Annotated in this window: 55 protein-coding genes and 2 pseudogenes (2 of these 57 only partly in view); 10 read left to right on the plus strand and 47 right to left on the minus strand. The window is 36.5% G+C overall.

The features are described from left to right. The 6 genes from ACSBRB_RS02295 to arcA all read right to left on the minus strand — a co-directional run. Positions 1–198, minus strand: the beginning of a protein-coding gene (locus ACSBRB_RS02295) for a CcdC family protein (protein WP_435031433.1). 270 nt of this gene lie to the left of the window's left edge; the window shows 198 of its 468 coding nt (coding positions 1–198); it begins with the start codon at positions 196–198; the stop codon falls past the left edge of the window. A 368-nt stretch (positions 199–566) separates the two neighbouring features. Further along, positions 567–1,262, minus strand: coding sequence for a Crp/Fnr family transcriptional regulator (locus tag ACSBRB_RS02300; protein ID WP_435031434.1), 696 nt, complete (start codon positions 1,260–1,262; stop codon positions 567–569). A gap of 19 nt (positions 1,263–1,281) precedes the next feature. Continuing rightward, positions 1,282–2,223 (minus strand): carbamate kinase, encoded by a 942-nt coding sequence (gene arcC / locus ACSBRB_RS02305; protein ID WP_435031435.1) that lies wholly within the window; start codon positions 2,221–2,223, stop codon positions 1,282–1,284. A 16-nt stretch (positions 2,224–2,239) separates the two neighbouring features. Beyond that, complete coding sequence (gene arcD / locus ACSBRB_RS02310; protein ID WP_435031436.1) at positions 2,240–3,670, minus strand: arginine-ornithine antiporter; 1,431 nt, start codon at positions 3,668–3,670, stop codon at positions 2,240–2,242. 111 nt (positions 3,671–3,781) lie between these two features. After that, positions 3,782–4,789: an ornithine carbamoyltransferase gene (gene argF / locus ACSBRB_RS02315; RefSeq protein WP_435031437.1), complete on the minus strand. Its 1,008-nt coding sequence runs from the start codon at positions 4,787–4,789 to the stop codon at positions 3,782–3,784. 58 nt (positions 4,790–4,847) lie between these two features. Next, the gene (gene arcA / locus ACSBRB_RS02320) at positions 4,848–6,083 is read right to left on the minus strand and encodes an arginine deiminase (RefSeq protein WP_435031438.1); all 1,236 of its coding nucleotides are present in this window, start codon (positions 6,081–6,083) and stop codon (positions 4,848–4,850) included. A gap of 395 nt (positions 6,084–6,478) precedes the next feature. On the opposite strand from arcA, the gene ACSBRB_RS02325 reads away from it, so the two are divergent. Next, positions 6,479–6,946 (plus strand): arginine repressor, encoded by a 468-nt coding sequence (locus ACSBRB_RS02325; protein ID WP_435031439.1) that lies wholly within the window; start codon positions 6,479–6,481, stop codon positions 6,944–6,946. Positions 6,947–7,070: 124 nt separating this feature from the next. On the opposite strand, the gene ACSBRB_RS02330 is transcribed toward ACSBRB_RS02325, so the two are convergent. The 5 genes from ACSBRB_RS02330 to sosA form a co-directional block, all read right to left on the minus strand. Beyond that, positions 7,071–8,129 (minus strand): PTS sugar transporter subunit IIC, encoded by a 1,059-nt coding sequence (locus tag ACSBRB_RS02330; RefSeq protein WP_435031440.1) that lies wholly within the window; start codon positions 8,127–8,129, stop codon positions 7,071–7,073. 244 nt (positions 8,130–8,373) lie between these two features. Continuing rightward, a complete protein-coding gene (locus ACSBRB_RS02335) occupies positions 8,374–8,613 on the minus strand; it encodes a YneF family protein (RefSeq protein ID WP_059106936.1) in 240 nt (79 codons plus the stop codon). A gap of 342 nt (positions 8,614–8,955) precedes the next feature. Beyond that, positions 8,956–10,944 (minus strand): transketolase, encoded by a 1,989-nt coding sequence (gene tkt / locus ACSBRB_RS02340; RefSeq protein ID WP_435031441.1) that lies wholly within the window; start codon positions 10,942–10,944, stop codon positions 8,956–8,958. 168 nt (positions 10,945–11,112) lie between these two features. Then, the gene (locus tag ACSBRB_RS02345; protein WP_435031442.1) at positions 11,113–11,352 is read right to left on the minus strand and encodes a DUF896 domain-containing protein; all 240 of its coding nucleotides are present in this window, start codon (positions 11,350–11,352) and stop codon (positions 11,113–11,115) included. A gap of 103 nt (positions 11,353–11,455) precedes the next feature. Beyond that, positions 11,456–11,722: a DNA damage-induced cell division inhibitor SosA gene (gene sosA, locus ACSBRB_RS02350; RefSeq protein WP_435031443.1), complete on the minus strand. Its 267-nt coding sequence runs from the start codon at positions 11,720–11,722 to the stop codon at positions 11,456–11,458. Between the two features lie 142 nt (positions 11,723–11,864). Between sosA and lexA the strand changes: the two genes are divergently transcribed. After that, positions 11,865–12,488 carry a transcriptional repressor LexA gene (gene lexA, locus ACSBRB_RS02355; protein WP_435031444.1) on the plus strand — a complete coding sequence of 208 codons (624 nt, stop codon included), beginning with the start codon at positions 11,865–11,867 and terminating at the stop codon, positions 12,486–12,488. 198 nt (positions 12,489–12,686) lie between these two features. Here lexA and ACSBRB_RS02360 read toward each other — a convergent pair whose 3' ends face one another. The 3 genes from ACSBRB_RS02360 to rpsN all read right to left on the minus strand — a co-directional run bounded on the left by ACSBRB_RS02360 (position 12,687) and on the right by rpsN (position 15,175). After that, positions 12,687–13,709: a CAP domain-containing protein gene (locus ACSBRB_RS02360; RefSeq protein WP_435031445.1), complete on the minus strand. Its 1,023-nt coding sequence runs from the start codon at positions 13,707–13,709 to the stop codon at positions 12,687–12,689. Between the two features lie 10 nt (positions 13,710–13,719). Beyond that, entirely contained in the window at positions 13,720–14,697 is a 978-nt protein-coding gene (gene guaC / locus ACSBRB_RS02365) for a GMP reductase (RefSeq protein ID WP_435031446.1), read from the minus strand. Positions 14,698–14,905: 208 nt separating this feature from the next. After that, the gene (gene rpsN / locus ACSBRB_RS02370) at positions 14,906–15,175 is read right to left on the minus strand and encodes a 30S ribosomal protein S14 (protein ID WP_059106929.1); all 270 of its coding nucleotides are present in this window, start codon (positions 15,173–15,175) and stop codon (positions 14,906–14,908) included. Positions 15,176–15,614: 439 nt separating this feature from the next. On the opposite strand from rpsN, the gene rpmG reads away from it, so the two are divergent. The 3 genes from rpmG to ACSBRB_RS02385 all read left to right on the plus strand — a co-directional run bounded on the left by rpmG (position 15,615) and on the right by ACSBRB_RS02385 (position 18,064). After that, positions 15,615–15,764, plus strand: coding sequence for a 50S ribosomal protein L33 (rpmG, locus tag ACSBRB_RS02375; RefSeq protein ID WP_083498155.1), 150 nt, complete (start codon positions 15,615–15,617; stop codon positions 15,762–15,764). A 314-nt stretch (positions 15,765–16,078) separates the two neighbouring features. Next, positions 16,079–17,524, plus strand: a complete 1,446-nt coding sequence (locus tag ACSBRB_RS02380) for an amino acid permease (RefSeq protein ID WP_435031447.1) — start codon at positions 16,079–16,081, stop codon at positions 17,522–17,524. 225 nt (positions 17,525–17,749) lie between these two features. Then, a complete protein-coding gene (locus ACSBRB_RS02385; RefSeq protein ID WP_435031448.1) occupies positions 17,750–18,064 on the plus strand; it encodes a hypothetical protein in 315 nt (104 codons plus the stop codon). 139 nt (positions 18,065–18,203) lie between these two features. Here the strand turns inward: ACSBRB_RS02385 and ACSBRB_RS02390 are convergent, their stop codons facing one another. The 4 genes from ACSBRB_RS02390 to ACSBRB_RS02405 are packed head-to-tail and all read right to left on the minus strand — an operon-like array spanning position 18,204 to position 22,335. After that, positions 18,204–19,016, minus strand: a complete 813-nt coding sequence (locus ACSBRB_RS02390) for a Cof-type HAD-IIB family hydrolase (protein WP_435031449.1) — start codon at positions 19,014–19,016, stop codon at positions 18,204–18,206. 48 nt (positions 19,017–19,064) lie between these two features. Beyond that, positions 19,065–19,985, minus strand: coding sequence for a homoserine kinase (gene thrB / locus ACSBRB_RS02395; RefSeq protein ID WP_435031450.1), 921 nt, complete (start codon positions 19,983–19,985; stop codon positions 19,065–19,067). A gap of 1 nt (position 19,986) precedes the next feature. Continuing rightward, on the minus strand, positions 19,987–21,048 hold the full coding sequence (gene thrC / locus ACSBRB_RS02400; RefSeq protein WP_435031784.1) for a threonine synthase: 1,062 nt from the start codon (positions 21,046–21,048) through the stop codon (positions 19,987–19,989). A 6-nt stretch (positions 21,049–21,054) separates the two neighbouring features. Beyond that, entirely contained in the window at positions 21,055–22,335 is a 1,281-nt protein-coding gene (locus tag ACSBRB_RS02405; RefSeq protein ID WP_435031451.1) for a homoserine dehydrogenase, read from the minus strand. A 188-nt stretch (positions 22,336–22,523) separates the two neighbouring features. On the opposite strand from ACSBRB_RS02405, the gene ACSBRB_RS02410 reads away from it, so the two are divergent. Beyond that, on the plus strand, positions 22,524–23,882 hold the full coding sequence (locus tag ACSBRB_RS02410; protein WP_435031452.1) for an aspartate kinase: 1,359 nt from the start codon (positions 22,524–22,526) through the stop codon (positions 23,880–23,882). Between the two features lie 93 nt (positions 23,883–23,975). Here ACSBRB_RS02410 and ACSBRB_RS02415 read toward each other — a convergent pair whose 3' ends face one another. Together ACSBRB_RS02415 and ACSBRB_RS02420 are read right to left on the minus strand one after the other, a co-directional pair. Then, a complete protein-coding gene (locus tag ACSBRB_RS02415; RefSeq protein WP_435031453.1) occupies positions 23,976–24,575 on the minus strand; it encodes a hypothetical protein in 600 nt (199 codons plus the stop codon). Between the two features lie 101 nt (positions 24,576–24,676). Further along, entirely contained in the window at positions 24,677–25,138 is a 462-nt protein-coding gene (locus ACSBRB_RS02420; RefSeq protein ID WP_435031454.1) for a sugar phosphate isomerase family, read from the minus strand. 193 nt (positions 25,139–25,331) lie between these two features. Between ACSBRB_RS02420 and ACSBRB_RS02425 the strand changes: the two genes are divergently transcribed. Further along, positions 25,332–26,201, plus strand: a complete 870-nt coding sequence (locus tag ACSBRB_RS02425) for a hypothetical protein (protein WP_435031455.1) — start codon at positions 25,332–25,334, stop codon at positions 26,199–26,201. 92 nt (positions 26,202–26,293) lie between these two features. On the opposite strand, the gene nucI is transcribed toward ACSBRB_RS02425, so the two are convergent. Next, on the minus strand, positions 26,294–26,824 hold the full coding sequence (gene nucI, locus ACSBRB_RS02430; RefSeq protein ID WP_435031456.1) for a thermonuclease NucI: 531 nt from the start codon (positions 26,822–26,824) through the stop codon (positions 26,294–26,296). Positions 26,825–26,998: 174 nt separating this feature from the next. Here nucI and ACSBRB_RS02435 point away from each other — a divergent pair, with 174 nt between their 5' ends. Further along, positions 26,999–27,202, plus strand: coding sequence for a LapA family protein (locus ACSBRB_RS02435; RefSeq protein ID WP_435031457.1), 204 nt, complete (start codon positions 26,999–27,001; stop codon positions 27,200–27,202). A 310-nt stretch (positions 27,203–27,512) separates the two neighbouring features. On the opposite strand, the gene glnA is transcribed toward ACSBRB_RS02435, so the two are convergent. The 4 genes from glnA to hflX form a co-directional block, all read right to left on the minus strand. Continuing rightward, positions 27,513–28,853 (minus strand): type I glutamate--ammonia ligase, encoded by a 1,341-nt coding sequence (glnA, locus tag ACSBRB_RS02440; RefSeq protein WP_435031458.1) that lies wholly within the window; start codon positions 28,851–28,853, stop codon positions 27,513–27,515. 20 nt (positions 28,854–28,873) lie between these two features. Further along, positions 28,874–29,212 (minus strand): MerR family transcriptional regulator, encoded by a 339-nt coding sequence (locus tag ACSBRB_RS02445; RefSeq protein WP_435031785.1) that lies wholly within the window; start codon positions 29,210–29,212, stop codon positions 28,874–28,876. A 219-nt stretch (positions 29,213–29,431) separates the two neighbouring features. Beyond that, positions 29,432–30,685, minus strand: a complete 1,254-nt coding sequence (locus tag ACSBRB_RS02450) for a methionine gamma-lyase family protein (RefSeq protein WP_435031459.1) — start codon at positions 30,683–30,685, stop codon at positions 29,432–29,434. A 15-nt stretch (positions 30,686–30,700) separates the two neighbouring features. Continuing rightward, on the minus strand, positions 30,701–31,936 hold the full coding sequence (gene hflX / locus ACSBRB_RS02455) for a GTPase HflX (RefSeq protein WP_435031460.1): 1,236 nt from the start codon (positions 31,934–31,936) through the stop codon (positions 30,701–30,703). Between the two features lie 105 nt (positions 31,937–32,041). Here hflX and ACSBRB_RS02460 point away from each other — a divergent pair, with 105 nt between their 5' ends. After that, on the plus strand, positions 32,042–32,515 hold the full coding sequence (locus ACSBRB_RS02460) for a glutathione peroxidase (protein ID WP_435031461.1): 474 nt from the start codon (positions 32,042–32,044) through the stop codon (positions 32,513–32,515). A 355-nt stretch (positions 32,516–32,870) separates the two neighbouring features. Here ACSBRB_RS02460 and hfq read toward each other — a convergent pair whose 3' ends face one another. The 18 genes and pseudogenes from hfq to ACSBRB_RS02550 all read right to left on the minus strand — a co-directional run bounded on the left by hfq (position 32,871) and on the right by ACSBRB_RS02550 (position 52,195). After that, positions 32,871–33,086 carry an RNA chaperone Hfq gene (gene hfq / locus ACSBRB_RS02465; RefSeq protein WP_059106912.1) on the minus strand — a complete coding sequence of 72 codons (216 nt, stop codon included), beginning with the start codon at positions 33,084–33,086 and terminating at the stop codon, positions 32,871–32,873. Between the two features lies 1 nt (position 33,087). Then, the gene (gene miaA, locus ACSBRB_RS02470; RefSeq protein ID WP_435031462.1) at positions 33,088–34,035 is read right to left on the minus strand and encodes a tRNA (adenosine(37)-N6)-dimethylallyltransferase MiaA; all 948 of its coding nucleotides are present in this window, start codon (positions 34,033–34,035) and stop codon (positions 33,088–33,090) included. A gap of 29 nt (positions 34,036–34,064) precedes the next feature. Beyond that, a complete protein-coding gene (locus ACSBRB_RS02475; protein WP_435031463.1) occupies positions 34,065–34,985 on the minus strand; it encodes an alpha/beta fold hydrolase in 921 nt (306 codons plus the stop codon). Between the two features lie 232 nt (positions 34,986–35,217). Beyond that, entirely contained in the window at positions 35,218–36,894 is a 1,677-nt protein-coding gene (locus ACSBRB_RS02480; RefSeq protein ID WP_435031464.1) for a glycerol-3-phosphate dehydrogenase/oxidase, read from the minus strand. A gap of 142 nt (positions 36,895–37,036) precedes the next feature. After that, entirely contained in the window at positions 37,037–38,536 is a 1,500-nt protein-coding gene (gene glpK / locus ACSBRB_RS02485; protein WP_435031465.1) for a glycerol kinase GlpK, read from the minus strand. Positions 38,537–38,669: 133 nt separating this feature from the next. Beyond that, positions 38,670–39,488: an MIP/aquaporin family protein gene (locus ACSBRB_RS02490; RefSeq protein ID WP_435031466.1), complete on the minus strand. Its 819-nt coding sequence runs from the start codon at positions 39,486–39,488 to the stop codon at positions 38,670–38,672. A 192-nt stretch (positions 39,489–39,680) separates the two neighbouring features. After that, positions 39,681–40,214: a glycerol-3-phosphate responsive antiterminator gene (locus ACSBRB_RS02495; protein ID WP_435031467.1), complete on the minus strand. Its 534-nt coding sequence runs from the start codon at positions 40,212–40,214 to the stop codon at positions 39,681–39,683. Positions 40,215–40,314: 100 nt separating this feature from the next. Beyond that, a complete protein-coding gene (mutL, locus tag ACSBRB_RS02500) occupies positions 40,315–42,288 on the minus strand; it encodes a DNA mismatch repair endonuclease MutL (RefSeq protein ID WP_435031468.1) in 1,974 nt (657 codons plus the stop codon). Between the two features lie 287 nt (positions 42,289–42,575). Further along, positions 42,576–45,000 (minus strand): annotated as a pseudogene (gene mutS / locus ACSBRB_RS02505) (DNA mismatch repair protein MutS); the annotation flags it as partial. Between the two features lie 238 nt (positions 45,001–45,238). Then, a complete protein-coding gene (gene thiW, locus ACSBRB_RS02510) occupies positions 45,239–45,730 on the minus strand; it encodes an energy coupling factor transporter S component ThiW (protein ID WP_435031469.1) in 492 nt (163 codons plus the stop codon). A gap of 17 nt (positions 45,731–45,747) precedes the next feature. Beyond that, on the minus strand, positions 45,748–46,125 hold the full coding sequence (locus tag ACSBRB_RS02515; protein ID WP_435031470.1) for a YlbF/YmcA family competence regulator: 378 nt from the start codon (positions 46,123–46,125) through the stop codon (positions 45,748–45,750). Continuing rightward, complete coding sequence (locus ACSBRB_RS02520) at positions 46,125–46,421, minus strand: TRAM domain-containing protein (protein ID WP_435031471.1); 297 nt, start codon at positions 46,419–46,421, stop codon at positions 46,125–46,127. Before ACSBRB_RS02520 ends, ACSBRB_RS02515 begins: the two co-directional genes overlap by 1 nt. A 378-nt stretch (positions 46,422–46,799) precedes the next feature. Next, positions 46,800–47,095: pseudogene (locus ACSBRB_RS02525) on the minus strand (thiamine-binding protein). Positions 47,096–47,169: 74 nt separating this feature from the next. After that, positions 47,170–47,793: a poly-gamma-glutamate hydrolase family protein gene (locus ACSBRB_RS02530; protein ID WP_435031472.1), complete on the minus strand. Its 624-nt coding sequence runs from the start codon at positions 47,791–47,793 to the stop codon at positions 47,170–47,172. Between the two features lie 109 nt (positions 47,794–47,902). Continuing rightward, the gene (locus ACSBRB_RS02535) at positions 47,903–48,601 is read right to left on the minus strand and encodes a poly-gamma-glutamate hydrolase family protein (RefSeq protein WP_435031473.1); all 699 of its coding nucleotides are present in this window, start codon (positions 48,599–48,601) and stop codon (positions 47,903–47,905) included. 61 nt (positions 48,602–48,662) lie between these two features. Further along, the gene (locus tag ACSBRB_RS02540; protein ID WP_435031474.1) at positions 48,663–49,529 is read right to left on the minus strand and encodes a 2-oxoacid:ferredoxin oxidoreductase subunit beta; all 867 of its coding nucleotides are present in this window, start codon (positions 49,527–49,529) and stop codon (positions 48,663–48,665) included. Beyond that, complete coding sequence (locus ACSBRB_RS02545; RefSeq protein WP_435031475.1) at positions 49,530–51,290, minus strand: 2-oxoacid:acceptor oxidoreductase subunit alpha; 1,761 nt, start codon at positions 51,288–51,290, stop codon at positions 49,530–49,532. It lies immediately after the preceding gene. 113 nt (positions 51,291–51,403) lie between these two features. Continuing rightward, complete coding sequence (locus ACSBRB_RS02550; protein ID WP_435031476.1) at positions 51,404–52,195, minus strand: TIGR00282 family metallophosphoesterase; 792 nt, start codon at positions 52,193–52,195, stop codon at positions 51,404–51,406. Between the two features lie 165 nt (positions 52,196–52,360). Between ACSBRB_RS02550 and ACSBRB_RS02555 the strand changes: the two genes are divergently transcribed. Beyond that, complete coding sequence (locus ACSBRB_RS02555) at positions 52,361–52,576, plus strand: hypothetical protein (RefSeq protein ID WP_059106641.1); 216 nt, start codon at positions 52,361–52,363, stop codon at positions 52,574–52,576. 51 nt (positions 52,577–52,627) lie between these two features. Here the strand turns inward: ACSBRB_RS02555 and rny are convergent, their stop codons facing one another. The 4 genes from rny to pgsA form a co-directional block, all read right to left on the minus strand. Beyond that, positions 52,628–54,190 carry a ribonuclease Y gene (gene rny, locus ACSBRB_RS02560; RefSeq protein ID WP_107391743.1) on the minus strand — a complete coding sequence of 521 codons (1,563 nt, stop codon included), beginning with the start codon at positions 54,188–54,190 and terminating at the stop codon, positions 52,628–52,630. 489 nt (positions 54,191–54,679) lie between these two features. Further along, positions 54,680–55,738 (minus strand): recombinase RecA, encoded by a 1,059-nt coding sequence (recA, locus tag ACSBRB_RS02565; protein WP_435031477.1) that lies wholly within the window; start codon positions 55,736–55,738, stop codon positions 54,680–54,682. 172 nt (positions 55,739–55,910) lie between these two features. Next, positions 55,911–57,059: a CinA family nicotinamide mononucleotide deamidase-related protein gene (locus tag ACSBRB_RS02570; RefSeq protein ID WP_435031478.1), complete on the minus strand. Its 1,149-nt coding sequence runs from the start codon at positions 57,057–57,059 to the stop codon at positions 55,911–55,913. A gap of 164 nt (positions 57,060–57,223) precedes the next feature. Further along, positions 57,224–57,671, minus strand: the 3' portion of a protein-coding gene (pgsA, locus tag ACSBRB_RS02575) for a CDP-diacylglycerol--glycerol-3-phosphate 3-phosphatidyltransferase (RefSeq protein ID WP_435031479.1). It continues 131 nt past the right edge of the window; only the last 448 of its 579 coding nucleotides appear in the window; its start codon lies off the right edge, out of view; its stop codon occupies positions 57,224–57,226.

Below are 57,671 nucleotides of genomic sequence, written 5' to 3' on the forward strand. Positions count from 1 at the left end.
AATAATACACTCAATAATTTCAGCACCCGTCAATCTAAAATAAGGTACGACAAACATCAATGCGCCGGTTGACATAAATATAGGTGGTAAAATGATTTTTTTCTCATTAACCGGAAATTTTTGTGCTTTCATTCTTACAATGATAACAATAATGCCCATGACAAAGGCCATACCAATTGAAAACACTAAATATATCATGTATTACACCTTCTTCATTACTTATCAAATAGCAATCTTAATCGTCAGTATACCACTATACGAAATAAATTTCAGTAGAATTTTATCGCAAAATTTTATGTCTTTCACCTCGTTAAACTCACGTTGTTCAATCGTATCATCATTGTATGTCAGTGTACTCCAGGTTCACTGATTAACCTCATTCGCTAACATGATACATTTCAACACAAAAAGACCCTCACTAACTACATAGTGAGGGAAAATAAATGTGTCAAAATTTAAATGGTAAACATCGAGGTAAAGCTGATCGTATAATAGGTAAATCGTAAATTCACATTTTTCATCGTTCATTTTGAAATATGATTTCATTCCATCGCATCATTGTTAACTCAAATTGCTTTTAGTATCGCCTTACTAATAATCCAATTTTTAGAATGATGCATTAAAATATTATCTTCTTTTAATTCGTGGATGATATGACCCGTCGTTTCGCGAGACACACTTGCTAAATTACTAATCATTTGAATCGTTAAGAATGATTTGATTTCATAGAATTCATCATTGTCATAACCGATTGTATGACACAAATAAATCAATATTTTAATAATACTTTCTTTAGCACTTTTAGCGTTTAATGCCATGTGATATTCCATTTGCTGTTGTTCATTTTTGCACAGTAATTGATAGATGCGTTTAAATACATTTGCATGATTGAGACATAGATATTCCATAAAGTCTATCGGCACCGAAATAATCACGCAATCAGTAATGGTCGTACACATTTCATTGGTCGTATGTTCTTGGAATAAACTATGCAACGGAAATAATCGACTATCTTTATTTAAAATGCGATAGACGTCGCCATTTTTATTAAAGTGTTCTCTTAAAACATGTCCTTCTAGCAAAAAATACATGTGCGTCATATCATCAGAAGAATAGTAAACGACTTGTCCTTTATTATATTTTCTTGTAATAAATTCATTTTTGTATGGTCGTAATTCGGTGTAAGGTATATGAATAAATTGAGCGAGATGTTCTAAGTATTCTTCACTATGTTCGAGGGTTAGTGAATTATTATTGATCATACATTCTCCTCCTTAGAAACTATCGTTTAATTTGTGTACCCACCTTTCCTTCCAATGCTTCATAAGCATTAGTAAGATTTGTAATAATTACGCGTTGACCATTGCCGCTCTCGAGAAAATCAATTGCCGCTTCAATTTTAGGCAACATTGATCCCTCTTTAAATGTCCCTTGATCAATATAATCTTTCAATGTCGCAACATCCACATCCGTTAACTTCTGTTGATCCGGTTCATTAAAATGAACATAAACATTTTCAACATTAGTTAATATCATCAGTGTATCAGCATCTATCAGTTGTGCCAATTTTTCACTCGCAAAATCTTTATCAATTACAGCTTCTACACCTTCATATGTGTTATGTTGTCTCACTACTGGGATGCCCCCGCCACCGCAAGCAATGATAATATTTTTATCCTCTACCAAATCGCTAATGAGTTTATGTTCTAAAATAGAGACGGGTAGGGGTGAAGGTACAACTTTACGATAGCCACGGCCAGAGTCTTCTTTATATACAGAATCAGGATTTTCTTTTTGAAGCGCTTCGACTTCTGCTTTATCGTAAAATGGACCAATCGGTTTTGTAGGTGTAGACATACGTGGATCTTCAGGATCAACTTCAACACGTGTGATAATGGTACCTGCACGACGCTCACTTTCAATTTCTGTCAATATTCTGTTTATTTCAGTTTCTAACCAAAACCCAATCATTCCTTGTGTCATTGAACCGCAAACATCTAATGGCATGGCAGGTGTTTGTTCACTATCAGCCACAGATTGTTGTATGAGCATATTCCCAATTTGTGGACCATTACCATGTGAAATCACTATATCTGTATCTGTGTTGAATAATGGTTTAAGTGTTTGCATCGTTTGGCGTATCGTATTTCTTTGTGCTTCAGCAGAACCATCGTCTGTTTGGATTGCATTCCCACCTAATGCAATGACAATTTTGTTATTCATAAAATTCACTCCTCTGTTAGAATACATCTACAGCACCGGTTGCTAATCTGTAAATGCCAATAATTGCTAGAATTATAATGATAATGAAGAAGATATAATCTAATTTCGTTAATGATTTTTTATTATTTTTTTGCACTGTTCTATATACAAATAGACCAGGTATATAAAGCAACATGGTTAATAATAGGTAGTCGATACCGGCAGCATATATAAGCCATACCGTGTAAATGGATGCAATAATTCCTATCACCCACTGTTTCGGTGTTGCGCGTTGTTTGGTTAAGTACGTATGTTTAATTTGGAAGAATGCGCTGAACATGTATGGTATTAAGATGGCACTTGATGCGAGAGAGAATGCGAATTGATAAGCGCTTTCTGTGAATAACATACTGATTAAAAAGATTTGTACTAATACATTGGTAATTAATAAAGAATTAACGGGTGCTTTATTTTTATTTTCCTTAGCAAACCATTTAGGGAATAATCCATCTTTTGCGACGATAAATGGTAATTCTCCTGCGAGTAATGTCCAACCTAACCAAGCACCTAAGACTGAAATAATTAATCCAATATTGACGAATATAGAGCCCCAATGACCGACAATTTGTTCTAATACAGCAGCCATAGAAGGATTAGATAATTCTAAAATATGGTTTTGTTGAATAACCCCTTGGGCTAAGACTGTCATTAAGAAATATATGACAAGTACGGATACTAAACCAATAACAGTTGCAGTACCGACATCTTTCTTACTTTTTGCACGACCTGAGAAGACGACAGCACCTTCAATACCTGTGAATACCCAAACCGTTACGAGCATGGTACTTTTCACTTGGTCAAGTGTATCACCCCAGCTAAAGACACCTGCTTCACCACTCGTAATTCCATAAAATCCTTGCATGAACGTATCAAAGTTAAATACAGCAATCATACATACAATGACGAGTAGTATCGGAATTAATTTGGCAACGGTTACAATACTATTGATAAAAGCAGCAGTTTCTACACCTTTTAAAATGAGGTAATGTACACCCCATAACAATACAGAAGCGACTAAGATACTAGGTAATGTATTCCCATCTTTAAAAATCGGGAAGAAATTACCGACTGCAGACATTAATAATGTGGCATAGGCAACGTTACCGAGAAATGCTGCAAACCAATAACCCCAGGCACTTGAAAATCCTATAAAATCTCCGAATCCTACTTGTGCGTAACTATAGATACCACCATCTAAATCCGGTCTTTCATTTGTTAAGTTTTGAAAGACAAAGGCTAAAGAAATCATACCAATAGCTGTAATAACCCAGCCTATGATGATGGCTAAGCCACCTGCTTGATGTCCCATATCATAGATAATATTGAATGCACCGCCACCAATCATTGAACCAATGACGAGACCAATTAGCGACGTTTTACTTAATTTATTTGTATCTGATTCACTCATATGTCATGTCTCCTTTAAATAAAGGAGCAGGTTTAGAGCTACTTATTGATGGTCTGGTTGATAACTGAGGCTGATCAATCGGATCTAAACCTGCTTGTACCTTTTAGTAAATTATCCTAGTGTCGCTGCCATGACAGCTTTGATCGTATGCATACGATTTTCTGCTTGATCAAATACTTTAGAATGTTCACTTCTAAATATCTCGTCAGTGACTTCCATTTCAGTTAAACCGAAATCTTTTTCAATTTGTTGACCATAAACGGTATTTGTATCATGGAATGCTGGTAAGCAATGTAAGAAGATGGTGTCTTTTTTGCCAGTTTTATCAAACAGTTCTTTGTTGACTTGATAATCTTTTAGTAAGTTGATACGGTTTTCAAATTCACTTTCTTCACCCATTGAAACCCATACGTCTGTGTAGATTACATCTGCATCTTTTACACCTTCATCGATACTGTCCGTAATTGTAACTGAACCACCGTCTTGTTTTGCACGTCTTTCAGCAATATCAATGTAATCTTGTGAAGGGAATAATGCTTTAGGTGAACAGATCGTTACATCAACACCGAGCATTGGACCCGCAACTAAGAGTGAGTTTGCGACGTTGTTACGTCCATCACCCACATATGTTAACTTAATGTGATCCAAGTGACCGAAGTTCTCTTTCACTGTCATATAGTCAGCTAACATTTGTGTTGGATGCCATGCGTCAGTTAAACCGTTCCATACAGGTACACCTGAGTATTTAGCTAAGTCTTCTACCAGTTCTTGAGAAAAACCACGGAATTCGATACCATCAAACATTCTTCCTAATACTTTAGCTGTGTCTTCTACGGTTTCTTTTTTACCTAATTGAATGTCGTTTTTACCTAAGAATTCTGGATGCGCACCTAAATCGATAGATGCCACAGTGAATGCAGCTCTTGTACGTGTAGAAGTTTTTTCAAATAACAAAGCGATATTTTTGTGATCTAAGTAACGATGTGGAATGCCATTTTTCTTGTAATATTTCAATGTAATTGCAAAGTCTATTAAATCACTAAATTCTTTTTTAGTAAAATCATCTTCTTTTAAGAAATGTCTTCCTTTTAAGTTAAGTGGTTTTTGAATTTCTGACATAATCTTTTCCTTCTTTCTTTATTTTAGATTTAAGATTAAAATGCATCTATTTACTCGATTAAATATCTTCTCTGTATAATGGTTGGCTCATACATCTTGGGCCGCCTCGTCCACGGACTAACTCACTACCGGTAATTTCGATAACTTTAACGCCTTTATCTCTTAACAATTTGTTTGATACATAGTTTCTATCGTATGTGACTACTACACCTGGACGAATTGTAAGCGTATTAGAACCGTCATTCCATTGTTCACGTGCACCATCAATCACATCTCCGTTACCAGTTGGAATGAGTTCTATATGGTCTAGATGAAGCGCATCTTCTAATGTTTGTTGTAATTTATTCGTATGTGTGATGTTAATATCTTCACCTTGTTCATCTTTTTCTAATGTGAAGATATTTAAGTTACCTTCTTCTTTGAAAATAGCGGCATGCATTGTAAATTTATCGTAATCAATCATCGTAAATACTGTATCTAGATGCATAAATGTACGGCTGTTTGGAATTTCTATAGCGAGTACTTTTTTGAATGTAGATTGATCATCAAATAAAATTTGTCTTGCTAAACGTTCAACTGCTTGAGCTGAAGTACGTTCAGAAATACCGATCGCAACAACTTCTTGAGATAGAATCAACTCATCCCCACCTTCAATGTTGAAAGGTGAATTTCTGTCTAACCACACAGGTGTATTTTCATCTTTAAAACGTGGATGGTATTTCAAAATATACGTCATAAATAAAGATTCACGACGACGTGCGCGCCAATACATGCGGTTAACGGTCATGCCTCGACCTACTGATGCTTGTGGGTCTCTCGTGAAGTAAAGGTTAGGCATTGGATCAAGGTAGAAAGGATAACGATCATCTAAGTATTCAACAAGATGATTCGTTTCTAGTTGAATTTCTTCTTTGCGAACACCTGCCATGATTTTTTCAACTAATGCTTGATTGTCTAAGTCGTTAAAGAGTGCTTTGAGTTCTTTCTCATGTCCCAACACTGTTTTTTGGGATTCTGCCAAAATATCGTCGATGAATTGTTCACGTACAGCTGGATCTTCTATTGCTTCAGCGGTGAGTTGTTCTAAATAAACGACTTCCACGCCTTCATCACGTAATACTTGAGCGAATTTATCATGTTCTTCTTGAGCTACTTTTAAATAAGGAATATCATCAAATAAGAGTCCGCTTAAATGATCAGGTACCAAATTTTCCAGTTCTTTACCTGGTCTTTTAAGTAATACTGTTTTGAGCTCCCCGATTTCATTATTGACATGAATAGGTCCATTTCCCATTTTTATGTCCTCCTTCAACTTTGTTTGACTTTATTATAAAACGGTTTCACTGCGAACTTTGAGAAGTTCTTCACAATGACCATGTACAAAACTTCATATAAAACAGGTATTCAATGCATTAAAACGATAATTTATACACTATAAGCATATAAAACTTGAAGGAATATGCATAATGAGATGAATTGAAAGTAATTAATTTTTCCTATTTTATTTTATATACGTTTTTATGTATTTATAGTCATATTTCAAATTCAAACAAAAATGCGTATAAACCTATAAAAATGATTAAATTTTGTTTTCGAGAAAAATTCTGTATATTACCGTTCAGAAATCCGGTATAATGAAGATGAACCTTATGTATGTATGGGAGCACATGCGAATAAGGAAGGGATTATATGAAAAAGAGTAAACGATTAGACTTAATATCAATCATTGTTAAGGAAAATGACATTCATTCTAAAGCAGAAATTGTAGACTTGATCAATGACTATTTTGGTATTAAGTACAGTGTTTCAACAATAAGTAAAGATTTAGATGAACTTAATATTTATAAAATGCCTACCGTTAATAATGATCGCTGTTATCAGAAAGTCGAGGCTAACGTACAACATGAAGCAAAATCTAAGTTGAAACAATTTTACGAAGAAGAAATTGAAAAGGTCACGATTAAAGAAAACTATCTGATTATCAAAGCATCTCCAGGATTCGCTCAAAGTATTAATTTCTTTATTGATCTCATGCATTTAGATGAAATACTAGGAACAATCGCTGGTAATGATACGATTTTAATACTATCTAAATCAGCTGAATATGCGCATTTTGTTCATTATAAATTATTTAACCATACATACATTGCGAGTTAACGAAAAACACATCAATAGATTTTGACTTCACCTAAAGAATGAAAGCGTCCAAAGCTCAATATTCGTTAACAAATAAAAAATCAAGCATCGATGTCCCTCAGTATGACATCGGTGCTTGATTTATTTATGATTCGGGTAGTTCAAATTTATAAATTTCATCCGAATACGGTTTAATTAATTTTTTACAAATTTGATGCACGAAAAACGCGCATGTGAATGGAATAATTAGGAAAACGAACAGTAGAATGATAATATTCATTGTCGGATCGCCGCCCATTCGGTTATAAGCATTAATCGGTCCCACTAATCCTACATAACCGAATCCAGCAGACATCGGTGTGCCTTGGATATTGGCAAAATAAGCAAGTAAACCCCCAATGATACCGTTAATGATAAGCGGCACCATAATGATTAAATGTTTGAAATAAACAGGAATCATCATTTTCGTAGCACCTGAGAACAACATGACATTGACACCTACTGAATTAATGCGTAGTGACCCAAATAGGAATGTGACGCAGGCTGCCACAATGCCTAAATTCGCTGCACCACTACCTAAACCTGTTAAACCTATCGCCGCCGCAATGGCCACAAGAGAGATCGGCGTCACCATTAATAAAGCAAAGGCGATACAGATTAAGATCGACATGACTAACGGATTTAACTCAGTAAACGTATTGATAATGTTACCTAGTCCCTGTGTCACTTTAGCTACATAAGGGAGTGTGATTAATCCAATGCCTCCACTTACAATTGGTATGAGTATAGGGATTGTTATTAATTCAAACGACCCTAATTTCCCTTGTAGTAAGTAATAGATTAAACAAGCGATCAGGAGGACTAAAATTACATTGATAATGTCACCAATACCGACTAATTGAAAAGCCCCATCCTTAAATTGTACAGCCCCTGATCCTAACTGAGCTGACACACCAATTGTTGTAGCAACTGCCCCATTAAACTTGAAATGATAGGCTGCTAAAACTCCGATTATAAAAGGCATAAAAAATTGAACTAAAACAACCATTTGGAAAAGCGTCTCTAATACCACGTTACCTTCTTTTAGAAACTTCAAAAGCTCACCTAATAAAGCATTAGGAGCTAAAGCAACGACTACACCGATACCTACTGCATTAAGTACATTCATTAAAAACTGTTTAACCGAAACCTTCTCTTGAGCCATAATGTAAGCGCCTCCACCGTTTTTATTAAAAGTAGATTAGCACAAAACGAGGTGAAGCACAATAAAATTTTAGAATATGAATCAATTATATAATTTGTAATTATAATAATTATATTGTACTTCATGGTGAAGTTTCAGTGAAAACGAATAGAATTCTGAAAAAGTGTCCCATGAGTGTCCCACGGACAAAAATTAAGGACTGAGTACCACTTTTACGAGTGGCGCTCAGCCCTTTAATGATGCGTTATTTGGATTTTTTAGGTTTTGTATCCATGTTTTTATTCATCATGTTCATCATTTGATTAATTTTCTTTTGAGAAGGTTTTTGACCCATTTGCATCATCATCATACGTAACATTTCTTCGTTAATTGGAGGATTTTTTTTGAGATAATCGAACATATATTTTCTTGCGAGGAAAAAACCACCAGCCAAACCTGCGATAAGTGCTACGATGATAAGTAAAATTGCTAACCAAGTTGCCATAGTTTCACCCACTTTCCTTTTTACATAAACTGTTTGATGATTTATTTTAATATAGTTAAAAGTCAATAAAATTACATTTCAACTTCCTTATTATATCAATGTTTTAAGCTATTTGTAAAGCGCTGCTGCTATACAAATACAAAAAGTGAAGTGAGTACCACGTCAAGATTATCACATTTGTATACATTGCCTAAGTTAAAGTAATAGCAAGTATCGTTCATGTAATAGGACGTAGCAACTCACTCCACTACAACGATTTCCATTTTAATAGCGAAGCAATCACAGACATACACAATTTGTAGCTGACATATTTTCTAAGTTAATTTATTAAGCGTTGTTTACTTAGAATGTTTGCACTTCGTTTAAAATATTTTCTTTAGTAAAGCCGTATTTTTCAACGACTAAGTCACCAGGTGCACTTGCACCGAATTCATCAATACCGATGACTTTACCTTCTGTACCAACATATTTATGCCAACCAAGTGAAGCAGCCATTTCAATAGCCACACGTTTAGTTATTTCTTTTGGAAGTACAGAAGCTTTATATTCTTCTGATTGTTGATCAAATGCGTTCCAGTTTGGCATTGATACGACGCGCACACCTTTACCTTGGGCATCTAAATCTATTGCTACCTCAATCGCTAATGTCACTTCTGAACCAGAAGCCATCAATAAATACTCAGGTGATTGTTCAGATTCATATACGACGTAACCACCTTTACGCACGCCTTCTTCTACTGTATCTTTATCAAGATCCATGACATCTAATTTTTGACGTGTTAAGACGAGTGATGTTGGTGTGTTTTCAGATTCGAGTGCAACTTCCCAAGCCACACGTGTTTCATTACCATCGGCTGGACGAATCACGTTCATATTTGGAATCGCACGTAATCCCGCTAGTTGTTCGATTGGTTCGTGTGTTGGACCATCTTCACCTACTGCAATTGAATCGTGGGTGAAAATAAAGATAGAATTTAATCCCATTAGTGCTGATAGTCGAAGTGCTGGTTTTAAGTAGTCACTAAATACGAAGAATGTTGCACCGTATGGATGTAATCCGCCGTGAACAGCCATACCATTGACTGCAGCACCCATTGCAAATTCACGCACACCAAACCATACGTTTTTACCTTCTGGTGATGTTTTACTAAAATCAATTGCTTCTTTCACACTAGATTTATTAGAACCTGCTAAGTCGGCTGAACCACCAAAGAATGAAGGTACACTTTTACTTAATACTTGGATGATTTCACCAGAATCTGCTCTTGTCGCATTGCTTGATCCTACTTCAAAGTGTGGCAATTCATCTTTATAACTTATCGGTAATTCTCTATTCATCGCTTGTTTAAATTCTTTAGCTAATTCAGGATAAGATTCACTGTATTGTTCTAACAATTGATTCCATTGTGCTTCATTTTCGTTCGCACGTTTTAACATTGTTTCTTGGAAAATTTCATACACTTCATCAGGTACATTGAAAGTTTGTTCTGGATCAAGATTGTATTGTTCAAATGCTAATTTACGTTCATCTGGTCCAAGTGGTGCACCGTGAACACCATGTGTACCTTGTTTGTTTGGAGCACCAAATCCGATAATTGTTTTAACTTCAATGATTGTTGGACCTTCTTGTGATTTAGCAGTTTCAATCGCATCATTGATTTCATCTAAATCGTTACCATCTTTAACTAAAATATGATTCCAGCCATATGCTTCAAAACGACCTTTGGTATTTTCTGAGAACGCTTTATCTAAGTCACCATCAAGTGAAATATCATTTGAATCATATAGTACAATGAGTTTGTCCAATTTACTATGGCCTGCAAGAGAAGCAGCTTCGTGTGAGATACCTTCCATCAAATCACCATCTGATGCTAAAACGTAAGTATAGTGATCCACAACATGAGCATCTTCTTTATTGAATTTACCTGCTAAATGTTTTTCTGCTAGTGCCATACCTACAGCCATAGCAAAACCTTGGCCAAGTGGTCCAGTAGTGACTTCTACACCATTTGTATGTCCGTATTCAGGATGGCCTGGTGTTTTAGAACCCCATTGTCTAAATGATTTGAGTTCATCTAATTCTAAACTACCTGAAACATGTAATAAGCTATATAGTAAAGCAGAACCGTGGCCCGCTGATAATACAAATCGGTCTCTATTGAAATAATCTTTAGATTGAGGATTGAAATTTAAATGACGTGTCCATAATGTATAAGCCATTGGAGCTGCGCCCATTGGCAAACCTGGATGTCCTGAGTTTGCTTGTTCGATTGCGTCGATACTCAACGCTCTGATTACATCAATTGCTAATTGGTCCTTTTCGTTAAACATCTTAATGACTTCCTTTCTTTTTGCAAGCTTTCGCTCATTATAACTTAAAACAATATTGATTCCCAATCACTTTTATCATTATATGAGCGCTTACATTTAAGGATTAAACATTGTGAACGCTTTCTGAGTGATTTCGTACGACTCGACTGCGTATCAAAATTCTGATTTTTAATCCTCTTCTTTTTTATCTAATTTATCTTTTACCTTTTTAGGGGTAACGTCATTACCTTCTGGGTCTATCACTCTTGTATTTTCAAGCTGTTCTTTGAAGTTCTTTCTAAATGAAGCAAGATAAGCTTTACGTAATTTAGATTGTTCTTTAGCTTCTGCTTCAGTTAAGCCTTGTTCTTTCTTCTTTTTAGCTAGTTCATTAATACGATCTAAATCGACGTGATTCTCCTCTGTCATCCTGTTTCCCACCTTATGTTAATCTAATAAAAATATAACAAAAAAGTGACCGAACCAAAATCGTTTCGCTCACTTTTCTTTATCATATGAAGTTTAATCCGATTTACTGTGCAGCAGCCATAACTGGGTGTTCTTCTTTATGAGAGCTTGGTTGTTCTGATTTTTGTTCATTATCGTTATCGTTCGTAGTTGTTCGTTCGTTTTGTTCGCTATCTACATATTGTGTGTTAATTGTATGATCAGTGACTTCGTACGTTTGTTCTATATTCGCATTTTTGTTCGCACCTATAAGAAAAAGGGTCAAAAAGACTGCAATGACTAGCATTACGGTGATATACATTTTTATATTAGCTTTATTGATAGATATCATTCAATTTCACTCCTAGAACAATTGTTTGTATTATTAACTTAACAGAACGGGTGTTCTCTGTCAACAACAAAACGAACAAATGTTTGTAAAAGTGTTCTACTCGTGCTATAATACAATTAAATAATCATAGGGAGTGCCGAATATGAAAGAATTAACGAAACGTCAAAAGGAAATATTTGAATTTATTCAACACATCGTACAAACGAAAGGTTATCCGCCAAGTGTACGTGAAATCGGATTAGCTGTTGGGTTAGCATCTAGCTCAACTGTTCACGGCCATTTATCTCGTTTAGAAGAGAAAGGATACATTAGAAGAGACCCAACGAAACCACGTGCCATAGAAATTGTTTCTGAAGATATGGAAGAAGAAGTTAATATGGAAGATACCATTCACGTTCCAGTGATTGGTAAAGTAACAGCTGGTATGCCAATTACTGCTGTTGAAAATGTAGAAGAGTATTTCCCACTGCCTGAGCATTTCACTTCTACTCATAACAGTGATATTTTCATCTTAAATGTAGAAGGAGATAGCATGATTGAAGCAGGTATACTAGATGGGGATAAAGTCATTGTTCGCAGTCAAACGATTGCTGAAAATGGTGATATTATCGTTGCCATGACTGAGGATAATGAAGCAACGGTAAAACGATTCTACAAAGAAAAAACACGTTATCGCTTACAACCTGAAAACAGCGCTATGAATCCAATCTATTTACAAAATGTTTCAGTTCTAGGTAAAGTTGTAGGTTTATTCCGAAAATTATAAACTAAAAGCACGACACTCCAAAAAAATAGGAGGTTGAGCAATAATGCTCAGCCTCCTATTTTTCGTCTTTTTTATTTAAAAGTGATTTTACTTTTTCTAAGATATCTTCTGTTTGTTCTGTCGTATGATTTTGTTCTATATTCATAATACCTCATCCCTTACCAGATAAAATTACCCGGTTACACAAAAGCTAAACATTTATCCAGTGTAATTTTCAGTCCAATAAGGTTGACGTTTATCGTTAAAGTCTACCCCGACGCCAAGTGTACTGAATTGACGTTTTAATATATTTTTACGGTGACCTAACGAGTTCATTAAGCCCTCATGCGCATAAATACTACTCATTTGACCATATGCGAGATTTTCACCTGCTGCATTAAAGTGCCAGCCATCATCTTCTAAACGATCAAATGGTGACTCACCCGACTGATTCTCATGATCGAAATAATGATTGTCAGCCATATCTTTACTATGCTTACGAGCAGTGTTTGAAATACCTTCTGAGTAAGATAATGTATTCAAACCATGTTGAACTCTTTCAGCATTTACTAAGTCAAAATTTTGTAATTCAAAACTTTGTGCTAATGATTTAGAAGGTGCACCATACTGTTGTTGCAGTCGATCTTCCATTTCTTCACTGATTTGTAATAACGACGTTAAATTATTGTCATTATGTTCATCATAAAAGACAGTGGTATAAATATGATCTTTTAGAAATATATCGTATTCATCGTTATCTTGAAGGTAATTCGCATTCCCTTTTTTGATACGATCAACAGGATCTCCCAAACGAGATCTAACTACAGATTTCGGGGTGCCATATTTGATTTTTGATTTAGAAGTAATGATATTTTGATTGGTGTACAGCGCATTGACTTTATTATCGATGTAACTCACCATCACAAATTGTTTGTATTCATCTGAGTGGTAAGCGTACCATTTTGTACCATATTCGTTAGAAGTCACACGCTGTGCTTCACCCAATTTATCTTCAACTTCTTCTTTCGTCATGTTCATTTGAATATTATTAATCGAAAATGCTTGTTTATCAGGTAATTGTAATGCCTTATCAGTCACTGAACCGTTATCAGTCACTTCCATTACTTTATCTTTAACACCTTGTTCTAATTCAATCACTGGTTGTGATTCTTTAATCGGTACAACTAAAAACAATACTAATAATACAAGTAAATAGAAGATAAATTTTCTAATGGTTAACACCTACTCAGTTCTAGTCTCTGTCACCGTTAAAAATTGAATTTCTTACAATAACGTAGTCTACTTTTCTTAATGAATTTAAATCATTACCGCCTGCATAAGAGATAGAACTTTGTAAGTCTTGTTGCATTTCAGTTAAAGTGTCTTTCAGTGAACCTTTATGCTCTACAAACATTTTTTTACCTTCAACATTTTTATGTTCACCTTTTTGGAATTCAGAAGCGCTACCGAAATACTCTTTATATCTTTTACCTTCAAGTTCTACTGTTTCTCCAGGTGATTCTTCATGAGCTGCAAATAGTGAACCAATCATCACCATAGAGGCACCAAAGCGGATAGATTTCGCAATATCACCATGTGTACGGATACCACCATCCGCGATCATCGGTTTACGAGCGGCTTTACTACATTGATTGAGGGCAGCTAATTGCCAACCACCAGTACCGAATCCTGTTTTGATTTTAGTAATACAAACTCTACCTGGACCAATACCTACTTTCGTTGCGTCAGCCCCTGCATTCTCAAGTTCACGAACGCCTTCTGGAGTACCGACATTACCTGCAATGACGAAACTTTCAGGAAGATGTTGTTTAATGTGTTTAATCATATTAATCACTGAATCAGAATGACCGTGAGCAATATCAATCGTGATATATTCTGGAGTGAGGTTTTCGTTCTCAAGTGTTTCGATGAAATCAAATTCTCTAGATTTCACACCTACTGAAATTGAGGCGAACAAGCCTTTATCTTGCATTTTTTTAATGAAAAGTTTTCTCGCTGCTTCATCAAAACGATGCATAATATAGAAATAGTCATTTTCAGCAAACCATTCTGCCAATGATTCATTCATAACTGTCTGCATGTTTGCGGGTACAACAGGTAATTTAAATGTTTTTGGTCCAAATTTTACTGTTGTATCACATTCTGAACGACTTTGTACAATACATTTATTTGGTATTAATTGAATATCTTCATAATCAAAAATTTTCATTATAGTATGACCCCTTACATTCATAAAGATAAAAAGATTTTATACATTGAGAAAGGGACATCATTGATTTGCGCATTGATAAATACGTTGCTTCACATAACAATTTTATCCCTAGCTCAAAGTACTTCTTTATTTGTCTAATTATTTCTCAACACCAATAGATTACTATACAGTGTTTCTTTACGAATGTAAACGATATAATACTAAATTACCAACTTGCTTTTCTTACGCCTGGAATTTGACCTTTGTGTGCGTGGTCACGGAAAGCGATACGTGACATTTCGAATTTTCTCATCACGCCTCTTGGACGACCAGTCACTTTGCAACGACGAGTTAAACGTGTAGGTGATGAGTCACGTGGTAATTTTCTAAGTGCTTCGTAATCTCCTTTTGCTTTTAATTCTTTACGTAATTCATAATATTGGTTGACTAATTGTTCTCTTTTTTGTTCTTTGACTACTTTGGATTTTTTAGCCATAAATAGAAACCTCTCCTTTTAATCGTAATAATTACGTTTTATATCTTAACATATTTTACTGAATGCGCAACAATAAATTTTCTTAACACTTCTATTATAGAGGAGTTAGCCGAACTAAGCTATGTTTTGGTATAACCCTTATAAAAGCTCATGAATGATTTTTCCGTCACAAAATATTTCTTTTCTACTATTATAATAGTACAAATAATACAAAACGATTAAAATGACTTATATTAATGATGAATACCTGATTCTTTGTAAAATACAATTCATCTATCAACCATGAATTAAAATAAAGCATCATACATCGAGATCCAATCATCCCCTCACGTTTTAACAATATAGATATTGCATTACGATAGGCCATATGGTACAATTCTACTTCGTAAGCAATAATAGTTTAAAATAATGAAATATTGATATGAAAGGGTGTTAAACTATGCGCGTAAATATAACACTTGCTTGTACAGAAACTGGCGATCGTAATTATATCACTACTAAAAACAAACGTAACAATCCAGAACGTCTTGAATTGAAAAAATATTGCCCAAGATTAGGTAGATATACATTGCATCGTGAAACTAAATAATAAGTTTTTCAAACACTTAATTGAAATAACCTATTATGAGCCAAAGTCACTTTCGTTACATGGTTAGAATCATGTTGAATGATGTTTCAGCTTGATAACCTTGTAACAGAAGTGGCTTTTAATTTTTATTCATTTTACATACGTGTTTGATCCAACTTTTTGAGTTTACATATACATCGCTCACATTATATTCGGAATTTTCTAAACCTTTGGAATTATATTCGCTTTTCTGTAAAAAAACGTTGATTTTAGCGCTTAAAATCATTAAACTATAGATTATATTCATTTTCACACAGTATAGGAGACTGATTGTTATGGCACAAAATAATATGAATCGCGGTCTCAATTCACGTCATATCACAATGATAGCAATTGGCGGCGCGATAGGAACTGGACTTTTTGTTGCCACTGGTAATGTCATTTCACAAGCAGGTCCAGGCGGCGCAATATTAGCATACCTCATTATTGGTATTATGCTATATTTCTTAATGTCTACAGTAGGAGAACTCGCGACCTTTTATCCGGTCTCCGGTTCGTTTAGTTCTTACTCAACGCGCTTTGTAGATAAATCACTCGGCTTCACCATGGGCTGGTTATATTGGATCATGTGGATCCTCGTCGCTAGTGTCGATATCATTATCGCGGCGAGTGTTTTAGATTATTGGGAAATTTTCCGCATTGTTCATCCAGTTGTATGGAGTCTTATCTTTTTAGTATTATTATTCTTATTAAATATTTTCAGTGTAAGAGCTTTTGGAGAAGCTGAATTCTGGCTATCATTAATTAAAGTCGTAACGATTATTGTCTTTATCGTCGTAGGTATACTTACTATTTTTGGTATACTCGGCGGAAAAACATATGGTTTCACAAACTATACGATTGGAGAAGCACCATTTGTGGGTGGCCTATCAGGTTTCTTAGGCGTCCTTCTCGTCGCTGGATTCTCAGTCGGTGGTACAGAGATGATTGCTGTGACTGCTGGGGAATCTAATAATCCTCATAAATCCATACCTAAAGCGATCAGACAAGTGTTCTGGAGAATTTTACTGTTCTACATCCTTTCTATCGCAGTGATTGGTGCGATTATTCCATATAGTGACCCTACTTTATTAAACAAGGATAGCTCAGTGAATCTCAGTCCATTCACAATTGTATTTGATAGAGTGGGTATCGCGTTTGCAGCGTCTGTGATTAACGCAGTCATTCTCACTTCGTTATTATCAGCAGCAAACTCTGGTATTTATACAACAAGTCGTATGTTATTCTCAATGTCTGAAGATAAAACAGCACCCAAATATTTCAGCGCACTCAATCATAAAACCAAACTACCTATGAGAGCGCTATTCACGACTTTTATTACAGTATTAATCGTCATTGTTATCGCACAGTTTAAATCAAATATTATATTTGATTTACTTAATATCATTGGTTCATTAATCATCATTATCTGGGCTTCATGTTTGCTTGCACAAGCGAGATTAAGACGTGCGATTAAAAAACAAGGTAAACGAGTTAAAGACGTATTGCCTTATCGTTCTCCATTGTATCCATTAGGTCCGATACTCGTATCAGCGATATTACTATTCCTATTTTTCGGTAATTCATTTGGTGCTTTAATGGATGGAGACATCGTCAGCGTCATCAGAAACGTGACTCCTATGTTCATCTTGCTCTTAATTTACCTCGTCCATAAAATGATAAATAAAACAAAAACAGTTAAGCTTAATGATATAGATTTAGATTCAAATCATTATCGTTAATGAAAAACCCAGTCGAATCATCGTCCATCGTTACTGAAGTGACCGTTTGAGATCACTCGTATCGACGTACTATTATTCGAACTGGGTATTTCTTTTATTACAGTGTTTTTCTTAGCGGATTATATTGAAAACGCACTTATTTTATAGCCAATTATTATTTTATCCCTCGGACTTATATTGTATAATGAGAGTAAGTTAAGGGAGTTTATAATTGAGGTGAACAAGATGGTCGGACAAACGAATTTATTTGATGATGTATTAAAAACGGAGGAACGTTTCGTAATTGTGGTCCAATCCTTCGAGGAACAAAACAATAGATTACTTAAGCGAACATTGAGAGAATATGGTAGTTTAGATCATGACCAAATGGAAAACCTATTTTCACATTTAAAAGATGTCTTTTTAGAGGAGCCTTTCGAAGATAATCAATCTGCATTTGCGATTACGGTTTATACGAATTTAGATTACGCCGCAGACCAAGTTTATGCACATGTAAAACGTCACCGTGGCAAGCATGATTGGACACAAACAGCAAAATAATGTGCAACATACAGCCTGTTACATATAATAAGTACAACATCATATATCTAAATAAAAGCATCTACGCTAATCCGTTTCTATTTCTTCACAGTCATTGACTGACAAGGCTCAGAAACAAAGCGTAGATGCTTTTTACTGCTTATTCAATACCTAATTCTTTAAGCGCATGCGGAATACCATCATCATCGTGACTTAAAGTCACTTTATCTGCGATGTCTTTCACTTCATCACTAGCGTTGTCCATTGCAACACCACAGCCCACTTCTTTTAACATAGAAACATCATTGGTACTATCACCAAAAGCGACGATGTCTTCCATAGAAAAATCTAGTTTTTGCGTTAATTGTTGAATGGCATTACCTTTTGAAACATCTTTCGCTATAAATTCTAAAAAGAATGGTTTACTCATTGTCACATCGATTTCATCATTAAAATGTTGATCATCCATAGATTGGTATGCCTCACCAATGTTTGATTCATAGCCGACACCCAATACTTTTGGTACTTCCTCTTTAATATATTCTTTAATATCGTCTACTTGTTTCATCGGTAAACCTGTCAGTTCAGATTCAATGTTCATATATTCATGTTCACCTTCATAGATGATATATCCATCTTTATATGTTGCTTTGAAAAATTGTTGATCTCGTAAATAGTCAATGATTTGGTCGTATTGTTCCTTATCAATAGTTTGGCTGACTTCAACACTTTCATCAGCAACTTTAATGGTTTGACCACCATTATAACTGATTAGGTAACTACCAAAACGGTCCATCTGTAGTTCTCGTGCAGTTGGTAACATACCTTCAGTTGGACGACCTGAAGCTAATATTAAATGATATCCCGCTTCTTGCACTTTCACTAAATAGTCTTTTGTTGCTGAACTTACTTCATTATCTGAATTAAGTAAAGTATCGTCCATATCTGTAACGATTGCTTTATAGTTACTCATCGTGTTCCCCTCCGTCTTTCATTGTATCACCATCTATTCTACAATAAATTAGCTCGCTGGGTACACTATTTCAGTTACAATACCTGATTCATTGATCGTAACAATCTCTGACGTACACTGAGGCAATCGGCTTCTTAATGTTCTCACGAGTTCACCGCTATGCGCTTGATGAATCAAGGTTAAAACTGTCGGACCCGCGCCACTAATCACCGTCGCATATGCGTGTTTAGATTGGGCTAACTGTTTGATATCATTAAATTCTGGAATAAGTGATTGACGATAAGGTTCATGGAGTTGATCTTGTTCCATCATCTTACCTGCCAGCGCATAATTATGTTGTATCAACGCGCTAAGCATGGTATTACTAATTGCACTACTTTGTACCGCTTGTTGATGTGTCATTGTCTCTGGTAATGCTTGTCGTGCTTCCGTCGTTTTAAGCTCATAGCTAGGCACGGTAATGACGACATCAACTTGTGGCACATCAATATATGAAATATCAGTATCGCCAGTGTCTGGGTTAAAATAACCTACCACTAATCCTCCATAGATCGTCGATGCAACATTATCCGGATGTCCTTCAAACTCCGTCGCTAATTGCAATAACTCATATTTAGATAACTGTAACGCACCAAAATGATTCGCGATATATAATGCAGCTACAAGTGCGGATGCTGAAGAACCAAGCCCTCTCGCCATCGGAATGTCACTCCGCATCTCGATATCTAAATTTGGTAATGTGATACCAAAGCGTGTCGCCACACGTTGCGCAATTTGATAGATATAGTGCGTTTCGTCATTAGGTAATTCGTCCACATTAGGACCTAAGTGTTTAAAGCACCAACGATTTTGATCATTTCGTTTAGCGGTAATGTCTAGGAACTTATTTAATGCCATACCTATAGAATCAAATCCAACCCCTAGATTAGCTGTAGAAGCGGGAACTTTAAGATGCAAAACACCTTCCATACTACAGCACACCCTTAATATAATTTAGGATACTTTCTCTATCATTTGCGAGCGGTTGAATGGGATTATCTAGTAGTGAAATCGCTGTATCTGGATCTTTCAAACCATTACCTGTTAATACTGCGACCACACGTTTGCCTTGTGGTAATTGACCAGCGCGATGTAATTTAATTAATCCTGCAATGGAAGCATTACTCGCTGGCTCACTAAACACACCTTCAGTCGATGCTAATTTTTGATAAGCTTCTAATATTTCTTCATCTGTTACGCTATCAATTTGCCCATTTGACTCTTCAAGTGCTGCTGTCGCTTTATCCCAACTTGCAGGATTACCGATTCGGATTGCAGTCGCTACTGTTTCTGGATTTTTAACGACCTTATTTTGTACGATTGGGGCTGCACCTGCTGCTTGGAACCCAAATAACTGAGGAAGTCCACTATCGTTTTCTTCATGATATGTTTTAAATCCTTTCCAATAAGCCGTAATATTTCCTGCGTTACCAACTGGAATCGCTAAAATATCAGGTGCTTGTCCATCGAGTTGTTGTACCACTTCAAATGGACCAGTTTGCTGCCCTTCAATACGATAGGGATTCACAGAATTCACAAGCGCAATGTCGCCATCTTTTGCGACTTCCTTAACGATCTCTAATGCTTCATCAAAATTGCCTTCAATAGAAACGATTTCTGCACCATACATGACTGCTTGCGATAATTTTCCTAACGCGATCTTTCCTTCTGGTATAACCACAATCGCTTTTAATCCTGCTCTTGCTGCATAGGCTGCGGCTGATGCTGACGTATTACCCGTAGAAGCACAAATTACGACCTTTTTCCCTTCTTCTTTGGCTTTGGCCATCGCTACAGACATACCTCTATCTTTGAAAGAACCTGTCGGATTTGCACCTTCATATTTTACATAGAGTTCAATCCCTAATTCTTTAGATAGTGTTTTGCAATATATGAGGGGTGTGTTCCCTTCATTTAATGTAATATGAGGTGTTTTGTCACTTACTGGTAAATATGCTTTAAACTCTTCTACTAAACCTTGCCATCTTTTCATCATTCTTTAAACCCCTTCTACTGGATAAATTTTTTCCACCTTAAACCCTTCATTTTCAATATAGGATTGTGGATCTGTATCTATCCCCATAATTAATAGTGCAACTGAATGTTGATCACGCGTTTTTATATCAAGTGACTTGTGTATAGGTAATGCTTTTTTGATTGCTTGTGACATGTCTTCGATATCTTGCCCTTCAGTATGAATCACCACATAGTAATTTTGCTTTTCTTTAATAGAAATAGCCTGGTCACTATCGATGAGTGCTTTCGTTTTCTCCGTTTTCATCTCAAAATGCGGTGGTAGAGTATGCAAGTTTGATTCAAACTGTAGCGCAACATTTAATAAGTCACTTGCCACTGCACTACCTGTCGCTAAACTTCCTGCCCCTTTTCCGTAAAACATTGTTTCACCTACTGCATCACCAATGACGTAAATCGCATTGTATTCATAATCAACTGCAGAGAGTTGGTGAGATTTGTGAACCAACGTCGGTTTTACAGAAGCAGTCACTTTGCCTTGATCATACGTGCCTTTCCCTATCAGTTTAATATTACAATCAAAAGCTTCAGCAGCTTCAATATCAGCAAGCGCGACCTCTCTTATACCTGTACGTTCTACATCTGCGAGATTGATCACTTGGTTGAATGATAAATAAGAAGTGATGACGACTTTACGTGCAGCATCAATACCTTCCACATCATCTGTCGGATCAGCTTCCGCAAAGCCTAGTTCCTGTGCCTCTTCAAGCGCTTGTTCAAAAGACGTATGTTCGTGTGTCATTTTCGTTAAAATAAAGTTCGATGTTCCATTCAGTATCCCCATGAATTTGTTAATATTATTGGCATTTAATCCATTATTGATCGCGTTCACAATAGGAATACCGCCTGCGACGCTCGCTTCATATTTTAGCGCCACACCTTGTTCTTCTGCTAAAGCTTCTAACTCTTTTAAATGTACAGCTAGTAAATCTTTATTCGCTGTAATCACATGTTTCCCTTGTTTCAATGCTTGCTTTAACCAATCAACAGTCGGTTCTATACCTCCCATTACTTCAACGACGATATCAACCTCATCATCAGCTAATATTTCATTGATATCTTCTGTGAGATGATAACGAGAAATATTAATCGGGCGAGGTTTATTTTTATCTCTTACTAAAATATGTTGAATATGTATATCTTTGTTGATGGTTGCTTTAATTTGGTCATAATTTTCCTCAATAATCTTCACGACGCCAGACCCTACAGTCCCGAGTCCGAGTATTGCTATATTTAATACTTTCATAGTCATTCATCTCCTGTGTTTTTCATAAAAAGACAATTGTACTCTTGATAAATACTTCATAATGGTATAGTATAAGTTCATTCCTAAATTTTGTAAAGTTCGTAATATTTAGAATACGTACATATACTATCATTATCTAAGTTAAATTGAAATATAATTTTCTGATTTTTTGAAAGGTTGGTCAAATTATGAAAGTAACGAAATTCGGAGGAAGTTCAGTTGCAAATGCAACACAGATTAAGAAAGTCTTAAAGATAATTAACAGCGATACTGAACGTCAAATTGTCATTGTGTCAGCACCTGGCAAACGTCATGCAGAAGACACTAAAACCACCGACCTACTCATACGCTTATATGAAAAAGTATGTGCTGATTTAGATTACACTGCGAAAAAAAATGAAATCCTTCAGCGATATGGAGATATTATTGCTGAATTGAACATGTCAGATGAACTACTATCAACAATGGATGAAACGTTAGAACATTATATCTCAACCTACAAAGAGAAGCACAATCGCTTGTTAGATGCATTATTATCTTGTGGAGAAGATTTCAACGCGCAACTCATTGCGAGTTACAATCATAGCCAAGGTATTCCTACACGTTATGTCTCTCCGAAAGAAGCAGGCATCATGGTTACTGATTTGCCTCAAAATGCTCAAATCATAGATGAAGCATATGAAAAAATATATCAATTAAATAACTATGAGGAAAAATTAATTATTCCGGGCTTTTTTGGTTATTCACGCTCAAACCATATCGTGACGTTCCCTAGAGGAGGTTCTGATATTACAGGTGCCATCATTGCTAGAGGGGTACGAGCAGAACTCTATGAGAATTTTACAGATGTGTCGGGCATCTTCCGGGCAAATCCAACGGTCATTAAGCATCCAGAAATTATTAAAGAAGTGACTTATAGAGAAATGAGGGAGCTTTCTTATGCAGGTTTTGGGGTGTTTCACGATGAAGCGTTACAACCGCTCTATAAAGATAGAATTCCAGTAGTTATTAAAAATACCAATGCACCAGAAGATCCAGGTACGCTGATACAACATGACCGAGAAATTAATAAAGAAAATGTGATTTGTGGGATTAGTTGTGACAAAGGCTTTACTGTGATCAGCGTGAAAAAATATTTAATGAATAAACAAGTGGGCTTTATTAAGAAGATATTGGCGATATTTGAGGATTACGATATTTCTTTTGATCATATGCCTTCTGGAATAGATAATGTGAGCTTTATTATGAGAACGAGCGCAATCAAAGGTAAGGAAAAATTTGTGCTCAATGCAATTCAGAAGAAATGTGACGTCGATGAATTATACATTGATGATAATTTAGCAATCTTAATGATCGTAGGTGAAGGCATGTATAGTACAATCGGGACTGCAAACTGTATTACCCATGCTTTAGCGAAAGATCAAATTAATTTAAAAATGATTAACCAAGGTTCTTCAGAGATCTCGATGATGTTTGGTATCGATTTAGAAGATGCAGATAAAGCAGTCATTGCGACGTATCGATATTGTTTTTCGTCCAAATGTTAGAGACTCAGTGATTAATTGAAAAAATAAAAATGACAGAGTGCTATCGCAAATGATAAACGACTTTCATATCGTTCATCTTTTGCATCAACTCTGTCATTTATTTTGATCGTATTTTTCATTTTCAACAGCCGCTTCAATACGATCTTGCCCTACGACAGTACGTAAGAGCACGTATTGGAAATAACTTAAAGCATCAATCACTTCACGGAATGACGGGGGTTGTAGCGGTTGAACCATAGGATCTAAAAGCTCATACATCAGTACAATTTCAGGTTTTATGTAATCGACATCCCATTTGAGTGAGTGGTAATAAATATATTTTTCTGGCAAGCGAATATTATCGTCCATTCGGAATAACCATTCATCATCAATCACGTCATATACGCCGACCACAATTAATAATGAAGGTCCATAATAAATGTTCACGCATCTAATTGTTCGAACATCTAACTCGTTAAGATCATAACTCGTACGTTTAGCATCAAAGCCTTTAAAATGATATTGATGCGGTACGATTCTCAACAATTCACCTAAATTCGCTCGTTTCACACTGATGTCAATTTTGTCACTGATATCAAACGCATCTTCCATAAATAATCTTTTTGCAATACGTCCCCCAAATTTAAATAACTCACTGCCTTCTCTAAGCAGTTTTGATATAAGAAATTCGGAGTTCGATTGTTCCTTTAGCATAATGCGTCACTCCTTAGCAAGCGCTTACATGATTATTATATGCTGATTGTATGATATTTTCAAATAGTTCATAGTAATTGTAATCATGCATAAATGATATATTATACAGTTAAATTTCCTATATAATATATTGCATCTTCTTGAGTCGCTTTAGTTTCAAGAGGATAATTTAATAACACGTGATTTGAGGCCGATTGAAATAAGTATGATTGAATTTGGGCGGTTTCAAAATGATTGCGGTATAACTCATCTCCCGCTATATAATCAGCGATAAAAAAGTATGTATGTATTTTGAATTGTTCCAATGCTGGTCTCATAGACATGCCTTCCAATTGATGCTGCTCATGATTGACTCTCGCATCTGCAAGTATAATATTAAACGGGGTGTATTTACTTACATATTTGATGATATCAGTTGAATATGAAAAGACACTGACTTTAATATTTCTTTCCTTCAGTGTATCAATCAATTTATAAGCGGTTGGATGATTATCGAATACAATGACATCATTTTCCGAAATCTGCTTCAGTCGTTCGCTTAACAGCTGATCGTGATAACACATGGATGGTCACTCCTAATCGAATGTGGTTATTTCTTTATTTTAAAGTATGAAAGAAACATTTCGCAACTGACATAGATGCTTTCTTTTCCCTTATCACGCTTTCCTTCGATTCAACAATAAAAATATATTTGACGTCTTCATATTTTAAGATAAAATGAGGTTAATAAAATTTTCAACAGAATGGATGAGCACAATGTTTTTATCTTTTATATTAATAGTCATTATCGTACTATTAATCATTGCTATCATGATCGAGCACCACGTGTTGCAAAACAAAATTGAAACGGAACAATATGCAAAAAATCAAGTTGTAACGAAAGTACATAGTATTACCGCTGAGAACACTGAATTGAAAAGTCAATTGTTCGATAGCGGTATGGATGCTAATTCTCATCACTATGGCATTCGTAAAGCCAAACATGATTTAACTGAGATTTTAAACAACTTAAAAAATCAACGTGATATTGCTTATTACGAAATTATAGCGACCGATCGCTTTGCGGTAAAACATCCGTTATTCGAAGATGTACGTCACTTTGATTATATCGTTTTAACTGACAAAGGCATTTTCAGTTTAGATATTAAACACTGGAAACAGAAAACGTTTTATCACTTTACTGTAGGCGGCAATGCAAATCAAGTTGCGGCACAACATCAAGATTTAACCGATGAACAACGTGTAGGTCACTACATTGCTGAACAATATCATAGTCAGTTTAAATCTCCGAATGAAGCAACCTACACCTTTGTTGAACAAATTAAAAATAATAAGGTCAGTTATCAATTTTACGATTATGATCCTTATGAGAAAGCAAAACAAAGTAATAAAGAGATTGCTGAAAAAGTATCAACTTATCTTAAACAAAATATTCCAAGTATTGGGCTTGTCTATTTTACAGATGGTAGCGTCAATATTATTGATGGCGTCTATCGTTCGAATAAAAATACAGAAACATTATCTTCTAAATCTTCATTGGAACAAGTCATCACAGACACTGTAACTTCTCAAACAGAAGCGATATCAAAAGCACAATTTAATGATTTGCTTCAACATATTCATTAACACACATATTCATAGGTAATGCGGATATGAATCATAAAAACGGTCTGAACATAATCTGGTTCAAACCGTTTTTTCTTTATACATGATTGAATTTAACTCCACAAATTTTTGTGTCCCGATTTGGCTTGCTGCTCAGCCTGTTGAAAGACAGCTCTATATTTACCATTTGGCGCAAAATATTTTTCTCTCGCAAGCCCTTCTTTAACGAGTTGTTCATTGTATAATGTCTCTTTATCTAGCCATACATACGCTAATCTTCGACCGTAGCGATCCTCTTTTTCTTTATCATATTCTAGGTAAACATCTTTATTTGTAAGTTTGGACTTCGTATACTTTGAAGCCTCTTTCCCGTAAGGCTGGACGGGTGTATTCGGTTTAACCGTTTCCGGTGTATCGATACCGATTAACCGAACTTTAATATGTTGATTTGATTCATCTTGTGCAATAAACGTATCACCATCAACCACTCGTTCGACATGCACTTTCTCAGTATTGTAAGGTCCATCAGATGTGGATGAAGCTAGAAATTTAAAAGGTCCTGTTTGATTTAAAAATTGAAAGCCAAGTACAAGAATGACGATAGCTGTTACGACGATGATTGCTAATTTTTTATTACCTTTCAACTGAATTCCACTCCTATTTACGTTATCGCTTTATCATATAAGACAGACAAAGACTCGTCAATTCATTTTTTTCATCTCAAAAAATTCCTTCAATAAACTTTTAAAACTGTCTCTAAAGTGGTTTACTTTAATTGATTTCTGCATGTTATAATAAAAACGATTGGAGTGAAATCATTGAGTATTTGGAAAGAAAATATGATGACCATTATCGCCGTTGTCATCGCAATCATCGTAGGTGTGACGATACAACAAGTTTATGACTTACCATTAATTGTAACAGCTGTCATCTCATTAGTATTAGGATTATTCGTCGGCTTTATCGTCAGAACGATTTCTGCCATCGTGGGTAAACACAATGAGAAGAAAAATAATAAATAAATGCGCTATGCTATCGACACGGACCTAATAAAACCAACTTATATCACAGTATCAAATAATAAGACTAAAACAACTTTATCCCACTCACAGGATAAAGTTGTTTTTATATAGGTATCAATTCACTATGCCTTTTAGTCCTTCTTGTTGCGTTTCGTCATAAAATAACTAATCAATGAAACCGCTAAAATAAAGATAAATATTTTCATGTTCGCACCTCTCTAGCTTGATCATATATAACTTATTATAACAAAAAGCGACCCAGGTCACTTTTCAAAATGAACTGGGTCGCTTACTAACGCTCACCAAACTATTAATATTGTTTCATGTATTGTTCGCGTTCCCATTCAGAAACTTGTGTTCTGTAATAATCCCATTCTAATGATTTAGAATGAATGAATTGGTTGTAAATGTGATCTCCCATCGCTTTTTTAATCGTTTCGTTACTACGCATCGCTTTAAGTGCTGTATAAAGTGTTGATGGTAGATCTTCTACACCGATAGATTCTCTTTCTTCGCGATTCATTTCATAAATGTTTTGATTAACAGGTTCTGGTACTTCTAATTTATTTTTAATACCATCTAAACCAGCTTCTAAGATTGCAGCGAGTGCCATGTAAGGGTTAGCTGCAGGGTCAACTGAACGGATTTCTACACGTGTAGATAAACCTCTTGAAGTTGGTACACGAACAAGTGGTGAACGGTTTTTACCGCTCCAAGCAATATAGCAAGGTGCTTCATATCCTGGTACTAAACGTTTGTAAGAGTTCACGAGTGGATTACAAACAGCTGTGTAACCACGTGCATTTTTAAGAATACCTGCGATGAAATGGTAAGCATCTTTTGTTAATTGTAAGTCACCATCTGGATCAAAGAATGCATTTTCTTTACCTTTGAAGAGTGATACGTTGAAGTGCATACCGCTACCATTTACGCCATATAATGGTTTAGGCATAAATGTCGCATGAAGGTTATGTTTACGTGCGATGGTTTTAACAACAAGTTTAAATGTTTGAATGTTATCACAAGCCGTTACTGCATCTGCATATTTAAAGTCGATTTCGTGTTGTCCTGGTGCAACTTCATGGTGACTTGCTTCGATATCAAAGCCCATATCTTCAAGCTCTAACACGATATCACGACGACAGTTTTCACCTAAGTCTGTAGGTGCTAAGTCAAAGTAACCCCCGTCATCATTTAGTTCTAAAGTAGGTTCACCTTTTTCATCTAATTTGAATAAGAAGAATTCAGGTTCAGGTCCTAAGTTTAAATCTGTGAATCCAAGGTCTTTCATTTCTTTAAGTACACGTTTTAAGTTAGAGCGTGGGTCTCCTTCAAATGGTGTACCGTCTGTTTTGTAGACGTCACAAATTAAACGTGCCACTTTTCTTTGACCTGCTGTCCATGGGAAAATAACCCAAGTATCAAGGTCAGGATAGAGATACATATCAGATTCCTCAATACGTACGAAACCTTCAATGGATGAACCGTCAAACATCATTTCGTTATCCAATACTTTTTCTAACTGACTTACTGGAACTTCCACATTTTTAATCGTTCCTAAAATATCAGTAAATTGTAAGCGTAAATATCTTACATTTTCTTCTTTTGCAAATTTTCTAATATCATCTTTTGTAAAAGTAGTCTTTGGCATGTGTAACTTCCTCCAGTGATTTAGTGTATAAAGCGTGACAGGTCACCACGATTAATCGGTGTAGATGGACTAAGTGGCTTTTGAGTCGCCTCTACAAACATTTGCTTTCTAAGTTCTTTTTCATCGTTAGAAAGATGATCATGTTCTTCATTAATGATTTGTTTCACTGTTTTCATATTGAATCCTTTTTCCATTAGTTGTTTGATATGTAGCAGTTGCTCAACATCATTAAGAGAAAAGAGACGCTTATTACCTGCAGATCTTTCTGGTTTAATAAGTTCAAAAGTTTCATAATATCGTATTTGTCGTGCTGAAAGTTCTGTCAATTTGCTTACAATACTCATAGAGAACACGGCCATATTACGTCTTAAACTATCTCGGGACTGCAACAACCTCACCTCTATTCTGAACTTATGTTTAATTTAGCACACTTTATAGGTGATTTCAAAAATATGTAAGGTTTCCTGACATGAAACGATAAAACCGCGTCAAAACAATGTTTTTAAAGCGTCAATTTATCTACTTAACACGAAATCTACACCAGAAATAAAAAAGATTGAGACACATCAAAATATGTCTCAATCTTTAGGTAATGAGATTAAACCTTCATCTATTAATCGTTTAACAGCGCGTGTAATCGCTAGTTTCACATGTTCATAAGTAAGGCCACCTTGAATATAAGCTTCATACGGCGGTCTGATTGGTCCATCAGCAGATAATTCAATGGAAGATCCTTGTACAAACGTACCAGCCGCCATAATCACATCATCTTCATAACCCGGCATGTATGCGGGCTCTGGACTAAAATGCGCATTGATGGGTGAAGCATGCTGAATACTTTGACAGAATTGAATCATTTGCTCAGCAGTATCAAATTGAACTGTCTGAATCAAATCAGTTCTCGGTGTTTGGTAAGACGGTGACGTATGCATGTTTAATTTTTCAAGTAATAGACTCGTAAAGAGTGCACCTTTTAAGCTTTGGCTCACGACATGCGGTGCAAGGAAGAAGCCTTGATACATTTCAGGCAAACTAGCTAAAGAGGCCCCTGCTTCTTTCCCGATGCCAGGTGCGGTTAATCGGTAGCCGCATCGTTCAATTAAATCTGCGCGACCAACGATATAACCTCCGATTTTAGCGAGACCACCACCAGGATTTTTAATGAGTGAACCTGCCATAAGGTCCGCGCCACATTCAATTGGTTCTCTACGTTCGACAAATTCACCATAACAATTGTCGACAAAAATAATGATGTCAGGATATTGTGCTTTAATGGCTTTGATCGCTTGCTCTATTTGACTCACGGTAAGTGAAGGGCGTTGATCATACCCTTTTGAACGTTGAATCGCGATCACTTTCGTTTGAGCATTAATTTCCTTTAATACCCGTTCAATATCAATCGTTTCATCTTTCAACGGAATATTACGATATTGTACTCCATGTTCTTGTAAACTTTCGACACCATTACCATTCACCCCTATAACTTCTAACAGTGTGTCATAAGGATCACCTGTAATATAGAGTAGCTCATCATTATATTTTAAAGTGCTTTGTAAAGCGAGCGTAATGGCATGCGTACCGGAAATAATTTGCGGTCTCACCAAGGCATCTTCAGCTTTAAACGTATGCGCATAAACCGCTTCTAAGTGATCACGTCCCATATCGTCATAACCATAACCGGTCGTGCCTTGTAAATCACTTTCTGCAATTTTGACTTCGTGAAATGCATCTAATACCTTTTCTTGATTGAAATATGCATTTGCTTCGATTTCTTTAAAATAAGGTGAGAGTGTATCCTCTACGGATGCCACCAATTGTGATAAATCTGTCATTACATTAACTTCCTTCTATTCTTTACTGTAACCTGTCACTTCATAACAGTTTTCATTTTCATTAAAATTAATTTCAGAAACTAGCGTGTGTTGTTTCAGAAAATAGAGTCTATCTGCATCGGTACTTGGTACTGTTTCTTCGTAAGCGTGAAGGGTTTGTTTAATTTTTTGATATAAAAATGACTTCACTTGAGCTAAATCTGCATTATCATGAGCAGAAACAAAAATAGAATCGTTCGATACAGACGGCCATTCTGCTTTGGCTAAATCTTTCTTATTAAAAATAACGGCTTGAGGAATGTGTGACATATCGAGCTCATCTAAGATGCGATTTACTGTCTCATATTGTGTTCGATATTCTTCGTGACTTGCATCTACCACATGTAGTAATAGGTCTGCATTTTTTGCTTCTTCTAATGTTGATTTAAAAGCAGCCACAAGCGCTGTTGGTAACTTTTGAATGAAACCAACTGTATCTGAAATAATGAGGTTAAAGCCCTGATTGATTTGTATTTGTCGTGTCTTAGGATCTAAGGTTGCGAACAAAATATCTTTCTCAAACGTGCCTGCATCAGAGAGTTGATTAAACCAAGTTGATTTTCCAGCATTCGTATAACCTACTAATGCGACTTGATAGACTTGGTTTTGCTGACGTTTATTGCGATAACGTTCACGGTGTGCGACAACGGTTTCGAGTTGGTGTTTAATTTCATTGATTCTCGTTCTAATGTGTCGACGATCCATTTCTAATTTGGTTTCACCAGGTCCACGCGTACCAATGCCACCACCTAGACGAGAAAGACTTTGTCCATGCCCTTGTAAACGCGGTAAGAGATAATCGAGCTGCGCGAGTTCTACTTGCAACTTACCTTCTTTACTTTGCGCACGTAACGCAAATATTTCTAAAATTAACTGCGTTCGGTCAATGATTTTGATGTTGAGATTGCCATTTAACGCTTTCGATTGTGCTGTCGTCAACTCATCATTTGTTACGACCACATCGATATCGTTCGCTTCAATGTAAGCTTTAATTTCGGCTAGTTTACCTTTACCGACGTAATATTTATGATCAAAGTGTTCACGGTTTTGTTCAAACTGTGCTTCCACTGTGAGTCGACATGTTTCTGATAAAGCTTTGAGTTCTTCCATTGTCGAAGTAAAATCAAACTGGTCTTCTTCTTGTGCATTCACACCGACAATGATTGCTGTTTCGTTCGGATTCGTTGTTGAATGTGAAGTAAATTGGGTCAAATATGCTCACCTCTTTTGATCATTCTAAGCCATTCTATCATAGTGTGTCTATCAAGACTACAACGTGAATCTGTGTTACATTAAAATAAAGTGAGGCGATAAATCATGTCTATCTACGATATTGAAGTACCTAAAACGAACGGAGAAAATTATAAACTAGAAGCTTACAAAGACTACGTCATATTAATCGTAAATACAGCGAGTGAATGTGGTTTTACACCACAATTCGAGGGGCTACAAGCACTCTATGAAAAATATAAAGACAAAAAATTTGTAGTTCTTGGGTTCCCATGTAACCAATTCGGTAAACAAGAACCTGGATCCGGCGAAGAAGCTACACAAAATTGTAAAATCAATTATGGTGTATCGTTCCCTATGCATGAAAAAATCAAAGTAAATGGACCAGAACAACATCCGCTTTATCAACATTTAAAACAAGCGAAAAACGGTTTCTTAGGTGAAAAAATAAAATGGAATTTCACTAAGTTTCTAATCAATAGAGACGGCGAAGTCATCAACCGCTTCGCACCACAAAAGAAACCAAGTCAAATAGAATCTAGTATCGAAGCATTATTATAACGTTTGTCCTGCTTTTTCATCGATATCTTATTTAACGTAAATACCATTTGAATATCAATCCCTTGCACGTATACAAGATGCGCTCAAGGGATTTTTATGTATGAGTAATTTGGTTTATGAAGCACAATTCACTTCGCTCGATTGATAGCTCTTCGCTGTGAGATAGAAACAAAAAATACGAGATAGGAACACAGTTACATTTATAGTGCCAGCTGATAAATTGGACAACCCTGTGTCTTTAATCAGCTTAAAATGCTTTTATTATCCATATCGTTATCGATATTTAACATAGCACTTGACTGCTTCCAATCTCGTATAAAAATTCACTTTAACCTTGCTTAAATTTCAACTGAAATTATGCTTCATTAGCGTTCTCTGTTGTAAAAGTACTGATCGCATGTTTGTAAATAAAGTGTTGTCGACCTTGTGAGTGAAGACAAACCACATATTTATCAAAGTCTTCGATAATACCTTTCATCTGGAACCCATTAACTAAAAAGACAACAACTTCTGTCTTATCAGCTTTAAATTGCCCTAGGAATTGGTCTTGGATGTTGTTTGTAGTAGTCATGTTAAGTACTCCTTTTCTTTATTTGGGCTGAGACCTCATCTAACATTAATGAAAGTGATATTTTCTCTGTATCATACCATTCGACATCGAGTTTATTTTTAAACCAAGTCATTTGGCGTTTAGCATAATTTCTAGAATGTTGTTTCAACTTCGTGACAGCATCCTCTAAATTCATACTACCTTCCACTACTGGTACCATTTCTTTATAACCTATAGCTTGCATGCTTTGGCAGCTGCCATAACCATGCTTGACGAGACGTTTCACTTCATCATATAAGCCGTGGGTCAACATTATATCCACGCGTTTATTTATCCGCTTATATAAAGTGTCGCGCGACATTTCCATCCCTAATAATAATGTATCATAATTCGGCTCACTTTGTGTCACTTTCTTTCGAGAACTTATAACTTTTTTTGTTTTTAAGTAATATTCGATCGCACGGCGTACTCTTTTTCGATTATTGGGATGAATATCGTCAGCAGATTTAGGGTCAAACGTGCCAAGATACGCATGTAATTCCTCATTTGATAGCTGATCGAGCTGTTCCATTTGTGATTGAACTTGTTGCATTTTCTCATCTGACACTGTTTCATCATCAAATGCATAATCATAGATTAACGATTGAATATATAAACCAGTGCCTCCAACTATAATGGGTATTTTTCCGTGTTGCAAGACGGTTACAATCGCTTGTTCGGCATACTGTTTAAAATCAAAAGCGGAGAATGTTTCATCTGGATTTAAAATATCGATCAAATAATGCGGAATGTCCTCTTTTTCATCTTCTGTCACCTTAGCAGTACCAATATCCATACCACGATACACTTGCATGGAATCCCCACTAATAATTTCACCATTAATCCGTTTCGCTAGCTCTATGCTGAACTGTGTTTTACCCACAGCGGTTGGTCCCACAATCACTACGATAAATGGTTTATGTTGCGTCACGTTGATAATCTCCTTTTCATCCTAAACTCTCATTTTTGTTGTAGACGTTGAAGCCATTGGAATAAGTGTTTCCAAGTGATCGTATCACTGTCATCAAATAAAATTTCATGACGTTTATTGGGATAGAGTTGAACAGTAATATCGTTAAAGCCTGCTCTGATGTATTCACGATATAAATGCTTCACGCCCTTACCATAGTTACTCACCGGATCCTCTTCTCCCGACATGAGTAAAATGGGAATATTATAATCTATCTGTTCAAGTGCACGTGTAGCGCTTGTTTCAATCATCGTATCCATCGTTTCATAGATGAGTTGATTAGATACGAGGAATCCTGTATAGGGATCATTTTCAAATCGATCTACATGTTCTGAATTCGTGTCTAACCAATCATTCGAAGTTCGGTGGGGGTTAATTTTTTTATTAAACGAATGATATACGATTTGATTTAGCCATGGCAATAATGTTGATTTACCCGTCATAATAATAACGAGATCTAACAAACGACGTGCCGGTCTTGCCATCCACAATGGATATTGCGGTGTACCTGAGAGAATAAGCCCATCTAATGTTTCACTATACTGTTCCATATAACGACGAGCGATGAGTGATCCCATCGAGTGACCTAACACGATATAAGGCAGTTGTGCATAGTTAGAAGAGAGGGTTTGATAGATTTCATATGCATCGGTTGCTGCTTGTTTAAAACTATCGATATGACCGCGTGTCGTTTCATCGATATGTATACCGTGGCCTCGATGATGGTGACGAAGCACGTCATATCCTGCTTCATTCAGCGCTGTCACTAAGCGGTTGTACCGATGAAAATGTTCCGCCATACCGTGAAAAATATGTATTAATCCTAGCACTTGTGTTTGTTCCGTTTGATTCAGTTTAGCTTCTAACACAGTACCATCTTGTACTGTTATATTAAATGCATGTTCTATCACCTGTTCCGCCTCCTTCCATAATTTAACAGCACACTTACTATTAAAAAATATACCTTGAAGTGACTTTAATTTCAAATAGATGATGAAATCAGCTTGTTTGCTGCCCGAACTTGTTGCATTTCTATCATCTTTCAACATAAAAAACGTCACAGAAATCTACTTCGCATTGTTCGATTTCTGTGACATCTTCTTTATAAATAATTAAGTTTTGCTAACGTATTAATTCGTTATTTTATTCTTTTTCGGCAGGTTGGTCGTTACCTGTACGTGCTTCGTCGATCGCTTTATCTAATTCTTGCATGTATGCTTCTTTTTGAGCATCTATATAACCTAAAAGTTGTGCCATCACTTTGACTACATCATTTTTATATTTCAAGACATCTGAAATGTTGAAGTATAATTTACCAGTACGACGCACTAAGAAGTCAGTTGGTTTATAAACCATTTCGTAACGGATAGCGTAAACAAGTTCTGTATACATATCTAATGGTAAGCCTGATGTTTGATATTGTGCAGTTTGTGCAATTTCAAATAAATCTTTTGCATTTGAACCATATTTACTAGCAAAGTGACGTGCAAGTTCTGCATCTAATTGATATTTTTTAGCGAGTTCTACTTGATCTTCAACGAAAGTATCGAAGTTAGCACTACCGCCTACATCACCGCCTGAAATAGGTAAGTGTTTCGTTTCACATGGTTTAAATTTAAGACCGTATTCTTTTTTCAAGCGTTTTGCTAATAAGTCTACGATTTCTAATGCCATGTGACGGTAACCTGTTAATTTACCACCAGCGATTGTTAAGAGGCCTGATTTACCTTCCCAAACTTCGTCTTTACGAGAGATTTCTGAAGGGTCTTTACCTTCTTCTAAAATAAGCGGTCTCACACCAGCCCAAGAAGATTCGATATCTTCGTCTTTCGCTTCAACTTCAGGGAACATGTAGTTTAATGCATCGAGTAAATAAGCTCTGTCCTCTGGTGTCGCAAGTGGTGATGTTTTATCGTTATTATAGAAAGTATCTGTTGTACCGATATAAGCTTTGTCTTCACGTGGAATCGCAAAGATCATACGGCCATCACTTTCAGTATCAAAGTAAACAGCTTGGCGTAATGGGAATTTAGATTGATCTAGCACAATGTGTACCCCTTTAGTTAAGCGGAGGTTTTTGTTGTTACGTGCGTAGTCACCGCTACGTACTTCATCTACCCATGGACCTGCAGCGTTGATAACTTTTTTAGCTTTGATATCAAACACTTCGTTAGTAAGAACGTCGCGTGCTTGAATACCATTCACTTTTTCATTTGAATCATAAGTGAAATGTTCTGATTTCACATAGTTGATGATTGTCGCACCTTTTTCTTCAGCACGTTTCATGACTTCCATTGTTAAACGTGCATCATCTGTACGATATTCAACGTAGTAGCCGCCACCTTTAAGGCCATCTTTTTTCACTAGCGGTTCTTTATCTAATGTTTGTTTTTTATTTAACATTACTTTACGTTCTGATTTTTTAACACCTGCTAAGCGGTCATACATCGTTAAACCAACACCTGCTGTGAAGTTACCTAGATTACTGCCTTTGTGGAATGGTAATAACATTTTTTCAGGTGTTGTCACGTGAGGACCATTTTCATAAACGATCGCTCTTTCACGACCTGTTTCTTTAACGACCCCTACTTGTAATTGTTGAAGATAACGAAGGCCACCATGAACTAATTTTGTTGAACGTGAGCTTGTACCTTGGGCAAAGTCTTGCATTTCTACTAATGCGACTTTCATACCACGTTGGCTCGCGTCTAATGCGATACCTGCACCTGTGATGCCCCCACCGATGATGACAGCGTCGTATGATTCTTCGTCTCTTAATTGTTTTTTGATTTGATCTCTATTTAGTGTAGATAAACTCATAGATATTACGCCTCCTAATAGTAAAAAAAGAGAGAGCTATCCCATACATATCATATTGTACGAACAGTTCTCTCAATTCTCAACTTCATTAATATTAACTTGACTTCATTCTAGCATAGTCCATGAATTCAAGTCTATTGATTTAATCTTCTAATTTAAAGACTTGAGTTGCTTCAACTGCTTTTTTCCAACCTTTATAAAGTTTTTCACGGTGGTCTTCTTCCATTTCAGGTAAAAATTCTTTATCGAGTTGCCAACGATCTTCGATGTCGTCTTTATTATCCCAGAAATCAACGGCTAAACCTGCAAGATATGCGGCACCTAGTGCTGTTGTTTCATTAATTTCTGGACGTTCCACACCGACATTTAATAAGTCTGATTGGAATTGCATGATGAAGTTGTTTTTAACTGCACCACCATCAACACGAAGATTGTTCACTTTGATACCAGAATCTTTTTCCATGGCTTCTAATACATCTCGTGTTTGATAGCAAAGTGATTCGAGTGTTGCACGAATGAAATGCTCTTTAGAGGTACCACGTGTTAAACCAAAGATTGAACCTCGTGCATCTGAATCCCAGTACGGTGTACCAAGACCGACGAATGCAGGAACGAAGTAAACACCATCAGTAGAATCGACACGTTTGGCATAATCTTCAGTTGCAGGTGCTGAATCAATCATACGCAAGCCATCACGTAACCATTGGATTGCTGAACCAGATACAAAGATTGAACCTTCTAACGCATAGTAGACTTTACCATCGATACCATAAGCAATCGTTGTAAGTAAGCCGCTTTCAGAAGTTACAGCTTCTTCACCTGTATTCATCAACATGAAACCACCTGTACCGTACGTATTTTTTACGTCACCACGGTTAAAGCATGCTTGACCGAATAAAGCAGCTTGTTGGTCTCCGGCAATACCTGCGATCGGTACAGATTCACCAAAGAAGTGATAATCGATAGTATGTGCATAGACTTCACTAGATGCTTTTACTTCAGGTAACATACTTTCTGGCACTTCTAAAATATCTAATAGTTCTTTATCCCATTCAAGATCATGAATATTGTAAAGTAATGTACGGCTTGCATTTGTGTAATCCGTGATATGTGCATGACCGCCAGATAATTTCCATACGAGCCAAGAATCAATCGTACCAAATAGAAGATCGCCGTTTTCAGCTTTTTCTCTAGCACCATCTACGTGATCTAAAATCCATTTTACTTTTGTACCCGCAAAATAAGGATCTAGTAACAAGCCCGTTTTTTGATGGAATTTTTCTTCTAAGCCTTTATCTTTTAACTCTTGTACGATGCTTTGAGTTTGGCGAGATTGCCAGACAATCGCATTATAAATAGGTCGACCTGTATTTTTATCCCAAACGACCGTTGTTTCACGTTGGTTTGTAATACCGATACCTGCGATTTGTTGTGGGTAGACATTTTCTTCATTGATGACTTCAGCAATGACAGATAAAACAGATGTCCAAATTTCATTCGCATCATGTTCTACCCAACCAGAATGTGGAAAGTATTGTTTAAATTCACGTTGCGCCACACCTTTAATCGTACCATCTTGGTTAAATAGAATTGCTCTAGAACTTGTTGTTCCTTGGTCTATAGATAAAATATATTTTTCCATGATCATTCTCCCTTTCGTCTATCAACTGAACATACGATATAACGGCGTGTGTTATTACCATACCTTCAATTGAGATGTTTTGAACTCAATCAATATACGCTAGATGAAATAGAGCATCTAGCAAACATTACCCTTAATATATAGATTCAATTCGCCCTGATTTATCGCGTTTGTTCATGATCAAGCCGACGATCAATGTCAAGATGACAATGACAATGCTTAAGACCGTCATACTATCAAATATACCTTTAAATAGGACTCGGTAAACAGCTGCACCAAACATGCCCCCTGCAATCGGTCCTAATACTGGAACAATCGCATAGCTCCAATCAGAACCGCCTTTGCCTTTTATCGGTAAGAACGCATGTGCAATTCTAGGGCCTAAGTCACGCGCAGGGTTGATCGCGTAACCTGTTGTACCACCTAAGCTGACACCAATTGCTAAGATTAATGCACCCACGATGAGTGGATTTAAGCCATCAGCAATTTTGTTCATACCGATGTACAATAAGCCTAAAACTAAAACCGCAGTACCGATGATTTCACTAATAAAGTTAGCGAAATAATTTCGGATTGCAGGCGCTGTAGAAAATACGCCCAATTTCGTCGGTCTATCTTCTGTCACTTTCCAGTGTGGTAAGTACATTAGCCATACGAGTACAGCACCAAAAATACCACCTAAAATTTGGCAAATGATGTATCCAGGTACCATGCTCCAAGCAAGTGAACCATCCATAGCAAATGCTAATGTAACGGCTGGATTTAAGTGTGCACCAGAAATATCACCAACGGCATAAGCACCCATAGCAACACCGAGTGCCCAACCCACAGCGATGACAATCCAGTCAGCACCGTTTGCAGCACTACGCTTTAAATTGACATTTGCGCAGACACCGCCTCCCAATAAAATCAAGATTGCTGTCCCTAAGAACTCAGCAACATATTCATTCATAATGTATCCTCCTTAAAAAAAGAGACTCCTACCACGAGTAGCCAAAATATCCGAAATATCTCAGGCTGTCATTGCAGAAATCTCCTATCTCCATCTGTTTATTAACTTGATTTTTATTTTATACCTACGTTGTAAGCGTTGTCAAACGTTTTTGTAAAAAAGTTGTCATAATTTAAAGCGTTTTCGCATAGGTTACCACAGTGCACGCTTGCTCGTTGTCACGAGATGTGCACCATAGTCGACGGCTGTATCGATCTCCACTTCATCACTAATCAACCCACCTGCAATTACTGGAATCTGTGTCGCTTCTTTAATTTGTTGAATCGCTTTACTTGCGACACCAGGCAACACTTCCACGTAATCCGGTTCTGTACGTTGAATGAGTTGAATGCTGCGTTCTAAGGCATGACTATCAATAATAAATACTCTTAATACAGTCACTGTGTCGAGATCTTTGGCACGTTTAATGACTTTTGTTTTCGTTGAAATGATGCCTTTTGGTTTATAATTTTGAATGATGTATTCACAAGCAAATTCATCATGACTCATCCCTTTAATCAAATCTATATGAATAAAGGTTTCGATCTGTTCTTTTTTAAGATAATTAAAAATACCATCTAAATGTCCAATATGTGTATCAAGCAATACACATGATCGATAATCTGTTTGGACAAATTTTTCCATATCTTTCATATTTCTTATCGCTGGTAAAATATGTGGTTTCACTAGTAGAGGTCATCTCCTTTAAACTCAATCAATCATGTGTATGACATTTGTTCATACGATTTAATACAAATTCACGATAATGTTTAAAAAACGTCATGGATTAAACAATACGTTTGAATAAACGTTCTAATTCATAATTAGAAAAATTGATAATAATCGGTCTGCCATGTGGGCAAGTAAATGGATCTTCAGCTTGACGAAGTTGATCAATTAAATCAGCCATTTCATTATTTTTGAGATAATGGTTGGCTTTAATAGAGCGTTTACAACTCATCATAATCGCTGCTTCTTCTCGAATTTTTTTCACTTCTACTTTTTTATGCTCTAAGACATAGTCAATCATATCTTTGATAATGTCTTCGGCTTCATTTGTTGGGAACCAAACTGGATAACTATCCACGATGTAATCATTGCCACCAAACGGTTCGAGATGCACGCCCACTTTATCTAGTTCATCTTTATATTGTTCAATAATCATTTTTTCATCGCGTGAAAAATGAAACGTTAATGGAATCAATAAATTCTGAACCTCATTGGTTACTTCACCTATTTTATCTCTGAAGTACTCGTATTTGATACGTTCTTGTGCTGCATGTTGGTCAATCATGTACATACCGTCTTCATTTTGAGCAATAATGTATGTGCCATGAACTTGGCCAACGACTTCCATATATGGTACCCGACGATGTGGTGACTGATTCGTCGCATCTTTAATATCATCATTTTCGTGTTTTTCGTCTTCAGAAGGAGTTAAATCCGCTTCCCCCTCCATGTCTTGAAGTAACTCACGTTGTGCTTGATTGTAATCGTCTTGTGTCGTCGCTGTTTCCGCTATTTCATCATCGTGTTTTGTCAAGCTATTATCAGAATAGCGATAAGTTGGCTCATTATCATTCTGAGTTTCTGAAGAAGATTGTGGTGTAGTATCGTTTTGCGAAGGTTCAGCTTTGTTTTCATTCTCTTTTGATTCTGTTTCTTGAGATTGTGTGTCTTGTTGCTGCTGATGAAAATCCATTTTTTGTTGTTCAAATTGTTCTAAAACTTTATGTTTTTTATCAAATTGTTTCATGTTGTTGTGCGGTATTAAAATGCGATCTTTAAATGCTTCACGAATTTTTTCGACAATCAAATCATAGAGTTGGGACTCTTTAGATAGTCTCACTTCTAGTTTTGTCGGATGAACATTCACATCGACTAAGATCGGATCCATCGTAATATTGATATAACAAATCGGATAACGACCAACCATGAGCAATGTATGATAACCTTCAACAATGGCCTTATCTAAGACGAAGTTTTTAATATAGCGGCCGTTGATAAAAATTGAAATATAATGTTTGTTGCTGCGCGAATGCTCAGGTTTTGCGACATAACCTTCTAGGTGATAGTCACTTGTATCTCCTGAAATATGCACTAAATCTTTCGCTACTTTCATTCCGTAGACTTCTGCCATCACTTCATTAGTACGACCTGAACCATTGGTGCGCAACACTTTCTTACCATCAGAATAAAGAGAGATTCGTATATCTGGATGACTCATAGCCATACGATTAACGATATCCGTGATTTTTCCTAATTCAGTATACAGACTTTTAATATATTTCAATCGTGCTGGCGTATTATAGAACAGAGACTCTACGAATATATCAGTACCGCGTTTTGCTTTAGCAGGTTTTTGTTCGACAATTTGACCGTTCTCAGCATACACTTCATGTCCTTCTTCGCCATCAGTACATGTCGTCAATGTGACTTTCGCAACAGATGCAATACTCGCTAAGGCTTCCCCTCTAAAGCCAAGGGTACGAATATGGAACAAATCGTCATCGTGGTCAAGCTTACTTGTTGCATGACGATGAAACACTAAATCTAAGTCATCTGCTTCAATGCCTGTACCATTATCTACGACACGAATCGATTGAATTCCTGATTGCTCGACTTCGATATTAATTTCAGTTGCCTTAGCATCAATCGCATTTTCAAGTAGTTCTTTGACGACAGAACCTGGACGTTCAACAACCTCTCCAGCTGCAATTTTATTTGCTAAAGACGTTTGTAATTCTTTAATATGACCCACGCTCATCCTCCTCTACTTTAATTGATTTTGTAATTCATTTAATTTCACGAGTGCTTCAATCGGTGTCATATTGGATAAATTCAATGCTTTAATTTGGCGTTCAACTTCACTTTGTTCTGGCGGTTCGTTAAACAAGTCAAAGGCAGCTTGTTCAAATTGTGGTTCTTCAAGTTTCGGCTCAGAATCTGTTCTATGAGGCGCTTCAACTTGTGATTCGCGTGCCTCATTCGCTGTCTTATGAGGTATTTCAGCTTGCGATTCATGTCTTTCATCTTGGGTCGATGACTTGTCTTCCTTAGTTGTTGCTTGACTCTGTTCTTGAGGTGGTACATGTGTCGTCTCTATCGTGTCATGTTGTTCAAAGGCATCAAGTATCACTTGCGCACGCTCTATGATTTCATCCGGTAATTCCGCTAATTTCGCAACTTGAATCCCATAACTATCATCTACTGCACCATCTTTTACTTTGTGAAGAAAGATGAGTTGGCCTTGATATTCACTCGCTGCCACATGAACATTTTTCAAACCGTTAAGTGATTGATCTAGTGTTGTTAATTCATGATAATGGGTTGAGAATAATGTCTTCGCATGTGAGGTTTGCGCCACATATTCAATCATTGCTTGTGCGAGTGCGAGTCCATCATATGTCGATGTACCACGGCCGATTTCATCAAAGATAATTAAACTATCTTTCGTCGCATGTGCAAGCGCATTTTGTGCTTCTAACATTTCTACCATGAAGGTACTTTTTCCTGATACGAGGTCATCTGCAGCTCCAATCCGTGTAAAGATTTGATCAAATATAGGCAGCGTAGCAGCTTCACATGGCACATAAGAACCCATTTGAGCCATAATACTTATAATTGCGACCTGTCTCATGTAGGTTGATTTCCCTGACATGTTCGGTCCAGTAATCAAGTAGATAAATGTATCTTCATCAAGATGACAGTCATTCGGTACATAATCGTTGTGATCCATGACACGCTCTACCACAGGGTGTCTAGATTCGTTTAATGATAAAGTTTTGTCCTTACTGAACTCTGGTCGTGTATAGTTGTACCGTTGTGCGATTTCCGCAAAGCTTTGTAAACAATCAAGCTCTGATATCACTTTAGCTTGTTGTTGTAATCGTTCGGTATATTGTTGAACGGTTTCTCTCAATTCGACAAATAGTTCATATTCTAAATCCACGGCTTTATCTTCTGCACCTAAAATGAGGTCTTCTTTCTCTTTTAATTCGTCAGTAATAAACCGTTCCGCGTTTGATAATGTTTGTTTACGATGATAACCATAGGCTGCTGGGTCAAAACCTTGTAAGTTCGCACGTGTTATTTCTATAAAGTAACCAAACACTTTATTAAAGCTAATTTTCAACGATTTAATGCCTGTACGTTCACGTTCTTTCGTTTGTAATTGCGCTAACCATGACTTGCCATTTTGTGATGCTTCGAGATATTCATCGAGTTGACTATTGAAACCTTCCTTAAATAAGCCTCCGTCTTTGACAGAAATCGGCGGTTCATCTACTAAACTATTTTCTAATAATGCGAGCAAATCATCTAACGGTTCGAGGTCTGAAAATTGATTAACAACCGCTTCATCCATTTCCATCAGCACGGATTGAATACGAGGAATTTCAGCTATGGAATGTTTCAATTGGATTAAGTCTCTCGCATTCACATTACCGTAACTCACACGTCCGACCAGTCGTTCGATATCGTACACGTGTGTTAAATATTCACGTAGTGTATCGCGCTCAATGAAGTGTTGTAAAAATTGTTCAACCATATTGAGTCGCGTTTCGATTTGTTGTTGATGAATCAACGGACGATCGATCCATTGTTTCAAACGTCTTGCACCCATAGGCGTTTGGGTTTCATCCATGAGCCATAACAACGTGCCTTTTTTTGATTTCAATCGCATACTTTCAGTTAATTCCAAGTTGCGTTTCGCATAGTAGTCCATTTTCATAAAATCAACCGCTTCATACGGTTCGACATTTTCAATATGAGAAAGGTCTCTCTTTTGCGTATGATGGATATAATCTAGTAGTAATTGTGTCGCGTCATACATCACTTGAACGTCGTTCGTATTTTCATCGTATGAGGCATCTGAGATATTTTCTACGACGGTGATTGTTTCTGTTGTGGTAGATATTTGGCGTTTTAATGTATCTTCAATCTCTTGTTGCACGACAATTTCATTCGGATTAATCGTCGTAATTTCATTGATGAGTGTAGCTTCATCCTCAAACTGTGTAACTTTCAACTCACCCGTAGAGACGTCGCAGTAACTTAAGGCGTAATGATTACCATCAAATATATAACTAAGAATATAATTGTTTTGTTTCTCATCTACGCCACCTTGTTCCATGACGGTACCTGGTGTAACGACACGTATCACTTCACGTTTTACCATGCCTTTAGTCTGTTTAGGGTCTTCCATTTGTTCACAAATAGCTACCTTATAGCCATTATTTATGAGCGTTTCGATATAACTTTCTGAAGAATGATACGGGACCCCACACATCGGAATAGGATTTTCTTTTTTAGCATCCCTTTTTGTTAACGTTATTTCAAGTACACGAGAGGCCTCTTTCGCATCATCGAAGAACATTTCATAAAAGTCGCCTAATCTAAAAAATAATAAACAATCTTGATATTGAGATTTTATTTCTAAGTATTGTTTCATCATTGGAGTAACATTTGCCATAAATCTATTTCACGACCCTTTTTCTAATTAAAAATTTAAACTGATTTGTTCGTATATCGTTACGTTTTATTTCGAATATTTATGTTATTTTTTCCTGGTTAATCGAAGTTTATAACTATTAAATTTTAACATATATCGGCGTGTAAATCCCATCGTTACATTTGCCCCAAATGATAAAAGACTAGGACATCACACTGCCCTAGTCTCCGAAATGCATGCAAATCAACGTAGTGTCTAACTATTTAATAAAGCGATCTAAGATGCCTTTTTTCTTCAAAATCATCAAAATGACATAACTGATTGCAGCACCAATTACACTAGATAAAATAAATGCAATCATGAGTGGTTTAACGGCGAAATCCCCTAAACCGATGACCCATGCAACAGGTATACACATTAAACTACCAATAATACCTGTACCGATCACTTCCCCTACCGCTGCCATAAATATATGTCGACGATATAAGTAAAATATACTTGCTAAAAAGACGCCAATCATACTACCTGGAAATGCAAAAGCACTTCCGGTATTAAATAATATGCGTAACACCGATAAGATAAACGCTTGTGCTAAGCCATACCACGGGCCGACGAATACTGCGCACAATACGTTAATTAAATGTTGAATTGGTGCAGCTTTAATCGGTCCAAGGGGAATAATAATAAAACTACTGAGCACGATATTAATCGCGATTAATATTGATGTTAATGTTAATTTTTTAGTATTCATCTTTCGCACCACCGTCCCTAACTTTTGTTGTGATCTTCATCTGAGTATTCACTTTGTTGATTCAATCGGTCGGCCATGGTTGAAATCATCATTTGCAAGATGTTGTTCGCTTCAGCTTGTGCCTCACGAAATTCCTCTACGATTGGAATGCGATTGATTTCATCTTCAAGATGCTGGATACGTGCCTCAGATTGTTTCAGTGCTTCTGTTTTGCCGTAATTTTGTAAATTAACCGATTGTTTTTGTGAGCGTTTCAATTGTTTCATATTTTGGTCGATTGATTGATTCGCATGAATTTGTTTTTCAATTGAGCGATAATCAGAAATCTCTGGCAATGCTTTTATTTTCTCGCTTAATTGATCTGCTTCAGCTAAAATATCTTCTTTATTATACATTATCCTGTCACCATCGCTTCGTGTTCTTGAAGGAACGTACCATTCAGTGATTTGTACCATTGGATATCGATTTCCACATTCACGCGTTTACCATTCATCTTTTCAGGTGCGCTAAAATTAACGCTTTTACTTTGATCGGTATCACCTGCGAATATGTTATCGTCTCTCTTATTTTCACCCTCACATAATACTGTGACGACCTCATTTTCATATTGTTGCATCGCTTCACTAGAATAATATGAAATTTTGTTAGTTAAGACATTTAACGTCGTTTCTGTTCTTTGTCCTTCATTCAAAGTAAAAACCCTTTCTCGTCACGACTTTTAAGCATGACTTTTTCATGTTCATTCACGTTGTTGTATGCCCTTAATCACTCATTAATTATATTAAACTTAAGGATAAAGTGCAAAAAGCGACTCAAGCTCTCAGTACTTTTATAACAGAGGGTAGTACATTTGTATCTTGTTTAGCAATAAGTTTAAGAGTGCTGTGTTCATTTTCCTCGATGAAAACAAAAATTGAGACATATCCGCTATACTCAGACCCAATCATTGAATCTGGAGCATAGACACGCATATGTCTCAATCGTTAACGTTATAAATGTGTACATTGAATGTGCTGTTAAATATGAAATAGATAAAGTGGATTAACCCTCACGCATCTTAAAGATGCCATCACTGTTCATCGTATTTACCTGTTAATGTTTCAATCGTGATACCTTCAGGTACATGGTAAAATTTCACTTCGCTAATGATACTTGGAATTTCTAATTCTACCATTCGATCATTCATGTTCTGAATGAGAATTAAACAATTATCCATACTGCCTTGGACAGTGGTTTCTAAAGGACCTACACGATAAGGCAATCCTGATTGTTCAATGATATGAATGGCTTCATCAACATAAGAATGACATCTTCACCATTCGGGGTTTTAGGAATAATTTGTATACTCATTAATGTATCGTCCAACTTTACCATCTCTTTTCTTTTAGAACTCATTGTTCTATTTTATCAATCTTTCATTTATATTTATTTTAACAAGATTAACCGCGTGCGTTAACTGCTTTTACGAGTGCATCAGCAAATTGGTGTAAGTAATCGTCCCAGTTTTCTTCGTCTTCACGAGAACTTTTACCGTATTTGCCATCTTTGAAGAAGCTTTTTCTAAGACTTGGTGTAAGTTCTAATTGCACACCTTGTCCAGATTTACCACAGTTGTTAATGTTTTTATCTTTGTCACCTGAGATGTGATCAGGAGCAGTATCAACTGTAACACCGATATCTTCTAATGCTTCTTTAATTGTTGCGATTAATTCTTCGTCTTTACCACCTAAGTAAACGACTTCACCGTCTTCATCACATCCGTGGATTGCTACAGCGATGTCTTTAGATTTGATTTTATCTTTGATTGTAGGTTCGTCATAATGTGTAGATGTTACATGTAAATCCTGATTGCCTTTAGAACGTGTACCTTTAAATGAATAAAAATCAAAGTTACCTTTGGCAGCTGTGAGCGCAGCTAATTCTGTAGTTCCCGGCTCAATACCGCCACCATGAATTGCTGTGATGATCGCGTTACTTGATCTATCTTCAGCTTGGACTTCCCAATCATCACCTTCACTTGTTTGTTCCATTAATTCTGTCATAGATTTAAATTTATCAGCCATTATAATCCTCCTAACCACATGATAGTAATTGCATACCCGCATGCAGTGTGACATAACACTTTTAAAGAAATAGTAATAATTCTTTAAATTCTTTACGCAATTGTAATAGTTATGACGAAATAATGGCTTGAATAATACATGCTGCAAATTGATGCATGAAAGAACTCCAATTGTCTCGACGCTCACGATCCTTGAGTCCGAATTTACCATTATTGAAAAACTGTTTTCTTAATGGCACTGTAAGTTCTAATTGAACCCCTTGAGCTGTTTGTCCTTGGTTCACGAAATTATCATTCGACATCCCATTAATCGGTGCAGGAGCGGCTTCAGTCTTAACACCAAGCGTACGTAACTGTGATTCTATACGTTGACCTAATGCGTGATCTTGTCCACCCACATACACTTTGCTGTGTTTGCCATTACATCCATGAATAGAAACAATGGTTGTGTTGTTTTTGACCATTTGATGTAGGAGAGGTTCATCAAAATGACTCGATGTAACATGGAGTGCATCATTATGATTACGTCGAATCGCTTTAAATGTATAATAATTAAACTCACCTTGCTCTGCAATTAACGCTGCAAGTTCTGTTGTACCCCGTTCTATCGCTCCTCCATGCACAGCAGCCACGAGTACATCGCTGTTTCGATTTTCACTGATGATTTCCCAATCTTGTCCTTCTTGAGTTTGTTGCTTTAATTCGGTTATTGAAGCAAACTGATCGACCATCATATCCTCCTCATTATGCTCACTTATTCGCTCTCTTCCAATCATATCAAAACGAGCCTGAGACCATCCGTTGGACATTGACATCCTTCTTAGTCTCAGGCTCATTTAACTCACTCTCAGTCCTCTTTTATACACGCGATTAAACAAATTGTACAGTTAAATCGTTAAAGGTTTGTTCACTGAGTTCAAGTTCTTTTTTAGCTAAAGGTGTTTCATCTAATTGATCCACTTGAGATTCATAAGATGGTGTTGTCGTATCTTGATATACAATACCTTTAATGAGTGAATCATATTCTAAAATGGTTTTCATCGCTGCTTTTTTATCTGAGAGATCGTATGACTCAATATCTTCCATACTTGTAAGGTTTTCTTTAAACCAGTCATACGTATTGATTTTATTGTATGTGACACAAGGAGAGAACACGTTTACGAATGAGAAACCGTCGTGATTAATAGCGTCTTCTAACATTTTAGTCAATCCTTTAATATCACTTGAAAATCCTTGTGCGACAAAGGTTGCACCTGATGACAATGCGAGTTCTAACGGCGCAACATTTTTTTCGATATTACCTTTAGGTGTAGATTTAGTGACAAAACCTACTGCAGAGGATGGTGAAGTTTGACCTTTTGTTAATCCATAAATTTGATTATCCATTACAACGTAGGTCATGTTCATATTTCTACGTAGCGCATGAATCGTATGACCCATACCAATCGCATAACCATCACCATCTCCGCCTGATGCGATGACAGTAAGATCTCTGTTCGCCATTTTCACACCTTGAGCGAGTGGTAATGCTCGTCCGTGAACACCGTGGACACCATATGCATTAATGTATCCGGATAAACGACCTGAACAACCGATACCAGTAATGATTGCGACATCTTCAGGTTCTAGGCCAACATTCGCTGCTGCTTTTTGTATAGCGGCTTGGACAGAGAAGTCACCACAGCCTGGACACCAATTAGGCTTTACATTATTTCTAAAATCTTTAAATGTTGCCACTTAGTTCATCTCCTTTAGCGTTTTAGCAATTTCTGTACCTTTTTCTTCAATTTCGTGCGGTAAGAATGGCATACCATCATATTTCGTTTGATTAATTAATTTATCTCCTAAATTTACGTTCATTTTTAAAATGCTAGCGAGTTGTCCTTGGTAGTTATGTTCCACTACAACGACTTTCGTTGCTTGATCCACTGCTTTTTGAATCGTTTCTTTTGGAAATGGATGCAACTGTCTAATTTGTAAATGATTGACTTTGATACCTTGATCTTCTAGACGTGCTTTACCTTCTTGAATGGCGCCTTTGGTTGAAATGAAGCCAATATATAAAATATCAGCAGCGTCATGTGGCATATCCGCTTCAACTGGATCTGCGATGAGTAAATGCTCAGTTTTACGCATGCGTTTTTCCATTTGTTGTTGTCTATTCGCAGCATCTTCGCTCGTCTTACCTTCTTCATTATGTTCAACACCTGTGACGTGATGAATCCCACCTTTAAGTCCTGGTATCGGACGTGGTGAAATGCCACTTTCAGTTAACGCATAACGTCTGAAATAGCTTTTATCTCCTTCTTCACGTTCGATATCACCTTGCAACAATTCACCGCGTTCAATGCTGACTGCATCTCGATCTAATTGTTCTACAGTTTGCTTACCGAGTGATAGTTGTAAGTCACTCAATACAATGACAGGACATTGGTAAACTTCAGCCAAGTTAAATGCTTCCATTGTAAGATAAAATGCATCTTTAGCGTCAGTTGGTGCTACAACGATTTTAGGTATATCGCCATGTGTGCCGTAAATCATTTGCATGAGGTCGGATTGTTCTTGTTTCGTAGGTAAACCAGTAGAAGGTCCACCTCTTTGGGTATTAATCACGACGAGTGGTGTCTCTGTCATACCAGAAAGACCAATGGCTTCCATCATAAGTGATAAACCAGGTCCTGCGCTTGCAGTAAACGCTCGAACGCCACCATAACTTGCCCCAATCGCCATGTTGGCAGCAGCAATTTCATCTTCTGTTTGAACCACTGCACCGCCGACTTTAGGAAGATTTTCAATCATGTATTCCATGATTTCTGAAGCTGGCGTAATAGGATAAGCAGCCATAAAACGTGAGCCTGCTGTAATCGCGCCTAATCCGATCGCGTCATTTCCAATCATGTAAAGATGCGCATCTTGGTTAGAATCTTCAAGTTCAAAATCTCCCTCAATCGTATCGAGTTGATCTTGCATGAGACGATAGCCTTCATTTAATGCTTCGATATTCATCGAAACGACTTTTTCCCCTTTTTTCTCAAACATATTTGAAATAATCGCTTCGAAAACATTTGTATCGAGATGCATGAGTGCAGCCGTTGCCCCTACAGCCACCATATTCTTCATTAGCGCAGTACCTAGTTCCTTGGCTGTACTTGTGAATGGTAGATCGATGAGTTGAGTATCACAATCAGCTGGTTTTTCTGGTTTCGCTTTTGTATCTGCGATGATAATGCTATCTTTTCTCATTTCCTGATGGTTTAATTCTATTGTTTCTTGGTCAAATGCAATTAATATATCTAAATCATCACTTATGGCATGGACAGGTTGCGTCGAAACTCTAATTTTATTGTTCGTATGTCCGCCTTTAATTCTGCTAGAAAAATGACGATAACCATATAAGTGGTAGCCTTTACGATTCATAGCTGTGGCAAAAAGTTCCCCAGTTGATTCGATACCTTCACCTTGTTGGCCCCCCACTTTCCATGATATTTGTGATTGCATATCATTCTGCCTCCTAAGGTTTTACTCGTTCGTACTCTATCATAACAAATATACCACTCTACAACATGAGTTCAGAGTGGTATAAGCTCAAAATGTTTAAGAATCTTTAATGATTATTTAAACGGGTGATCATCATTGATTAATACACGTTCAATGTGAGATGTACGTCCATTTTTGTCTAAATCAACAATCACACCGGATAAGATACTACGTCCTTCATCTGGTATGACATGACGTTGTGGTAAACTTGTAATAAAGCGACGAATGACTTCATCTCTATTGATACCTAAAATACCATCATAAAAACCTGTCATACCAACATCTGTGATGTAACCTGTACCTTTAGGTAACACGCGCTCATCAGATGTTTGAATGTGCGTATGGGTACCCACGACGGTACTCACTCTACCATCTAAATACCAACCCATCGCATTTTTTTCAGACGTTGTTTCAGCATGAAAGTCTACAAATATATAATCGGTTACGCTTTGTGCTTCTTCTATGAACGCATCCGCTTTTTTAAAAGGATCATCAATATCTTGCATGAATGAACGTCCTTGTAAATTGATAATTGCTAACTTGATATCATTGATTTGAATAAAACGCATACCAACGCCTGGTGCTTCTTCAGGGAAATTGGCTGGTCTCACCATTCTATTCGCATCATTAATAAAATCATAGATTTGACGTTGACCATATGTATGATTTCCCATCGTCATAAAATCAACGCCTTCACGTAAAAGTTGTTTATATATTTTTTCTGTTAAACCTTTACCATGTGCAGCATTTTCTGCATTTACAATTGTCACGGTTGGACGATAATGTTGTTTCAATTTAGGTAAGTATTGTGTAATTGCTTCTCTACCTACCTTACCAACAATATCACCGATAAATAATATTCTCATTATGTGATGTTCATCCTCTCTCAACCCTTAGTTTAATAGATAATACTGGATATGAAAAGTAGTAAGCATAATTAAATTTCCGTTGCAAGGTTTTATTCGAAATGCAAAGGGTATGGATATGGTAAGAATTGATTTTAAAAAGAAACTAGGAGATGTTTTTAATTCATGTCAATTAATATTGAACCAGAGAAATTTGCTGAATTAGTAGTAAGAGCAAATCCATCTAAAAGTGAAGATCCAGATGATATCGCCAAGGATAGTCTGGAATTATATATCAACGCGTTCCGTCTAGCTGAAAGATACGCAAGTATTTCTACACACAGCTATGACACTGCAGAAACATTGAAAGCAGTGCGTGATACTGACTTAGAACTTGAATAAGTAAAAATGAACTTTATAAATGAAAGAACGGTTGCCGTTATGGCAACCGTTTTATTTTGCGTATTCTATTGCTCTAGTCTCACGAACTACTGTCACTTTAATATGTCCAGGATATTGAAGTTCATCTTCAATTTGCTGTTTTATGTCCCTTGCTAAACGGTGTGATTTTAAATCATCTATTTCATCTGGAGAGACGATAATTCGTACCTCTCTACCTGCCTGTATCGCAAAGGCTTTATCTACACCATCATAACTTTCTGATAGAATTTCAAGTCTTTCTAATCTGCGAATATAATTTTCAAGCGTTTCTTTACGAGCACCCGGTCTAGCAGCTGATAATGCATCTGCTGCTGCAACTAATATCGCAATAATAGAAGTCGGTTCGACATCACCATGGTGTGAATGAATGGTATTAATTACAGTTTCACTTTCATTGTATTTCTTACCTAATTCGACACCAATTTCAACGTGGCTGCCTTCTACTTCATGGTCGATTGCTTTACCTACGTCATGAAGTAGACCTGCACGTTTAGCTAATGTCACATCTTCGCCAAGTTCTGCAGCTAACATGCCGCTTAAGTGGGCAACTTCTACCGAATGTTTTAACACGTTTTGGCCGTAACTTGTTCGATAATTGAGACGTCCAAGGATTTTGACTAAATCTGGATGTATATTATGAACATTGATTTCAAACGTTGCTTGTTCACCTGCTTCACGAATGATGTTATCCACTTCTTTACGAGCTTTATCCACCATTTCTTCAATGCGACCTGGGTGAATGCGGCCATCTGATACTAGGTTGACGAGTGCCACTCTAGCAATTTCTCTACGAATAGGATCAAAACCGGATAATATAACCGCTTCAGGCGTATCATCTATAATTAAATCAATACCTGTTAATGTTTCCAACGTTCTTATATTACGACCTTCACGACCGATAATACGACCTTTCATTTCATCGTTCGGTAGGTTAACTACGGATACTGTAGACTCAGAAGTATGTTCTGCTGCTAAGCGTTGTACCGCTGTAGCTAACAGTTCTTTAGCATTTTTATCAATTGTTTCTTTTGCTTCTTTTTGTTTTTCCTTAACAAGGATTGCAATATCTTGTGACAGTTCTTCTTCAACACGTTGAAGTTGTTCATTTACTGCTTCTTCTTGAGTGAGACCAGAGATGCGTTCTAATTCTTGTTCATGTTTATTTATTAAATCTTGAACACTACTCTCTTTTGCATCTACTTGTCGTTGTCTTTCTTCAAGTTTGGATTCTTTTTGCTCTAAAATCTCATCCTTTTTATCTAAAAGATCAGATTTACGCTCCAAGCTATCTTCCTTTTGAAGAAGTCGGGTTTCTTGTTGTTGAAGTTCACCACGGCGTTCGCGAAATTCGCTTTCGCTTTGATCTTTCAGTTTTTGATATTCTTCTTTAGCTTCAAGAAGTTTTTCTTTTTTAGTGTTTTCAGCTTCTTTGTTGGCTCTATCTATAATATCTTCCGCAGTCTGTTTTGCTTGTGATTGTTTTTGCTGCAAAATATTATGGGCAATGATATACCCCACAACAACTCCGAGTATAATTCCTAACAAAATGAGTAGGAGGCTTATTAATAAATTCACATAAACACCTCCTTTTCTCTAGAATCGGGCACTTTATATCAATTTCAATATGATTATATGTGGTTATATAAGAATCATACAATGTAATTGTACGTTTTAAATATGAGGGGTGTCAAGGTTTCAAACTGCAAATATGCAAGTAACCACGCTGCATTGAGCACGACATGTTTAAGTTTGGTTAACTCCTTCTAAAAATGGATGTCTAAAGCTCAAAAATCACTCATTTCTACTGTATTTCGTCCGTTTCTTTAAATTTGACACTATTTAACGTTATTTAATGTAAAATAACATGGAGCAATATTCAAAAATACTACATCCATTTCTCAATTTTGCTATGTAAAGTTAAAGAGACTGAAACAGATAGGTGCCTCAGTCTCTTACGGATTACAATATATTTAATTAATTCTAGAACTTCGTTCGTATATGATTAATTCATCAAATTGTCTACTTTAAGTAATTAGTAATGATGCTTTTAACAAATTTACGTTTTTATTCATCAAAAAGTGAAGCTGGTGCGTCTTCTCCATTTTCTGTGTCAGGTTTTTCTTCAACGTCACCATCGAAAATACCTAATGCTTCACGTAATTTATGCTCTATTTCTGATCTTATTTCTGGATTTTCTTTTAAGTATGTTTTCACGTTTTCTTTACCTTGGCCCATACGTTCATTGTTATATGAATACCATGCACCAGATTTATTGATAATATCATTTTCGACACCAAGATCGATGAGTTCGCCTTCTTTAGAAATACCTTCACCATACATAATATCTACTTCAGCAGTTCTAAATGGAGGGGCAACTTTGTTTTTCACGACTTTAAGTTTTGTTCTGTTACCCACAACTTCTTGACCTTGTTTCAATTGTTCTGCACGACGTACTTCTAAACGAACAGAACTGTAGAATTTCAATGCGCGGCCACCAGGTGTTGTTTCAGGGTTTCCGAACATTACACCAACTTTTTCACGGATTTGGTTAATGAAAATGGCAGTGGTGTTTGATTTAGAAATCGCACCAGATAATTTACGTAGTGCTTGTGACATTAAACGTGCTTGAAGACCGACATGAGCGTCTCCCATTTCACCTTCAATTTCTGCTTTAGGTGTTAATGCGGCAACTGAATCGACAACGATGATATCAACAGCACCACTACGAACAAAGGCTTCTGCAATTTCTAAACCTTGTTCACCATGGTCTGGTTGAGATAAGTATAGATTGTCGATATCGACACCTAACGCTTCTGCGTATTCTGGATCCAACGCGTGTTCGGCATCGATAAATGCAGCGACACCATCTTTTTTCTGAACTTCTGCAATCGCGTGTAACGCAACAGTTGTTTTACCAGAACTTTCTGGTCCGTAGATTTCGATGATACGGCCTTTCGGATAGCCACCGACACCAAGCGCATTATCCAATGTAACTGAACCGCTTGAAGTACTTGATACTCGGCGTCCTTTATTATCGCCAAGTTTCATTACCGCACCTTTACCAAAGTTTTTTTCCATATTTTTAATCACTGTATCTAGAGCTTTTTGACGTTCGTTATCCAATACTGGCCCTCCTTAAAGAGTTTAGTCTCTGTAAATGTCTTAACCATACTATACTATACATGGAAATCCGTGTTTACGCAAGTATTTTACGAATATTTGTTCGCTAAAATATGTGTTGTTCGAACACAGAAACGAACAGATGTGCTATATTTTTCAAAAAACTGGAATCTCTCTATTCGCCTTTTAACCAATTCAATAATCGTATTAATACGTAATTTTGGGATCTATTTTTTAAAATATTGCGTTGGTTTGTGAGATGGAATGTTTCTACTGTTAAATCATTATCATCTAAGATACCTAAATACACGGTATTTCCCTCATTTAATAAAGAAACTACTAACTCTGTATCATAAAATGATTTTGCTAGTCTTGCTGAAATTGCTAACGCATCTTCCGTATTTTTTGCACCTTTCACAAATTGAGGTGTATGAAGTAATACGCCTTCTAATTTGCCACTTGTATTATAATCTTGTAATCGGGAATAAAGTGCTCCGTCTGTCACACCATCGTATAACACCATTGTTTGATCGAGTTGTTGCATGACCGCTTGTTCGAGTACGATATCATCAGAACCGTAATAATAGTTTCCTACGCGTTCTAAGATTTGTTGTTTTATGGGTTCAATCAATTTTTGACATTCTGCTTTTGTGTCTCCGTTAGCAGTTAAACGGACTTCTACCTCGTGATGCCCTGCTAATGGTGCGATAGTAGGATTGGTCTGTGCATCTATTAAATCGTCTATTTCAGTTTCCAATACTGATTCTCCAATACCAGCAAAATGAAGTGACTCTGAATAGATGCTTTGATCACCATCGAATAATAAGGGTAACAGTTCGTTTTTAGCCATCGGTTCCATTTCTTTCGGCGGCCCAGGTAATAAAATGATTTTCTTGTCTTCATAGTCTAACAGCATACCCGGTGCCATTCCTACTTTATTTTCTAACACTGTAGCGCCTTCAATCACCAATGCTTGTTGTTTATTATTTTCCGTCATCTGTTGTTTCGATTCAGCAAAGGATTGCTCAATAAATTGAAGCGCATGTTCATCGGTAACTAAAGATTTATTTAACACACGAGCCACTGTTTGTTTGGTTAGATCATCATTTGTGGGACCTAAACCGCCAGTGAGCACGATTAAATCATTATGATCAATTGCATTTCTAACCACGCGTTCCAAACGTTCAGGATTATCTCCAACGACGCTATGCGCTAACACACTATGCCCTACCGTGTTTAGCAATCTAGATAAATACTGACCATTCGTATTCGCAATTTGTCCTAATAAGAGTTCTGATCCAACTGCTATGATTTCTGCTTGCATGATGTGATTCCTCGCTTTTCTACATAATCAAAACATGTGCTCGTAAAACACTTTCTACTTCTAAGTAACTCAATGTTCATTATATCGTGTTGCCCGTTGATAATGCGAAAAAAGAGTTCGCACAGGTATAAAATATTAAAACCTGTCCAAACTCTTGCTTTAACTTATTTAGCTTTAAATACGTCTCGGCCTTTATAGAAGTATTCAATACCAGATAAAATAGTGAAGAATACACCAATATAAAGTAAGATTTGTCCAATTGGGAAGCCGAGCCACATTGCGAACGGATCACCTAATAAGATCCAAATCAACGCAACCATTGTGATAGCTGTTTTGATTTTACCTAGATTACCAGCTGCACTCACAAAGCCTTGTTCGATTTGAAGCAGTCGTAAACCTGTTACGGCAAATTCACGTGCAATGATAATAATCGCGACAACAGCATTCGTTAAATTAATGTCCACGAGTACGATTAATGCGCTCGCAACGAGTAATTTATCTGCTAATGGGTCTAAAAATTTACCCATGTTCGTTACTAAGTTCCATTTTCTAGCTAAGTAACCATCTGCAAAGTCACTGAGTGATGCAACAATAAAAATCACACCACTAATG

It is taken from the genome of Staphylococcus auricularis (genome assembly GCF_051172115.1).
GTDB lineage: Bacteria > Bacillota > Bacilli > Staphylococcales > Staphylococcaceae > Staphylococcus > Staphylococcus auricularis_A.

What these genes read in the sequence shown, in the direction of transcription:
- ACSBRB_RS02300 (WP_435031434.1), bottom strand. Translation starts at nt 1,262, where the DNA reads ATGATCAATAATAATTCACTAACCCTCGAACATAGTGAAGAATACTTA.
- arcC (WP_435031435.1), bottom strand. Translation starts at nt 2,223, where the DNA reads ATGAATAACAAAATTGTCATTGCATTAGGTGGGAATGCAATCCAAACA.
- arcD (WP_435031436.1), bottom strand. Translation starts at nt 3,670, where the DNA reads ATGAGTGAATCAGATACAAATAAATTAAGTAAAACGTCGCTAATTGGT.
- argF (WP_435031437.1), bottom strand. Translation starts at nt 4,789, where the DNA reads ATGTCAGAAATTCAAAAACCACTTAACTTAAAAGGAAGACATTTCTTA.
- arcA (WP_435031438.1), bottom strand. Translation starts at nt 6,083, where the DNA reads ATGGGAAATGGACCTATTCATGTCAATAATGAAATCGGGGAGCTCAAA.
- ACSBRB_RS02325 (WP_435031439.1), top strand. Translation starts at nt 6,479, where the DNA reads ATGAAAAAGAGTAAACGATTAGACTTAATATCAATCATTGTTAAGGAA.
- ACSBRB_RS02330 (WP_435031440.1), bottom strand. Translation starts at nt 8,129, where the DNA reads ATGGCTCAAGAGAAGGTTTCGGTTAAACAGTTTTTAATGAATGTACTT.
- ACSBRB_RS02335 (WP_059106936.1), bottom strand. Translation starts at nt 8,613, where the DNA reads ATGGCAACTTGGTTAGCAATTTTACTTATCATCGTAGCACTTATCGCA.
- tkt (WP_435031441.1), bottom strand. Translation starts at nt 10,944, where the DNA reads ATGTTTAACGAAAAGGACCAATTAGCAATTGATGTAATCAGAGCGTTG.
- ACSBRB_RS02345 (WP_435031442.1), bottom strand. Translation starts at nt 11,352, where the DNA reads ATGACAGAGGAGAATCACGTCGATTTAGATCGTATTAATGAACTAGCT.
- sosA (WP_435031443.1), bottom strand. Translation starts at nt 11,722, where the DNA reads ATGATATCTATCAATAAAGCTAATATAAAAATGTATATCACCGTAATG.
- lexA (WP_435031444.1), top strand. Translation starts at nt 11,865, where the DNA reads ATGAAAGAATTAACGAAACGTCAAAAGGAAATATTTGAATTTATTCAA.
- guaC (WP_435031446.1), bottom strand. Translation starts at nt 14,697, where the DNA reads ATGAAAATTTTTGATTATGAAGATATTCAATTAATACCAAATAAATGT.
- rpsN (WP_059106929.1), bottom strand. Translation starts at nt 15,175, where the DNA reads ATGGCTAAAAAATCCAAAGTAGTCAAAGAACAAAAAAGAGAACAATTA.
- rpmG (WP_083498155.1), top strand. Translation starts at nt 15,615, where the DNA reads ATGCGCGTAAATATAACACTTGCTTGTACAGAAACTGGCGATCGTAAT.
- ACSBRB_RS02380 (WP_435031447.1), top strand. Translation starts at nt 16,079, where the DNA reads ATGGCACAAAATAATATGAATCGCGGTCTCAATTCACGTCATATCACA.
- ACSBRB_RS02385 (WP_435031448.1), top strand. Translation starts at nt 17,750, where the DNA reads ATGGTCGGACAAACGAATTTATTTGATGATGTATTAAAAACGGAGGAA.
- ACSBRB_RS02390 (WP_435031449.1), bottom strand. Translation starts at nt 19,016, where the DNA reads ATGAGTAACTATAAAGCAATCGTTACAGATATGGACGATACTTTACTT.
- thrB (WP_435031450.1), bottom strand. Translation starts at nt 19,985, where the DNA reads ATGGAAGGTGTTTTGCATCTTAAAGTTCCCGCTTCTACAGCTAATCTA.
- thrC (WP_435031784.1), bottom strand. Translation starts at nt 21,048, where the DNA reads ATGAAAAGATGGCAAGGTTTAGTAGAAGAGTTTAAAGCATATTTACCA.
- ACSBRB_RS02405 (WP_435031451.1), bottom strand. Translation starts at nt 22,335, where the DNA reads ATGAAAGTATTAAATATAGCAATACTCGGACTCGGGACTGTAGGGTCT.
- ACSBRB_RS02410 (WP_435031452.1), top strand. Translation starts at nt 22,524, where the DNA reads ATGAAAGTAACGAAATTCGGAGGAAGTTCAGTTGCAAATGCAACACAG.
- ACSBRB_RS02415 (WP_435031453.1), bottom strand. Translation starts at nt 24,575, where the DNA reads ATGCTAAAGGAACAATCGAACTCCGAATTTCTTATATCAAAACTGCTT.
- ACSBRB_RS02420 (WP_435031454.1), bottom strand. Translation starts at nt 25,138, where the DNA reads ATGTGTTATCACGATCAGCTGTTAAGCGAACGACTGAAGCAGATTTCG.
- ACSBRB_RS02425 (WP_435031455.1), top strand. Translation starts at nt 25,332, where the DNA reads ATGTTTTTATCTTTTATATTAATAGTCATTATCGTACTATTAATCATT.
- glnA (WP_435031458.1), bottom strand. Translation starts at nt 28,853, where the DNA reads ATGCCAAAGACTACTTTTACAAAAGATGATATTAGAAAATTTGCAAAA.
- ACSBRB_RS02445 (WP_435031785.1), bottom strand. Translation starts at nt 29,212, where the DNA reads ATGGCCGTGTTCTCTATGAGTATTGTAAGCAAATTGACAGAACTTTCA.
- ACSBRB_RS02450 (WP_435031459.1), bottom strand. Translation starts at nt 30,685, where the DNA reads ATGACAGATTTATCACAATTGGTGGCATCCGTAGAGGATACACTCTCA.
- ACSBRB_RS02460 (WP_435031461.1), top strand. Translation starts at nt 32,042, where the DNA reads ATGTCTATCTACGATATTGAAGTACCTAAAACGAACGGAGAAAATTAT.
- hfq (WP_059106912.1), bottom strand. Translation starts at nt 33,086, where the DNA reads ATGACTACTACAAACAACATCCAAGACCAATTCCTAGGGCAATTTAAA.
- ACSBRB_RS02480 (WP_435031464.1), bottom strand. Translation starts at nt 36,894, where the DNA reads ATGAGTTTATCTACACTAAATAGAGATCAAATCAAAAAACAATTAAGA.
- glpK (WP_435031465.1), bottom strand. Translation starts at nt 38,536, where the DNA reads ATGGAAAAATATATTTTATCTATAGACCAAGGAACAACAAGTTCTAGA.
- ACSBRB_RS02490 (WP_435031466.1), bottom strand. Translation starts at nt 39,488, where the DNA reads ATGAATGAATATGTTGCTGAGTTCTTAGGGACAGCAATCTTGATTTTA.
- thiW (WP_435031469.1), bottom strand. Translation starts at nt 45,730, where the DNA reads ATGAATACTAAAAAATTAACATTAACATCAATATTAATCGCGATTAAT.
- ACSBRB_RS02515 (WP_435031470.1), bottom strand. Translation starts at nt 46,125, where the DNA reads ATGTATAATAAAGAAGATATTTTAGCTGAAGCAGATCAATTAAGCGAG.
- ACSBRB_RS02530 (WP_435031472.1), bottom strand. Translation starts at nt 47,793, where the DNA reads ATGGCTGATAAATTTAAATCTATGACAGAATTAATGGAACAAACAAGT.
- ACSBRB_RS02535 (WP_435031473.1), bottom strand. Translation starts at nt 48,601, where the DNA reads ATGTCCAACGGATGGTCTCAGGCTCGTTTTGATATGATTGGAAGAGAG.
- ACSBRB_RS02545 (WP_435031475.1), bottom strand. Translation starts at nt 51,290, where the DNA reads ATGCAATCACAAATATCATGGAAAGTGGGGGGCCAACAAGGTGAAGGT.
- ACSBRB_RS02550 (WP_435031476.1), bottom strand. Translation starts at nt 52,195, where the DNA reads ATGAGAATATTATTTATCGGTGATATTGTTGGTAAGGTAGGTAGAGAA.
- ACSBRB_RS02555 (WP_059106641.1), top strand. Translation starts at nt 52,361, where the DNA reads ATGTCAATTAATATTGAACCAGAGAAATTTGCTGAATTAGTAGTAAGA.
- ACSBRB_RS02570 (WP_435031478.1), bottom strand. Translation starts at nt 57,059, where the DNA reads ATGCAAGCAGAAATCATAGCAGTTGGATCAGAACTCTTATTAGGACAA.